We start from the raw sequence: 57671 nt of genomic DNA, 5'->3' as shown, positions 1-57671 counted from the left end.
GGAGTAGGGAAAACGGTTCTGATTCAAGAACTAATTCATAATATCGCTGAAGAACATGGTGGAATATCTGTGTTTACCGGTGTTGGTGAACGTACGCGTGAAGGAAATGACTTGTATTTTGAAATGCAGAGTTCTGGCGTTATCAAGCGTACAGCAATGGTATTCGGTCAAATGAATGAACCACCTGGTGCTAGAATGCGCGTGGCGTTAACGGGATTAACAATTGCTGAATATTTCAGAGATGAAGTTGGGCAAGATGTATTGCTGTTTATCGACAATATTTTCCGATTTACACAAGCTGGATCAGAAGTATCGGCCTTACTAGGTCGTATGCCATCAGCAGTTGGGTATCAACCAACTTTAGCAACAGAAATGGGACAATTACAAGAGCGAATCACTTCAACTAGCAAAGGATCCATTACATCTATTCAAGCGATCTATGTACCAGCGGATGACTATACTGACCCAGCGCCAGCTACAGTTTTCGCCCATTTAGATGCAACAACCAACTTGGAACGTAAATTAACGGAACAAGGTATTTATCCAGCAGTAGATCCTTTAGCATCAACTTCTAGTGCGTTATCTCCTGAAATTGTTGGGGAAGAACACTATAAAGTTGCTATAGAAGTTCAACAATTATTGCAGCGTTACCGTGAATTACAAGATATTATTGCTATTCTAGGGATGGATGAATTATCTGCTGATGAAAAAATTGTTGTGTCTAGAGCAAGACGTATCCAATTTTTCTTATCGCAAAATTTCCATGTGGCTGAAGCCTTTACTGGTTTGCCGGGTTCATATGTTCCTGTTGAAGAAACAGTACGTGGATTTAAAGAAATCATTGATGGACGTTATGATCACTTGCCAGAAGATGCATTCCGTAACGTAGGAAGAATCGAAGAAGTTGTGGCTAAAGCAGAGTCAATGGGTTACTAGGAGGTAAATGTGATGAGTGAAATGCAAGTAAACATTGTTACGCCTGCTGGAATTGTCTACAATCATCGAGCAAGAAGCGTGATTGCTAAGGCAGTGGATGGAGAAATTGGTATTTTACCAAATCATATGCCAATCATAGTGCCTCTTACTATTCATTCTGTTCGCGTGCAACGAGTTTCAGTAGATGCTGAAGACTGGATAGCTGTAAACGGTGGAGTTATGGAAGTCAGAGATAATATTTGTTCCATCATTGCGGATAGTGCTGAGCGTGCAAGAGATATTGATGTTGAACGTGCTTTTGAAGCGAAACAACGTGCAGAAGAAGAATTGCGTAAGACAGAAGCAATTGAGAATAAGAGTCATTCGAAACGTGCAGAAATATCGTTAAGAAAAGCGGTCAATCGGATTACTGTTTCTAAGCATAAAAGAGGTTAATTAAAAGTTGGAATAAAGCAGCGTGTCTGTATTTATTCCAGCTTTTTTTATTTAAATAAAAAAGGGAACAACGCTACTGCTCCCGTAATAGTACAATTTAAAGTCAAGATAAATGTTCTTTTGGCTTCTTTTATGTTAGTATAATGATAAGATTTAGAAGGGAAGATAACTAAAAATATGAACTTTCTAGGTGTGCAAGCTCTTATTACTATCGTATCTCATTTGTTTTTTGTGTTACTGACTTTTTGGGCATTAAAAGGAATACGGATAGAAAAATTGATCAAAAAAAATAATATTGGTCAAGCTCGTGTGCTCTACTTGTTTGTGTCTATAACTATAGGATATACAGTAAGTACGTTCTTTATTGAATTCTTGCTAACATCACAAAATTTGATTTTTTTATTTTATTAAGAATTGACTAAATTTATTACAAAACATCGGTTAAGTTTGTACCTTCACAGGGCTTCGTGTTATAATATTAAATGTTGTCTTGTACTATTTACCTCACACAGTTGTGATAAAGGCAATGAAAATTTTGGAGGGATACTACATGGAAAAAATTGTCGTTCGTGGTGGAAAACACCTAGCTGGTACAGTGAAAGTAGAAGGGGCAAAAAATGCCGTATTACCTATTTTAGCTGCTAGCATTTTAGCAAGTAAGGGACAAAGTAAATTAACGAATGTTCCCATATTATCTGACGTATTCACTATTAATGAAGTTTTAAGCCACTTGAATTTAACTGTTGATTTTAACGAAACTGAAAAAGAAATTACTTTAGACGCTACAAAGGAATTACATTATGAGGCTCCTTTTGAATATGTAAGTAAAATGCGTGCATCAATCGTCGTAATGGGACCTCTCTTAGCTCGATTAGGACACGCAAAAGTTGCTCTTCCTGGAGGATGTGCAATAGGAACACGTCCGATAGATTTGCATTTAAAAGGATTTGAAGCGATGGGTGCGGAAGTACATATCGAAAATGGATATATCGAAGCATTCGCCGATCAATTAAAAGGAGCTCACATCTACTTAGATTTTCCAAGTGTAGGAGCTACACAAAATATTATGATGGCTGCCACACTAGCTAAAGGAACAACTACCATTGAAAACGTTGCGCGCGAGCCAGAAATTGTTGACTTAGCAAACTTCTTAAATCGTATGGGTGCTAAAGTTGTTGGTGCTGGTACAGAGAGTATCCGTATTGAAGGTGTAACAGAGTTAACTGGTACGGAGCATAGTATTATTCCAGATCGTATTGAAGCTGGTACATTTATGATTGCAGCTGCTGTTACGAAAGGAAACATTTTTATTGAAGATGCTGTTGCAGAACACAACAAACCATTGATTTCTAAGTTAAAAGAAATGGGTGTTCAATTTAAAGACGAAGATAACGGATTACGTGTTATCGGACCTGATAAATTAAAAGCAACCGATGTAAAAACAATGCCGCATCCTGGTTTCCCAACAGATATGCAAGCACAAATGACAATTGCGCAAGTGTTTGCTGAAGGTACAAGTACAATGAAAGAAACTGTATTTGAAAACCGTTATATGCATATGGAAGAATTGCGTCGTATGAATGCTGAATTTAAAATTGAAGGTCAAACGTTAGTTATCTACGGACCATCTGAGTTGCAAGGAGCTGAAGTAGCAGCGACGGATCTTAGAGCAGCCGCTGCTTTGATTATCGCTGGCTTGGTTTCGAAAGGTTATACAAGAGTAACACATTTAGAATACCTAGATCGCGGTTATTATGAATTCCATAAAAAATTACAAGGCTTAGGTGCAGATGTAGAACGCATTGAAGAGTCTGTAGAAATCGCTATGGAAGAAACTGAACTTGAGCGATTATTCTCGTAAGCATAACTTGATAAAAAATAATCTTTTATTTTTCGAGATATATTTAGTTGTATATTAAATAAAGTAAAAGATAAAATTTTCACCTTAAGTCTTTTGGAGTAGACCCTTAAAAAGTGGTGCTTCAGGAGGCTTATTTTTGGTAGTTTAACAATTGGTCTATTGCTTTGAAATAAATTCCAAGTAAGTAAGCATTTCAATCAAGCAACATTAAAAACTAAAAACCTTTTATTTTTAATGTTGCTGTTGGGAGAGCAAACTTCTGTCACAAAAACTATTAAATTTATGTAAATGTCTTTAATTCGACATTTAAGAATGATACAAGTTATGCTATAATAGTAAATTAGATGGCACTTTATTTTAAAAAAAGTAGTCAATGATGACCGAACAAGAGCTTGAGAGGAGAAACAAGTAATGGCGAGAGATATAGGAATAGATTTAGGTACTGCCAATGTATTGATTCATGTAAAAGGAAAAGGCATTGTTTTAAATGAGCCTTCAGTCGTTGCAATTGATACTACAACAAAACGTGTTTTAGCAGTTGGAGAAGAAGCGTACTTAATGGTTGGACGTACACCGGGTAACATTCGTGCTATTCGTCCATTACAAGGAGGAGTCATTGCTGATTTTGACATAACAGAAGCAATGTTAACTCACTTTATTAATAAATTAAATGTTAAGGGCTTTTTATCAAAACCAAATATTTTGATTTGCTGCCCAACAAATATAACAACAATTGAACAAAAAGCCATTATTGAAGCAGCTGAGAAAAGCGGCGGAAAAAATGTTTATCTTGAAGAAGAACCTAAAGTAGCAGCTATTGGAGCAGGTATGGATATTTTCCAACCAAGTGGAAATATGGTTATTGATATCGGTGGCGGAACAAGTGATATTGCTGTTCTTTCAATGGGTGGAATTGTAACTAGTCGCTCATTAAAAGTTGCTGGAGACCAATTGGATAATGAAATTACACAGTTTGTTAAGAAAACTCACAAGTTATTGATTGGTGAACGTACAGCTGAAACAATCAAAAAAGAGATTGGAACAGTTTTCCCCGGTAAACGTGATGACTCAATGGAAGTTAGAGGTCGTGATATGATTACTGGTTTACCTAGAACAATCACGATTACTTCAGATGAAGTTCAAAAAGCTACAGCTGAATCAATGATGATGATCGTTCAACAAGCTAAAGATGTATTAGAACAAACTCCTCCTGAATTGTCTGCGGACATTATTGATCGCGGCATAATTTTAACTGGTGGTGGCGCATTATTAGATGGTATTGATCAACTATTCTCTGAACAATTAAGAGTACCTGTATTTGCTGCTGAACTACCGCTTGACTCTGTTGCATTAGGAACAGGAATTTTATTAGAAAATATGACCAAAAAAAGACGAAAATTTTAAAAAATAGCCGACCAAAATGAGGTGAGCCAATGACTAAGGAAAAAATAGGACTTCAAATCGCCGCATTTATTCTAAAAATAGTACTTGTAATCGTTTTGATTGCTCTCGCTTTTATTATTGGAGCGATGATCGGTTATGGTGTAGTAGGCGATGGAAATCCATTTGCTATTTTTGAAAAGGAAACCTGGGTGCACATTTTTAGTTACTTTACAAAGCCTACAATAGTCAACTAGTTCTATCCCTTGTACGAAATAAAGATGGTTTAACAGATGGTGTTGATACAACAAAATAAAATTTCTTCTGGAATAGACGGGTTTGCTTGTGGAGAGCCATGTGAAAGTCTGATGCCTTTTGTCTTCAGACTTTCAAGCCTTAAACAAAGCATTGAATCATTAGACATGGCTACAAGCAACCCTTATTCCTCCAGAAATATCCTATTATCAATTTAACTAATCTATCAACACTAAAAATTATAGAGCCAAAATAAAATACTAAACACCCTGAAAATTGAATTAAATTCTATTTTTAGGGTGTTTTTTATCCAAAATTATGATGAAGCACTATTTTTTTAGGGGGAGTTTACATATGTCCATTACAGTTGTACGTCGTACTGGTTTAATGGGTACTATATTAAAAATGACGATAAAAATAAATGGTGAAAGAGTTGCAAAAATAGCAAATGGTCAGAAGTTTGAAATGTCTATTCCTAATAGTGTTGTGCAAATATGTGTCACGCAATCCGGAGTTAAAAGTAATACCATAGAAGTTAAAGATGGTGAACTAGTTCAAATAAAGTCCAATAAATGGAGTAATAGAATTTATGTTTTATATTATATTATTTTTATTACCGGTATGCTTACTTCGAATCCATTATATAAATCTATTGCTTTATTAGTAATCATACTGTTATCTTTTATTTTGTTGTTTATTGTAAATGCTTTTCAACTGACCGTTTTAGATGATAAAACAACGATTTAGCGTAAACCCTTTGAAATAGATAGTTTTTAATCTAATAAATAAAAAAGTCTCCTTCATGATAAACAGCTTAAGAAATAAAACTGTTTACTGTAGAGGAGACTTTTTTTATTTTATGCTGAATAAATAAAAAAGCAAATCAATAAAAAATGCAGATAGTAAAAAAGAATACACTAAAAAGGAGGAATAAAAATGAATCAAATTGGATTAGTTGGACGTTTAGTAAGAGAGGTAGAACTTAAAGAAGTTGGTGAAGACAAAGTTGTTACTAATAACACCTTAGCAGTAGCAAGAAGAGGGAAGAAAGAAAATAGTCCACCAACTGACTTTATTCCTATTGTTGCATGGGGACAAGTAGCGAAACTTATCCATCTTTATTGTGAAAAAGGTCATATCGTAGGTCTTACTGGGAGAATTCAATCAAGGTCCTACGTCAATAAAGAAGAAGAAACTATTTTCGCCGTTGAGATGGTAGTAGAGGAAGTACATTTTTTACAAAACAAAAAAATAGAAACAGCCATAAAGTAATGAAAACGGACTATTTATTGTTACTGAATTGTAATAAAATACATGTAATAGGACAAAATTGAAAAAAAATACTTAAAATTGGGTGATTAAATGTTTATTTTTGTAATAGTTACCCAAAGAAAACATACGATACTAAAAATTAAATAACGCCTAAAATGAATATTAAATTAGAAAAAATTTAGTTGCTAAAACCTGTTGCATCAACATTTAACATGAAATAATCAAGCATTATGAGAAAATGACCTAAAAGAAAAAATAGTTGAATATTCAGAATCTTTACAGTTGTCTCTTTGAAAACGTTACTAAAAATTATTGTGTTACAAACCCTTAATTCTTAAGTAACCTTACCCTATATCGTACGTGATATGCTATTTCTCGTACTGAAATAGGAGGAAAATAATCCAATGAAAAAAATAGTTTTATCCATCATTGCCTTATTTACGTTGGCATTAGGAACAACTGGAATCACAACTGTTTTAGCTGCTCAGAATGAGAAAAGCGAAAACACATCAGATGAAACAGAAATCAAACAATCAGAAAAATTAGGAATACAAAATGGTTTAGATGATTTAATAGATAAAAGAGAAGATAGTAAAGCGATTGTCCAAACATTAGCTACTAATTCATCTGTTGAAGAGCCACTATTAGAACCGGTTAGTACCGAAGATGAACTCGGTAAAACTGGGGATGAAAAGAAAAATCCCGTTGACTATACAGTAGAATCTGGAGATACTTTAGTAAATATTGCAACTGCTTTTGAAGTTGACGTAAGTGAATTGATAAAATGGAATGAACAAGTAACAAGCGATTCACCATTACAGATTGACGAAGTTATTAAAATTGAAACAAAATTAACTACTGAAGCGATCAAACCTGAAAAGCTTACTTGGGAAACTGAAACAAGCAAAGGGTCTCTCCCAGAATCAAACTCAAAGGATACATCTATAGAAGAAACAAGTGCTGTTTCTTCTGATGCTTCAACGAAAAAGATGACGGTAGTTGCTACTGCTTATAGTCGAAATCAGCCTTCTCTAACGAATATCACTGCTTCAGGAATAGACTTAAGTCAAAACCCTCAAGTTATTGCGGTAGATCCTACTGTAATTCCATTAGGAACTAAAGTTTATGTAGAAGGATATGGAGAAGCCATCGCTGGTGATACAGGAAGTGCGATTATTGGAAATCGAGTAGACTTGCATATGGACAGCATAGATAAGTCGTTCCAATGGGGGATTCAAGAAGTTGAATTAACCATCTTAAATTAATAGAGAAAAAAGAGTTGAGACAATGATCTTAACTCTCTTTTTTTTGACTAAATAGTGAAGATTGTGAGATGATTCGGCATGTTGCTTTAGTTGTAATGGTAAAAAGAGTATAATAAGGTAGAGAATTTTTTTGAGAAAGAGGGTATTTCATGAATATATTAATGATTGAAGACAATCAATCCGTATGCGAAATGATGGAAATGTTTTTCATGAAAGAAGAATGGAAGGCAACTTTTGTCCAAGACGGTAAAGAAGGATTAGATGCTTTTCTAAATGATTCCGAAAATTGGGATTTAATTACTTTAGATTTAAATTTACCAAGTATGGACGGTATGCAAATTTGTCGTGAGATACGCAAAGTTTCAAAAACAATACCAATTATTATGTTAACAGCTAAAGATTCTGAAAGCGATCAAGTCATTGGACTAGAAATTGGTGCGGATGATTATGTTACAAAACCATTTAGTCCGTTAACTTTAATTGCTCGTATAAAAGCTTTATATCGTCGAGTAGATTTGATTCATGATGAGGCCGGTAAAGTAGATGAGAAAGCATATGAAGTGGAAACGAAGTACCTTAAAATGGATAAGAGAACGCGTGAAGCCATTTTGTATGATAAATCCATCGACAGTTTGACGCCAAAAGAATTTGAGTTGCTTTATACACTAGCTAAAAGTCCTAAGCAAGTTTTTTCTAGAGAGCAACTCCTAACGATTGTTTGGGATTATGAGTACTTTGGAGATGAGCGAACAGTGGATGCTCACATCAAAAAATTACGCCAAAAAATTGATAAAACGGGCCCACAAGTGATTCAAACTGTTTGGGGAATAGGGTATAAATATGATGATTCTGGAGTCTCCTCATGAGATTGAATTATTTTTACCAACAAATGCTGGCCTTTTTTTGCAGTTGTGACGATCGTCTTAATCATTTTAGGATTTTCTTTTTTACAATTTGCACGAAATACGGCCTATCAGAATACTGAAACGCAGTTGTTTGGGTACGCCGAAGCTTTAATTGATGAAGATCTACAGATGGATAAACTAGAAAATGGACAAGTTATTTTAAAAAATCAAGATGTATCAATTTTTGTATTTGATAGTACGGATAGTATGATTTATCCTAGTACAACTGAAAAGTACGTTAGTGGTATTTCAGATCAAGATCTTAAAAAGTTGAAAAATGGCGAGCCAATTTCATTAACTCAAAGAAATACAGATTTTTTTGGCAATCAGATTAATACGGCTATCGTTTATCAACCTTTTTTCACTCAAAGCACGGGCGAATTCTATGGATTTATAGCTGTTAGTGCTCCAATCAGTACAATAGAAGCAAATTTAAAGGATATCCGAAATAATTTATTTAGTGCATTTATTTTCTCGATTGTGGGTGCAACAATAGCCAGTTATCTTTTTGCTAAGTTTCAGGTGAAACGGATCAATCGCATTAGAAGTGCGACTCATAAAGTATCAAAAGGAGATTTCAATGTTCATCTAGAAAACAAAGAAATGGATGAATTTGATGATTTGGCAGCTGATTTTAATAGTATGGTTGACTCTTTAAAAAGTTCTCAAGAAGAAATTGAACGTCAAGAGAAACGACGCAGACAATTTATGGCGGATGCTGCACATGAAATGCGTACGCCGTTAACCACGATTAATGGGCTGTTAGAAGGTCTAGAGCATGATATGATTCCTGAAAACCAAAAACAGAGAAGTATCCAATTGATGCAAAATGAAACACGTCGTCTAATACGCTTGGTAACTGAGAATTTAGATTATGAAAAAATTCGATCTAACCAAATTACTTTGCAAAAACAAACTTTTGACGCATATGAAGCATTAGAAATGATTGTTGAACAGTTGAAAGGAAAAGCAAGTGATTCTGGAGATGAACTGGTATTAGACTGCCCAACAGAATTAGAGATATATGCTGATTACGATCGATTCTCTCAAATTATTGTAAATATTATCCAAAATGCTATTCAATTTACAACTAATGGAAAAATTAGCATTATAGGCTATTATGGTGAGAATGAAAGTATCATAAAAATTAAAGATTCTGGTATTGGAATGACCGCTGAAGAAGTTAAAAATATATGGGAACGTTACTATAAAGCAGACATTTCAAGAAAAAATACTAAATACGGAGAGTCTGGGTTAGGTCTGGCAATCGTTCAGCAATTGGTGAATCTACATGGTGCAAGTGTTGAAGTAGAGAGTTTACAAGGCGAAGGAACAACCTTTACCTTATCCTTTCCATTTGATCTAAATGAAATAGTTTAATATCCAAATTGCTTTTTTTAACACGCTCTAAGTTAAACAATAGAAAAGGTTATCAGAAGTTAGACAATTGTCTTAGCTTCTGATAACCTTTTTAACTGACTTTTTTTGAATGGTAAGTGACAGGATTTAGATCAAACGGTCTTTCAGAGGCTAAAATTTGATCATCGGAGGTAACTAAAATAAAGGAAAAACCTTTTGTACGTGCATGGTAGCGAAGAGATAATAACCAATCTTGTTTTGAAGAAGCAGAATCAAAGCTAAAATAATCTTCTACTAAGATCACTTTTTTATTGCATAGTTCATTTAACCGTAATTGTAGCTGAAGGGATAAGGTCAATGGCAATGCTTTAAAAGTTTGGTCAGCTAAATTATCTGATATATCAAGTTCTTCTAACAGTTCATTCACCACTAAATCAAGTGAGCGCTTCATCTGATTAGACGCTAAGGATAAAACGAGCAGCATGTTTTCTCGGACAGTTAGGTAATCAATAAAGGTATCATCCTTCGTGATTACGCCTGGAAAAGAGCCTAATTGTCTATTTAATTGTTTCATTAAAGTAGGGAAATTCACTTGTTTAGCTGATAAACTGTAAATCGTTTTAGGTTTGATTGAAAACAAAGGATAATTGTCAGGTTTTTTTAAAGAATGTTTAAGCATAATAAATCCTCCTTAGTAATGACGGTTAAATTAGGAAAGTGTGCTTTTTTTCAGTGACAGTAACAGATAATTTGGAATACCGATAACCATACAGCTGTATAAGTTGATGATTCCTATTAATAGAAAAGCTTGCAATGTATTATTTTGAGTAAAGGTATTGTGTATGGATTCACCCATTAAAAAAGCATTAATATTGAAGCGTGTTAAATTTTCATTTTCACTACTCAATAAGGGGTCATCCTCTTGCAAATGTACGAGAGAGGTACTTGGTTTTAATTCCTGTTGTAAAATATTGGATTCCAATTGAGAAACTTGATTCATTACAGGAGTTGCAAATAGACTGTAAATGAAAAGAAGAACCAAAATAATCGTGTTGATTAAAAGGAGTTGTTCCAATATTAATTGGGCCGTTAACTTATAAACTCGTTCTCCCATCAACAGGTAAGTCTGGTATTCTTTTTTTCTAAACCGACTCAAAAATAACTGAATCATCAGCATACTAAGTGTACCTGCAAACACGATTAAAAGAAGAATGTACTGATATTCCATTGTATAATGAGTTGTAATAGATTCTAAGACTTTAAAAGGCTCATTCAGGGAAGTGTGTTGTGAGTCTAAAGAAGCGATAATTCTGTTTAACTGAATGGAAGAAACTGAAAACTGTTTTGCCAATAATGCAACTATAAAGGCTAGGATAAAATAAATTAGGTAAAAGCCAAGCATAAACATCAAAAAATAAGGATGATTTTGTAAATGACGATAAGCACGTTTAGCAATTGTCAAACACAGCACTCCTTTCTACTTGAAAATTGATTCTATTTTTATTGTAATCATTAAATATGAAAAAACTGTGAAGCAATTAATAAGAGGGTATGTTAGTTAAATGATTTTTAGAACAAAAAAAAGGTTGAGCCCATTAGGACTCAACCTTTTTATCGAATTTAACAAATTAGTTTAAGAGATAGTTTAGTTACTCTGCATCCTTAACGTCTGGAGCTTCTGTTTCAGCTGGTTGTGTTTCGTCAGCTAATTCAGGATCAACTAACAACTCTGGAGCATTTGTTTTATATAGATCAACGGTAGACTGATTGCCGTTTTGACTATACATACTTGTATCTTCTGTTTCTAAACTTTCATTTAAGGCTTTCATACGTCCCAATTGATTACGGTAATCGTAATCAGCTGGATTTGTCGTAATAAAACCTTCTGGAGTATAGAAACGCAGTAGATCACTTGTCAAAATGCTATCAGATAAACTTAATTGAGTATTTACGTCTATTCTTAGCTGTTCAACTTCAGCAAGAACTTCCTCTGAAGGTTCTACAATTAATTCACCCGTTTCAGTGTCATAAATGTTTGAGCCATCAACAGTGTATTTAGGAGTTACAAAATTCCCGTTACGGAAAGCAACTGTTTCGTCATGGTTTTCAGAGAATAAATCTGTCCCAAGTAAAATATTGTCTTTTGTATCAATACCTAATAAATGAAGAAGAGTAGGAAGACTATCGATTTGACCTCCGAATTCTTCATGGATTTTTCCATTACCTGTTCCAGGAATGTGAACCATATAAGGAACTCTTTGCATCATTGTATTATCATAGCTTGACCAAGTTTCAGGATCTTTTCCAAGTAATGGTGCTAATGTTTCATTTCTTGAATTAGATATACCATAGTGATCACCGTAAAGAACAATGATGGAATTATCATATAAACCAGATTCTTTTAAATAAGTGAAAAATTCTTCAATAGCTTGATCTAAATAATGGGCAGTCACAAAGTAATTATCAATTGTATCATCCCCCGTTGTAGCAGCTGGGAAATCGACATTTGCTTCATCCAGTGGGTAAGGGAAATGATTAGATACCGTAATAAATTTAGAATAAAACGGTTGTGGCAGTTGTTCTAAATATTGGACAGATTCTTTAAAGAAAATTTTGTCTTTCATTCCATACTCTAACGTATTTTCTTCAGTAAACGTGTAAGATTCATCATCAAAGAAATAATCAACACCCATTGATTTATACGTGTTGTCTCTATTCCAGAAAGAACCGACATTACCATGGAACATAGCACTTGTATAATTTTTTTCGGATGCTAGGATCTGTGAAGCAGATTGGAAAGTATTGCTACCTCCAACTTGTGTAAAAGCACCACCTTGAGATAATCCAAATAAAGAATTCTCAAGCAGCATCTCAGAATCAGCTGTTTTACCTTGACCTACTTGATGAAAGAAGTTACTGAAACTTTGTGTGTCTTCATTGTGGTAAATACTGTTTATAAATGGTGTAACTTCAAGAGCTTCGCCTTGTTCAGTTTCTAATTTATAATCAATTAGAAATTGTTGGAAACTTTCTAAATGTAAATAGATAACATTGCGGTCTTCGGCAATACCAAACATCTCAGCATTAGCTCCAGCAAAATGGTCATCCACATAACTCAAGACACCTTCAATATCTGATTCATCAGCATTTGCTTTAACTTGATTAGCTTGAGCAGTTTGATAACCATCGTAAGCTGTAAAGAAATTAATACCAAGATATTTAACAATATAATTACGGTCAAATGTACGAGCCAATAATTGAGGGCGGTCACTTTCAGCTAAAGCCAAGTTACCAGCGAATAAGGTAAACCCAACAATCGTAGCTGCAAATGCATAGCGTTTTTTGAATGGGCGTTTATCCATTGTTACTTTCTTAGTAGCTAATAAAGCAATCAAGATAAAGATGTCAATCAGATAAAGTAAATCAGTTGCATGCAGTAAAGCAAAAGTACTTGCTCCTAATCCTCCAGCAACATTTCCGGCGCCCAAGATGGTACTGACCGATAGGAAATCTGAGAACTCTCTATAATAGAGAATATTCGCAAAAAATAAAATGGTCATTAATGTGTAGACCGTTATTAAAGCGATATAGGCTTTTTTTGAGCTCTTAAAGTAAAGAGCAATTGAAAATAAAATAATCGTTGTCGCAACTGGGTTAATCAATAAAATAAATTGTTGCATAACTCCTTCTACACCGAGAGAGAATTCTGCTTGATACCCTATATACGTTTTAATCCAAAAAACGATAACCGCCAAAGAAAAAAATCCCAGCCTCGTTTGTAGTAGTTTTTTTATGTTGTTCACTGTTGAATCCTCCTTAAATAAATGACCACAGTATAAATAATATAAGTTGAAAATTTCAATTTTTAAATGAGACCTGCGATAATCCTGCATCATAACACATTTTACAATTTATTTACATTATAGTCAATTTTACTCTCTTTAAAATAGCTGAATGTTTTAATCAAATGTCTATAGTATCAAGGATAGGTTTTGAAAAGTAAAGTTTAAGTAAAATTTAGGTACTTCGAATAAACTATCTCTTAATAATAATGTATACTTAAATTTGTAATGACAAATGAGGAGGATCTTTTAATGGTATTTTTGCAACCCCTCTTTGATTGGATTGAATCGAGGTTTGGCGAATCAATCAATCACTTTCCATTAGTAGAATTAATTTTTCACAGCATTGACCAAGCCTTCGTTTATTTTATTTTTTGGCTTATCGGACGTGGAGTCTTTCTAGCTGTCAAAAAAAAGAAAAAACAGTCAATAAAATGGCGCAGAGAAGTTGTTTTAAATGTATTTATTTTTTATATCCTTCTTTTGATTCATTTAACGGTCTTTCGCGAAGGGAATTCAATTATGAATGTGTCCATTGTTATGCGTCCCTTAAGCGATATAAATTGGATACCGTTTGTAGAAACAGCAAAATTAACTCAAGGAATATCTTTGTTTGATTACTACTATAATTTATATGGAAATATTCTTTGGTTTGTTCCAATGGGTTTTGGCGCAGCTTATTTAATGAAAAGAAAGTATACTTTTTTACGTTCATTAGGTATTGGGATAACTGTCTCATTTTTAATTGAAACGATGCAATTTCTTTTCTTTACAGGTGTGTCCGATATTGATGATTTAATTTTTAATACTATTGGAACAATGATTGGAATTGTACTGTTTGAAATAAGTCAATGGCTGTATAAAAAATGGCAAAATAAGAAAACCACTTGATTTATGACTTTCAAGTGGTTTTCTTATTGCTCTCACAATTTAATTAGATGGAAATTATGGTATACTAGATAAAATAAAAAGGAAAAAGGAGTTTATAAATAGTGGAAAAATACAAATTAAAAAGACGAGCAACTCAAATGGTTAGAGATGGTTACCCTGTAATATTGAAAGAAGATTTTGTGAAAGAGCCGATTGAATCTGAAGGAACGATAGTCGAATTACTCGACGACAACAAAAAATTTGTTGCACGAGCATACCTTGCTAAACAAAATAAAGGAGACGGCTGGATCTTAACCATGAATGAAAATGAAAAAATCGATCAAACTTTTTTTGAACGATTATTCAATCAAGCATTGGCTGAACGTACGAATCTTAAATTAAACGAGCAAACGAATGCTTACCGATTCTTCAATGGAGAAGGCGATGGACTTGGTGGATTGACGATTGATGTCTACGCTGATTATTATGTATTTTCATGGTACAGTGCAGGAATCTACAAGCATCAACAAACGATTTTAAAAGCGTTTCTTGCAGTGGTTTCAGATATCAAAGGGGTATACGAAAAAATAAGATACCAAACTAAAACGAAGCCTGAAACGAATCACATTTATGGTGAAGAAGCACCGGAGCCGTTATTGATCAAAGAAAATGGCATAACTTTTGCTACTTATTTAAATGATGGATTAATGACTGGAATTTTCTTAGACCAACGTGATGTTCGTCGTAGCATTCTTGAACATTACTCTATGGATAAAACTGTCTTAAACACCTTCAGCTACACAGGAGCTTTCTCTGTTGCTGCAGCAATGGGAGGCGCCAGTCATACAACAAGTGTGGATTTAGCTAATCGTAGCCTAGAAAAGACAAAAGAACAATTTGAAGTAAATGGATTAGACCCTGAACTTCAAACGATACGAGTAATGGATGTGTTCGATTACTTTAGATACGCTATTCGTAAACAATTAAAATTTGATACGGTGGTTGTTGATCCGCCAAGCTTTGCACGCTCGAAAAAAAGAACATTTAGTGTTTCTAAAGACTACACTGCATTATTGGAAGATATTATTGACATTACGAATGAAGATGGCGTGATTATTGCTTCTACAAATGCAGCAAATGTATCAACGGAAAAATTTGAGCAGTTTATTGAAACAGCATTTGATCATAAAGGGATATCATATGAAATTTTAGAAAAACATACCTTACCTGAAGATTTCAAAAGCAATCCTCATTACCCACAAAGTGATTATTTGAAAGTTTATATAATACAAAAGGGATATTAATTTTATTCCACCTACTTTGAAAAGAAAGTATGATATAAATGAAAAAAAATAAAGTGCAAAAAACTAATGCTATTCGACTATTGGAAAGCAAAGGCATTGCTTATCAAGTATATGAGTTTGCTTGGAGCGAGGATCATTTAGGGGCAGACGCGGTTTTTGAGCAGTTAAATGTAGCAAAAGAACGTATTTATAAAACCTTAGTTATCGTAGGTGACAAAACAGGTGTGATCGTTGCTTGTATACCGGGTACTAGTGAACTTGATTTGAAAGCACTAGCTAAAGTTAGTGGAAACAAAAAAGTAGAATTACTCCCTTTAACGGATCTAGAAAAAACAACAGGTTATGTTCGTGGAGGCTGTTCACCTATTGGAATGAAAAAAGAGTTTCCAACCTTTATCTCTATCCAAGCTAAAATGATGGAACAAATCATTGTTTCAGCAGGGAAAAGGGGCATGCAGATTGAAGTGGATCCCATTGATCTACAAAAATTGATAAAAGCTGAATTTGCATCTATTCAAGCGGATTAAAACTGAATACAAGAAATGGAAGAGAACTCCAGACCAAAGATAAAAACTTGGTACGGAGTTCTCTTTTTTTTTGAATACTTTTAAAAAGTAAGTTGACTTTCCGTCAATTGACATGTAAAGTGATAGAAAGAAGGACTAAGGGGGATAGTATGAAAAATAATACACTAGCTTCACTAACTTGGCTAAGGCTCATACGTTTCGCTAATCAAAACAATCAGTTATCCAATGAATTTTTGAAACGTTTTAAATTGACAAGTGCTCAATTTGACGTGCTTGTCCAAATTCAAGTTTATCAACCTTTGACTCAAACGGAACTAGCTCAAAGAGTTACGGTTACTCAAGGAGGCATTTCCAGAATGTTATCTCGATTGGAAAAAGAAGGATATGTCATGAGGACGCAAGAATGGAAACAAAAGTCCATCAGTCTTTCGTCAAAAGGAGCACAAGTATTGGAAAAAGCAATGCCCGAGCAGTTAGATTTTCAAACAGCTTTATTTGAAGATACATTAACTAAAGAAGAACTGAAAAATCTTTATACCATGTTGACCCGACTGTATAAGAATAATGAAAGAAAAAAATTGCCACCAGAATAATTTTTTTAAACTATCACTTGATTAGTCAATCAAAAAGGAGAAATCAGAGATGAAAGAATATCGTATCGATGAAACCAAAGGAATGGAGTTTGGATTGTACTCTCTTGGAGATCATATGGGAAATCCCCATACTGGAAAAATGATATCTGCCGAGCAACGCATAGAAAATTTTATTGAAGCCGCTAAGTTATCCGAGCAAGCTGGGCTAGATGTTTTTGCACTTGGTGAAAGCCACCAAGAACATTTTACCTCGCAAGCTCATACAGTTATTTTAGGTGCAATAGCTCAAGCTACTAGCAAAATCAAAATAGCTAGTTCCTCAACAGTCTTAAGCGTTTCTGATCCTGTGCGTGTGTACGAAGATTTTGCTACCTTAGATTTAATTTCTCATGGAAGAGCAGAAATCGTTGCCGGTAGAGGGTCGCGTTTAGGAGCATATAGCTTATTAGGATATGATGTTCGAGATTACGAAGAATTATTTGAAGAAAAATTAGAGTTATTAATGCAAATCAATAATGAAGAAAGCGTAACATGGGAAGGTCAATACCGTGCACCACTAAAAAATGCACAGATTCTACCGCAACCTAAAAATGGGAAATTACCGATTTGGCGTGCTGTAGGTGGACCGCCAGCTAGTGCGATAAAAGCTGGATACGCCGGTGTACCAATGATGTTGACAACCCTAGGAGGACCAGCATCAAGTTTTAAAGTATCGGTTGATGGTTACCGTGAAGCTGCTCAAAGAAGTGGATTTGACCCGAATACCTTACCAATTGGTACAACAAGTCTTTTTTATACAGCTGAAAATTCTCAAGATGCCCTTCGAGAATATTATCCGCACATAAATTATGGTATGCAAGCTATCAATGGAGCAGGATATCCAAAACAACAATTTGCCCAATCCACCGATTACAGAGATGCTTTAATGGTAGGCAGCCCACAACAAATCATTGAAAAGATGATTTACCAATACGAGCTATACGGCCAACAACGCTTCATGGCCCAAATTGATTTCGGAGGAGTTCCTTATGATAAAATTCAAAAAAATATCGAACTTATTGCCACCCAAATCCTCCCAGCCATAAAAAAATACACAACTAACTAAAGGATGCGGAGTTCGACGTTTAGGATCGACTGAAAAACAAAGAATTCTGAAAGGGATGTTTCACCCCTGCAAGAATTATGTTTTTTCCGAGAGCCTGTTGAACGCATCTCAACTAAAAGGATGCGGAGAGTCTCGGTTAACCTCGACATATACACATAATAACTATCGAATGTTCAAGAAAGAGGTGAGTATAAATGAAAATAGTAGGTATTTCGGGATCGACTGTAGGAACGAAAACAAAAACAGCAATGAATTATGTAGAAACTAATTTAAAAGAAAAGTATTCAGAGGTAGAGTTTGAATTAATCGATCTAGCAGAGTATGAAATGGTTTTTAGTGATGGAAGAAACTATTGGGAATATGAAGGAGATACAAAATACGTTTCTGGAAAAATTATGGCTGCAGATGCTCTTATTATTGGAACGCCGACTTTTCAAGCATCTATTCCAGCTTCTTTAAAAAACGTATTTGATCTATTGCCGGTTAATGCATTTCGCGATAAAGTAGTGAGTATGGTGGGTACTGCAGGAACGCCCAAACATTTTCTAATGCTGGAACAACAGTTAAAACCCATATTATCTTATATGAAAGCGACGATTATTCCAACCTATGTATTTATTGAAGAAAAAGATTTTTATAGAAATAAAATCATCAATGAAGATGTTATTTTCCGGATTGAACGATTGGTTGAAGATACAATTATGTTCAATGATGTATTTGAAGAAATGCGTAAAAAGAAAGATGAAGAATACGACTTTTAAAACAACAGCGATAAGAAAATAAAAACCACTTACTATCCATATCAATTTGGAGGGTAAGTGGCTTTTGTATTCATATGAACATGTTGTAACCATAGCTTGTTCTTAAGCATTTATAGATAAAAAATAATCGCGAATATCTTTCCAATTATTCGCACGAATGTAACGATCTTCGGTTTCATTTAATGAATTGACAAACAGGATGCCTGTTCCAGAAAAGCGTTCTAATTGACGAATAGAATCATCAATCAAATAATCTGTATGAACGATACTCTTATCGCCGCAAAAAATATAATGCTGAGGATCAATGAAATCAAAATGTTCTTGTAGCCATTCATACTTAGCAGTGAATGTTTTAGGTACATCCATAGCAGCTGTTGCAATATACAACTCATACTCTTCGGCCAATTCGCGTAAGACCATTTGGCTATCTTTCATGACTGGAATATTCCTGAAAAAGGCATACGTATTGATGATGGGATAAAGTTCTTTAATCGTTGTAACTAAATCAAAGTTTGGATTTTCTTGTAAATACTCTTCAATAGACTCAAAAGAAACTTGATATTCCTTTTTGAATAATTCAATAAAACTTATTTCCATATCCGCAATAACTTGATCCATATCAATCGCAATTTTCTTTTTCATAAAAACATCCTTTCACTTTGATAAAGCCAGTTCAGCAGCATGCATACCTGCAATCCGACCAGTGATAAAAGCACCCGTAATATTATAGCCACCTGTATAACCATTGTAATCCAATATTTCACCTGTGAAGAAGAGACCCTGAGTAAATTTGCTTTCCATCGTTTTTGGATTTACTTCTTTCGTATGGATTCCGCCTCCAGTAACAAAGGCTTTTTCAATGGGCTGAGTACCATTGGCTGTAAATCGGAAATCTTTAATGAACTCAATAAACTGAGTGATTTTATCTGGTGCAGCTTGTTTTAATGGAGCATTTTCGTCCAAACCAGCTCGAGCAAATGCAAATAGTAAATAGCGTTCAGGTACAAGACCTTTCAAAGCATTTTTTGCACTTTTATCGCCATCATTTTTTATCAATTTCTGAATTTGTTGCGTTAATTCACCTTTTGATACATTGGGAAGGGCGTCTAGACTCATGGTAACTTCCTCTGTTTTATCGCGTTTCATCGTTTGATGAACAAACATAGAGCAACGTAGGACTGCTGGACCTGAAATACCAAAGTGAGTAAAAATCATATCCATTTGATGAGTGACGACTGTTTTATTTTTTTTATTTAACACACTGAGCGCAACATCTCTTAAAGAAAGACCTTGTAAAGTCGTATCTTTGATAAATGGTTCATCAGAAAGAATGGGTGATTCTGTAGGGTAAAGTGGAGTAATGGTATGACCCGCTTTTTTTGCCCATTTATACCCATCACCGGTTGAGCCAGTTCTTGGCATAGCTTTACCACCTGTTGAGACGATCACACAACTAGCTTCTATGTTACGACCATCTTGCAATTGGACCCCAGTTACTTTTCCTTCATCAAATAGTAAAGTTTCTACAGGTGCTTCTGTATAGATGTCTACTTCTAACCGATCCATGATGCCGATTAAAGCTTCTAAAATTGTTCTTGATTTATCTGTAATAGGGAACATTCTTCCGTGATCTTCTTCTTTTAAGGTAACACCATTTGATCTAAAAAAATCCATAATATCATAATTATCGTATTGATAAAAAGCGCTGTATAAAAAGCGCCCGTTTCCAGGGATGTGTGCAATGATTTCTTCTTTATCTCGATTGTTGGTAACGTTGCACCGTCCACCACCAGTAACAAGTAATTTACGTCCAAGAGAGCTGTTTTTTTCGATTACTGCTACTTTTGCGCCATGTTCTGCTGCGGAGATAGCAGCCATCATGCCACTGGTTCCTCCACCAACTACTAATACATCATATGTTGTCATTTCTTTAATTGGCCTCATTTCTGTTCATTCCATCTGTTCAAATTTTATTTACTTACTTTATCATATTCTGGCAGTTTGTTCCATAAAGCTGTAAACTGTTTTAAGATACAAGAACTTTTCTTGTTAAGAGAGTACCTTAGCTGTTATGATGTACAAGGCGATGAAATAAATTGAAAAGGAAGATGGAACATATGGAAATTTTAATTGCACTAATACCTGCCATAGCATGGGGTAGCATAGGATTAGTGAGCAATAAATTAGGCGGAAACTCATATCAACAAACAGTAGGAATGTCAGCTGGAGCCGTTCTTTTTGCAATAGGCGTTTATTTTATTTATCAACCAGCAATTGATATGAAAATTATTTTAGTTGGATTGTTGTCAGGAGCATTATGGTCATTAGGACAAATGCAACAATTCCAAAGTATGAAGTTTATCGGTGTATCCAATACATTGCCTATCTCAACAGGATTACAATTGATTGTCAATACACTCGCGGGAGTACTGTTGTTTAGAGAATGGACAAGTACTAGAGATATTATTCTGGGAATTATTGCTATTATTGTTTTGATTTTTGGTGTAACATTTACGACTGTCTCAGATACGAAAGAATCAAAAGATGATTCTAAAGGACAAAAAAAATTTGGAGCAAGAGCATTACTTTTTTCTACACTTGGATATGGATTATATACAATAACCATTAATGCTGCTGGAGTCGATGCAATGGCTGTTATTTTACCACAAGCTGTAGGTATGCTAGTTGGTTCACTCTTGTTCTCAATGAAGCAAGAGATAAAGAGCCAGTACACACTGCGTAATATTTTGACAGGTTTGTTATGGGCGTTAGGAAATGTCTTCATGTTGATTTCAATGGAAAAAATTGGTTTGGCTATTAGTTTCTCACTTTCACAAACAGGGATCATCATTTCAACGTTAGGAAGTATTTGGTTCTTAGGAGAAACGAAAACAAAAAGAGAATTCCGCTATATCTTACTTGGCTGTATTTTAGTTATTGTTGGCGGTGTGCTATTAGGTTACGTTAAATCCTAAATGAATTTAATCAATAGATGGGTGGTATTAAAATGAATTACCTTAGAAAGAAACCATTAGAAACAACTGAAAGGCCATCTAATTTAAAAAGAGAATTAAAAACTATGGATTTAATCTTATTAGGTTTGGGAGCAATTGTTGGGACGGGTATTTTTGTGATTACTGGAACAGCTGCTGCATTAACAGCTGGACCGGCATTGATTTTATCCTTTATTATTGCGGCTTTTTCTTGTACTTTATCCGCTTTATGTTATGCAGAATTTGCTTCTCGTATTCCAGTTTCAGGAGGAGCTTATTCTTATGCCTATACTGTTTTTGGTGAATTGATTGGCTGGTTGATCGGTTGGCTAATGATTTGTGAGTATCTACTGGCAAATGCTTCTGTAGCTTCAGGTTGGTCAGGATATATGAACGGATTTTTAGATGGTCTTGGTCTAGGATTACCCGTTGCATTACGTTCTTCTTATAATGCAGAGACCGGGGCTTATGTGGATTTAATTGCTGTATTGATTACATTCGTTGTAACGTATGTTGTGATCCAAGGTGCTAAAAAAGCATTACGTTTAAACAATATTATGGTATTTATAAAATTTGGTTTAATTGCTTTATTTATTGGAGTAGGTGTTTTTTATGTTAAACCAGAAAATTGGACGCCATTTGCTCCCTTCGGATTAAATGGTGTCGTCTCAGGAGCGGCTGTCGTTTTCTTTGCTTTCTTAGGTTTTGACGCAGTGAGTACTGCTGCGGAAGAAACAAAGAATCCGCGTAGAGATGTTCCAAGAGGAATTATCGGTTCACTTGGGATTGCAACGATATTGTATATCATAGTGACACTTGTATTGACCGGAATCGTTCCTTACGCACAGTTAGACATCAAAGATCCAGTAGCGTTTGCCATACGGTTTATCGGACAAGATTTCATTGCCGGTATTATCTCTGTAGGAGCAATCTTAACATTGTTAACGGTACTCATTTCGATGACTTATGGATTAGGACGTTTGGTCTATGCTATTGGAAGAGATGGTTTACTTCCTAAAAAATTGAGTCAAGTTGATCCGAAGACAAAAAGTCCTAAAAATGCCACACAAGTAGTTGGTGTGGTTTCAGCAGTATTAGCTGGGGTAGTTCCACTAAATAAATTAGCAGAACTAACTAATATCGTAACCTTATTGATTTTTGTGATTATTGCGATAGGAATTATTAAATTACGCAAAGACTTTGGAGAACCAAAAGAAGGCGAATTTAAAGTACCTTTTGTACCCATTTTTCCGATTGTTTCTGTAATCGTGTGTGTTTACTTGATGCTTCAATTATCATTATCTATTTGGATCGCGTTCCTTATTTGGTTAACTATTGGAGTGGTTATCTACTTTATTTATGGTTACAAACACAGCGAACTCAACCAAAAGTAATGAAAGGATAATCAATAGGTATTACAAAAGACGTTCGTTCCTAAAAAGGAACGAACGTCTTTTTTTGGTTTTCATCATAATACCGAAGGGTTCGTTTGCTTACTCCAGTAAGTCGGCTCAGAGCATTTACTGTGTATTCCACTTCATTCACTCCGTTCTGCTTTCTCTTAGCTATATTGATTGTAAACCTTTACGTAGCGTAAAGGTCAAGTGTTTTAAAAAGAAAAGACGAAATAGTAGAGTAGGTACAATAAAAAAGGAATAGACACTAATCCTATTGCTCAATTATTCAAGGCATTTTTTCTAGTAATTTCTAATCAAATGCTGTAAAATTATATGAATTGAGTGTTTGTGGTAGTTTTTTTATATTGCTTCATACGACACTTGTAAAGTACAATCCTTAAGAAATGAAGGTGCAGATATGTCTTTTGTAGAGATAAAAAATGAATTCAAACGCTATAAAATGGGCGAAACAGTTATTGCCGCAAATGATGGCATCTCTTTTGAAATTGAACAAGGAGAATTTGCAGTGATTGTTGGACCAAGTGGTGCAGGAAAATCAACAGTTCTGAATATTTTAGGCGGAATGGATACGGCAGATGAAGGTCAGATCCTTGTGGACGGCACAGACATTGCCAAATTCAATACAAAACAACTTACGCAATACCGTCGAGATGATGTAGGATTTGTTTTTCAATTTTATAACTTAGTGCCAAATTTGACGGCTATTGAAAATGTGGAGTTGGCATCTGAGATTTCCAGCAAAGCATTGGATGCCAAAAAAGTGTTAGAAGATGTTGGTTTAGGCCATCGGTTAGATAATTTTCCAGCACAACTATCAGGTGGGGAACAACAACGAGTTGCTATTGCTAGAGCTTTAGCAAAACAGCCTAAACTTCTTTTATGTGATGAGCCAACTGGAGCATTAGATTATGAAACTGGAAAACAAGTATTGAAAATATTGCAAGATACTTGTAAAAACACAGGGACAACAGTTATTGTCATTACACATAATAAAGCAATTGCTCCAATGGCTAATCGAATGATTGAAATAAACAATGCAAAAGTACGTAGTGTGACCATGAATGAAAACCCTATGTCCGTAGCTGACATCGAATGGTAAGGGGTGGAGAAAATTGAAGAAGAAAGCACTGTGGAAAGATATATTTAAAGAGATGGGAAAATCGAAAACACGATTTTTATCTATCTTTGCAATTATTACACTAGGAGTAGCTTTTTTTGCTGGTATTAAAGCAACCGGACCGGATATGATCGATACCGCGGATCATTATTATAAAGAGACAAATCTAATGGATTCCAAAGTGTTATCCACTTACGGACTTAATGATGATGACAAAACACTATTAGAAAGCATTGAAGGCGCAGATGTAACCATGAGCTACAGTCAAGATGTGATTTTAAAGGATAGCAGTTTGGTTACTAAAATCATGTCTTATCCTTTAAATGAAAAAGTTGTCCAAAATAACTATGTTGTAGCCTCAGGTCGTTTGCCAGAAAAAACTGGTGAAATTGCTTTAGATAACAACAGCAAAATGACGGATGCTTACACTATCGGTGATACAGTTACTCTTTCATCAGAAAGTGAAGACACCAATTTAGAAGATACCTTTGCAACGACAACATTTGAAGTGGTTGGTTTTGTGGACACACCACAATACATTGAAAATTCTTCAAGAGGACCAAGTACGGTTGGTAAAGGAACAGTAGATGGATTTGCTATTATTCCTGAAGAAGATTTCACATCAGAATTTTATACTGAAGCGTACTTATCCTTTGAACAAAATGATTCACTTATTTCTTATTCAGCAGAGTATGAGGATAATGTTGAGGAACAAATAGAGCAAATCGAAAAACTGGTTGAAAAAAGACCTGAAGAACGATTAGCTGAAATTCGTTCAGAAGCAAAAATTGAAATCGATGAGGGTCAAGCTAAAATTGATGATGCTAAAAAACAATTAGCTGATGGTCAAAAACAGTTAGAAGATGCCAAAGCTACATTGGATCAAGGTCAAGCAGATTACAACCAAGGGTTAGCTGCTTTAGAAACTCAAACTGCTAATGCTCAAGCTACTATTGATCAAAAGCGTCAAGAGCTAGAAACTGGAAAAGAAGAATTAGCTACAAATGAAGCGAACTTGCAAACAGCTCAAGCACAGCTCGTTGAAGCTCGGGCTAATTTTGAGTCAGAAAAGGCAGCAGCAGAAGAGTCTTTAGCTAACGGTGAAGCATTTGTTGACAATGCCAGAGCTATCTTAGCTGTCCCAATTGAAAGTGTGCCGCTTGAAAATCAAACGAGCATCACTCAAGCAGCAAGTGCTGTTGATCCTTCACTTGGAGAAGCCTTTACAGGTTATTTTGCTGGTATTGTTCCAGGTAGCACAGTTTCAGATGCAGTAGATGGAGTGGCAGCAACTTTTGAAGAAAATAGAGCACAATTAAATGCAGCAGAAGCAGAACTTATAGCCAATGAACAAAGCGTGGCTCAAGGTTTAGCTGATATCGAAGCTGCAAAAACAACGCTTGCTAATGGGGAAGCCCAGCTAGCAGATGCTCAAGAGCAATTAAATCAAGAAAAAGCGAACGGCCAGGCTGAATTAGCTACAGCTCTTGAAAAGTTAGAATCCGGAAGAGCTGATTATGAAACTGCATTAGCTGAATTTGAACAAGAGTCAGCAGATGCTGAAAAGAAAATTTCAGATGGCGAAGCAGAGCTAGCAGATGCTAAAAAAGAATTGGAAGAATTAGAGATGCCTGAATATTATGTACTAGATCGCTCAACAAATCCAGGATATAGCGAGTTTAGCGACAATGCAGACCGCATCTCAGCAATTGCACAAGTATTTCCAGTCTTCTTTTTCCTAATTGCTGCACTTGTTTGTTTAACCACTATGACTCGTATGGTAGAAGAAGAACGATTACAAATAGGAACCTTAAAAGCACTAGGGTATTCAAATTTGGATATTTCTAAGAAGTTTTTAGTTTACGCCTCAGTTGCCAGTATTCTGGGAACAATTATTGGTTTAGCTATTGGGTATCAATTATTCCCTAATGTCATCTTTAATGCTTATGGATCAATGTACAATTTGCCACCTGTTAGAATAACGTATTACATCAGTTATGGAGTAATTTCCTTTGCAGTAGCATTACTATGTACAGTGATGTCCGCGTATCTTGCAGTAAGAGTAGCTTTACAGAGTACACCATCTACGCTTATGCGCCCCAAAGCACCTAAAGTAGGGAAACGAATTTTGTTAGAACGCATGCCATTCATTTGGTCCAAACTTGGTTTTATCCAGAAAGTAACCGCTCGGAATCTTTTCCGATACAAACAACGCATGTTGATGACGGTTCTTGGAGTCGCGGGATGTACGGCATTAATTTTAACTGGATTTGGTATATCAGATTCAATTTCAGATGTAGCTGGTCTTCAATATGGCAAGATTATGAAATATGATGCAATTGTTGCCTTAAATACGGATACGAGTGACGCTGAAAAAGCTAAATATGATGAAGAATTAGCAAAACAACCTGCTGTTCAAGAATCTTTAAAAGTTAGTCAAGAAAGTTATACAGTGGATGTGGAAGGGGTCAATACACAAACCGTAACGGTATTTGTACCAGAAACGACTGAAAACTTTGAAAACTATGTTCTCCTAAATGACCGTTCTTCTGGTCAAACATATTCCTTACCTGAAGAAGGTACTATTATCAGTGAAAAGTTAGCTGATTTAATAGGCGTCGAAAAAGGGGACACCTTGACTTTAACTGATTCAGACAATAATGAAGTAGAAGTCGTTATAAATGAAATTGTCGAAAACTACACTGGTCATTATGTATACATGAATAAAGATTATTTTGAAACTACTTTTGGAAAATCACCAGAGTATACAACAGAACTATTAAATTACAATGAAGGAAACATCGATGAAGAAGCTTTAGGTTCTTCTCTAACTGAGCAGCCAAGTGTATTATCGGTTAATTTTGTTAATGACGTTAGTAAATCATTTGAAGAAACAATGGGTAGTTTAGGAATCGTTACACTGGTATTGATTATTTCAGCTGGCTTATTGGCTTTCGTAGTGTTGTACAACCTAACCAATATCAACGTTTCTGAACGCGAGCGAGAATTATCGACCATCAAAGTATTAGGATTCTTCGATAAAGAAGTTACCATGTATATTTATCGTGAAAATATTATTCTTACTTTAATGGGAATTGTTGTTGGCTCATTTTTAGGAGTTTTGCTACACAGTTTTGTATTAGATACTGCAGAAGTCGATCTCTTAATGTTTAGTCCAACCATTCAACCACTGAGTTATCTTTACTCAGGGATCATTACTCTAATTTTCTCCGGAATCGTTATGATTGCGATGCATTACAAACTCAAAAAAGTCGATATGATCGAAGCCCTAAAATCAGTAGATTAAAATCAAGATGCGGAGCGACCCCGAAAGACACGAAGTAAAAACAGGAAATCACAGAGAAGATGTTTCATCTTCGGCGTGATTTATCTTTTTTACAAAGTGACTGGGTTTCGCAGCTCAACTAAGACAGGATGTGTAGCACACCGCTCAGGCTTGACAGAAAAACAAAGAATTCTGTAAGGGATGCTTCAACCCTGTAAGAATTATGTTTTTTCCGAAAGTCTGGTGTGCAAAACTAAACTAAAAGGATGCGGAGAAACTCTGAAAGACACGCATTGAGACAAACTTGTCGAAGCTCAGCTATAGTTTGTCCCGTTAACAAATGAAAGTAAAAAATAAGCTAGACAGGATTTGGTAGTTAATATCCCAATCCTATCTAGCTTATTTTATTTAGGTGTTACGCTTTAAGATATGCTAAGTGTTTAAGTCTGTAATTTATCAGTTGGCTTAGGTCCGCCAGGTATTAGACGATTAACTAAAATAGCAATAAAAGTTCCAATAAAAGTATCTAAGACCCTTGCTAGAGCATACAAAACAGTTTCGTTAGTTGGTATACTAAAGTATATAATTAGAAATGCAGCACTTGCTCCTACGATTCCAGCATTGTAATTTATGCGATCGCAGAATACAATAATCAACATAACACCAAGTGGAACACCAATCAACTCAATAAAAAATTGCCATCCAATCAATTGGTGCAACAAGACTAAACATGCAGCAAAAATAGCTCCAATAGAATTCCCGAAAATTCTAGTTTTTCCAAATTTTAAACTGGTTTGCCAATCTTCTCGTAAACCAAAAACAGCTGCTAATGCAGCAATCATTGGAGGTTCTCTATCAAGTAAATGAAATAAAAGAATGCATATTGCAACAGCTAAACCTGTTTTCAATGTACGCATACCTAATCGATAATTGCCAATCTTCATCTGTATCCATCGCTTCCTTTAAAAATTATTATATTAATCTATCAGGGCAGTATACTATTAATAATAAGGATAAACGAATGAAATACAAAGATAAATTTTTAGATTTTAAATAATTGAGGTAAGATGGAAGTAGATTTTATATTAAAGGAGTGTCAGCATGACCGTCTCTTTACGAGCAATAAAAATAGCGTTAGCAACGACAATTGCGATTTTGATAGCTCAGGCATTTCAACTAGAATATAGTGTGTCAGCCGGAGTTGTAGCAATTTTAAGTGTATTAGATACAAAGAAATCATCTGTTACTACTGCTCTTCAACGAGTAGGATCTACGGTTTTAGCATTAGGCGTAGCAACAATACTTTTTCAATTACTTGGCTTCAGCACTATTGTATTTGGATTGTATCTCCTAATCTATATCCCTTTAGCTTATAAGTTCAAGGTAGAGGTAGGGATCGCTCCGTGTTCTGTACTTGTTTCTCATTTATTACTGGAACAAAGTACCTCTATTGGATGGCTTACAAATGAGTTGTCATTGATGCTTATAGGGGCAGGAATCGCTATCGTATTTAATTTGTATATGCCTTCAAAAGAAACTCAATTAATGCAGTTAAGAGATGAAATTGAAGAAAAGATGAAGCAAGTTTTAATGAGTTTTGATGTGATATTAAGAGAAGGCCACACCAATGAAAAAGTAGAACTTTTATTAAAAGAACTTCACAAGGAATTAAAAGAAGCAGAAAAAATGGCTTATACAGAGTCCAATAACCAGTTGTTCAGTCAAAATGAGGATTATATGATTCAGTACTTTGACATGCGTCAACAGCAAGTTAAAGTATTAGCAGAAATGTCGATAGATCTAAGTGTCTGTTCTTTACCAACAAAGCAAAATATGATCTTAGCGAGTTTGTTTCATCAAACCGCTAACCAGTTGCATGAAAGCAATCCAGTAGTAGATTTAACGAAAGATATTCAATCTATGTTAAATGATTTTAGAAATAGCGATTTGCCTTCAACAAGAGAAGAGTTTGAGAATCGCGCAGCTCTATTTATTCTTTTAAATGATTTTACACGGTTTATCCAAATCAAAAAGCAATTTTTTGAACAACAAAAAAAGTGAGTAATCAGATGCTTACCTCTTTTTAGTTAACTTACTAACTTAAGAAACCACAAGCAACTCAAAAAAGATGAGATTTCTAGTCTTTTCTGGAGCACTTGTGGTTTTTTTTATTGTATTTTTTTTAGTTATACGTCAGTACTGTCCAAACGATTATTTCATAGTAAGAAGGATTCTTCTTATTATGAAATAATGGATACCACTACGATGTTAGTTTAATTAATTGTATGATATTGTACAGAACCTTTTGATAGTAGGTTTTTATCATTAGATTAAACCGTTCAATCTGAGGATAAACTATAAATAAAAAAATAGTTTAAATTTCTATTGATTAAATATTCAGAATATTCTATACTAATCCTTAATACATCTTATTGTTAGTATATTCTAATAAAACAAAGCATCAATAGGTCTTTTAAATTAACTAACGCAAGTGCGTAAATTGGGGGAAAAGAATATGAAAAAAAGATTTGTAATGGGGATTGCGTCTATTTCGTTATTGGCAACGGCATGTGGTACTGGAAGTGGGAGTAACAAAGACGAAATCACAATTGGTTCGATGTTTGAAAAAACTGGAGAAGTCTCAGCTTATGGGACGGCTGAAGCAAATGCTGTAAACTTAGCAATTAAAGAGATAAATGAAGATGGTGGGGTATTAGATAAAAAAATTAATTTAATTGAATACGATACAAAATCAGATAATACCGAAGCTGCTAGTATCGCAACAAAATTAGCGACTCAAGATGAATCAGTTGTAATTGTGGGACCAGCAACCACTGGAGCGGTTAAAGCGTCGACTCCTGCTGTAACAAGAGCTGGCGTTAGTTTAGTTACTCCATCTGGTACAGATGATAGTTTGACGATTGATGAAAGTGGCAAAGTTCAACCAAATATTTTCCGCACATCGTTTCAAGATTCTTTTCAAGGAATCGCTTTAGCAGAATTTGCAACAAGTGAACTAGGAGCTGAGAAAGCTGTGATCATCGGCGATAGCTCAAGCGACTATGCATTAGGATTAACAAAAGCTTTTGAAGGTGCTTTTGATGGTGAAATCGTAGCAGAAGAAAACTTTACTGCAGATGATACCGATTTTAACGCTATATTAACTCGTATCAAAGATCTTGATTTTGATTTTATCTACTTGCCTGGTTATTATAACCAAGCTGGTTTGATCATCAAGCAAGCTCGTGAAATGGGAATCACTCAACCTATATTAGGTGCAGATGGGTTTGGGAATCAAGCATTACTTGAATTAGCTGGAACAGAAAATGTCGATAATGTTTATTATTCAGCTCATTACTCACCAAACAGTGAAGATGCTCAAGTAAAAGAATTCATTGAAGCTTACCAAGCTGAATACGATGCAGAACCAGATATGTTTGCAGCACTTGCATACGATACGGCTTACCTTGTAGCTCAAGCAATTGAAGAAGCTGGAGAAGCAACTCCAGAAGCAATCACCACTGCACTTGAAGAGATGAGTGAATTTGATGGTGTTACGGGTACCTTTACATTTGACGAAGACCATAATCCTGTAAAATCAACTTTAGTTATTGAATTACAAGATGGTGTCGAAGTTGGAAATACTGAAGTTACACCCTAAAAAAATCAAATTAAAAGGTGCAAAGCGAGTTTTGCTTAGCACCTTTTAGTATTTAAAATGAAAAGAGGTGCCATATTATGGAAGCATTTTTACAACAACTGATTAACGGACTTTCTTTAGGAAGCATTTACGCCTTGATTGCATTAGGATATACCATGGTTTATGGCATTATAAAATTAATTAACTTTGCTCATGGAGATATTTATATGGTTGGTGCATTCGTTGGCTATACAGCAATCAACTCTTTTAATCTCAGTTTTCTACCAGCCTTGATTGTATCTATGATTTTTTGTGCTGTATTAGGTGTTTTAATTGAACGAATTGCATACAAACCATTGCGCAATGCTACTCGTGTTGCTGCTTTGATCACCGCAATTGGGATGTCTTATTTATTACAAAATGGCATGATTTACTTGGTAGGTTCAGAAACAAGAGCTTTTCCGCAAGTCATTGAAAATAAAGTATATGAATTTGCTGGGTTACAAGTTAGTCAGACACAAATCATGATTTTTTCCACAACGATTATTTTGATGCTAGCACTACAGCTCATTGTTCAAAAAACGAAAATGGGAAAAGCTATGCGCGCTGTTAGTACAGATGCAGATGCCGCTCGCTTAATGGGAATCAATGTTGATAATGTTATTTCGTTTACTTTTGCACTAGGGTCATCATTAGCTGGAGCAGCTGGAGTTTTAGTGGGATTATATTACAATTCAATTGAACCGATGATGGGATATGCACCAGGATTAAAAGCTTTTATTGCTGCGGTATTAGGAGGAATTGGTATCATACCAGGAGCCATGTTCGGTGGATTTACAATTGGGATCATCGAAACATTGGTTAGTGGATACGGTGGATCAATGATCAAAGATGCTGTAGTCTACTTGATTTTAATTATTATTCTTATCTTTAAACCATCAGGATTACTTGGCAAAAATGTAAAAGAGAAAGTGTAGGTGATAAAAATGAAACAATTTAATAAAAAAAATCTTGGTTGGCTCATTTTTATTGCAGCCATTTATACCCTCATTCAAATAGGGACCACTACGGGAATCATCAATGCTTTTTATGAAATTACGCTAATGACTATTTTAATCAATATCATTTTAGCAACAGGATTGAATTTGATCATTGGTTTTTCTGGTCAGTTTTCATTGGGTCATGCAGGATTTATGGCCATTGGTGCTTATTGTACTGGAATCATCAGCATTAAATACCCTACTGTACTTGGTCTTATTGGCGGAATTCTATTAGGAATTGTAGTAGCAAGCATAGTAGCCTTATTAGTGGGTATTCCAACCTTAAGATTAAAAGGGGACTATCTAGCGATTGCTACTTTAGGTGTAGCGGAAATTATCCGAATCGTTATTTTAAATATGGATGAAGTAACAAATGGAGCAGCGGGATTAAGCGGGATTCCCTTTATTGCCAATTGGCAAATCACATTTGCATTCATTATCATTTCTATGATCATACTAATAAATTATATTAAAAGTAGTCCAGGACGAGCAACGATTTCTATCCGTGAAGATGAAATTGCAGCAGAATCAATGGGGATTAATACAACTAAATACAAAATTATTGCTTTTGTTTTAGGAGCAGCTTCAGCAGCAATAGCGGGTGGATTGCATGCTTCTTATTTCAGCGTTATCCGTCCATCAGATTTTACATTTATGAAATCTGTTGATATTTTGATTATTGTTGTTTTTGGTGGATTAGGCAGTATGACAGGAAGTGTTGTTGCAGCTATCGTATTAGGGATACTCAATGTTTATTTGCAGCCGTTTGGGCAGTTGAGAATGATTATTTATTCCGTTGCACTAGTAGCCATTATGGTTTTTAAACCATCCGGATTATTAGGAACAAAAGAATTTACTATTTCAAAATTACTAGACCGCAAGAATAAAAAATCTTCTATGAAAAAGGGGTGAGCAGAATGAGTTTACTAGAAGTTAAACAACTAACCAAAAATTTCGGTGGGCTGTCTGCTGTCTCTATGGTGAATATGGAATTAGAGAACAACGAATTAGTTGGCTTGATCGGTCCAAATGGTGCCGGAAAAACAACGCTATTTAATTTGTTAACAGGGGTTTACGAGCCAACTGAGGGAGTGATCGATCTAGAAGTAGACGGTAAGAAAACTTCGTTGATCAAACAAAAAACGTACACAATCACATCTATGGGATTAGGCAGAACGTTTCAAAATATTCGATTGTTTAAAGATTTGTCTGTATTAGATAACGTTTTGATTGGTATGCATGAAAAAAACAAAGTAGGAACTTTGGCTAGTATTTTTAGAACGCCGGCATATTATCATTCAGAAGAAAAATTGCGTGAAGAAGCCCTTGAACTGTTAGCATTGTTTAGTTTAGAAACAAAAACAGAGGAATTGGCAAAGAATTTACCTTACGGAGAACAACGAAGATTAGAAATCGTTCGAGCACTAGCTACTAAACCTAAAATTTTATTTTTGGATGAACCCGCTGCTGGAATGAACCCTCAAGAAACAGCTAATTTGACATCATTGATTCGACAAATTCAAAAAGATTTCAAAATTACGATCTTATTAATTGAACACGATATGTCTTTAGTTATGGACGTTTGTGAACGGATTTATGTATTAGAATACGGCAGAATGATTGCTCATGGAACACCTGAGGAAATCAAGAACAATGAAGCTGTTATCAAAGCTTATTTAGGTGGTGAATAGACATGTTAAAAGTAAAAGATTTATCCGTTTATTATGGTGTGATTCAAGCCACTAAAGAAATTAATTTTGAAGTCCAAGAAGGAGAAATCGTTTCTTTGATTGGTGCTAATGGTGCTGGGAAATCAACGGTCTTAAAAGCTATTTCTGGTTTGCATCGTCCAAAATCAGGCGAAATTTTTTTCAACGATCGTCCTATACAAAAAGACACAACGCGCAAAATCGTTCAGTTGGGTATTTCTCAAGTTCCAGAAGGAAGACATGTATTTAAAGGCATGTCTGTTATGGAGAACTTAGAAATGGGAGCCTTTCTTAGAAAAGACAAAAGTGAGATTCAAAAAGATTTAAAAATGGTTTTTGATCGTTTCCCTGTCTTAGAAGAACGTAAAAAACAAGATACAGCAACCCTATCTGGTGGAGAACAACAAATGGTTGCCATGGGACGGGCATTAATGTCTAGACCAAAATTATTATTGTTGGATGAACCTTCAATGGGATTAGCACCGCTTTTTATTAAAGAAATTTTTAATATCATTCAAATGATTAATAAACAGGGAACAACGGTGTTATTGATTGAACAAAATGCAAAAGTAGCACTTGAAATTGCTCATCGCGGGTATGTTTTAGAGACAGGTAAAGTTGTACAAACCGGTACAGGTAAAGAATTGTTAGCGAGTGATGAAGTACAAAAAGCTTATTTGGGGGGTTAAGGAATGGACGTAAAAAGTTATATGACATCAACTGTTGTGACCGTTTCAGAAGAAACAAAAGTCTTAGAAGCGCTTGATATTATGAAAGAAAATGACTTTCATCGGTTGCCTGTAGTGAAAGATGGACGAATGATCGGTTTGGTTACTCAAGAAATCATTCAAGAAAACTCTCCTTCTACAGCAACAAGTTTAAGTATTCATGAAATGAATTACTTACTGACTAAAACTAAAGTTGGCGACATCATGCAAAAAAAAGTTCTTACGATTCATGCAGATGATTTATTAGAAGAAGCTGCAGCTCGTATGCGTGACCAAGAAATTGGCGTATTGCCAGTAGTAGAAGAAGGAAATGAAATTGTCGGCATCATCACGGATAAAGATATTTTTAGCGCTTTTATTGATATTATGGGATACAACAATAAAGGTAGCCGTATTGTAATTGATATTCCGGAAGATCATCCAGGAATTCTTGAGGACATTACGAATATTTTATCAGAAGCTCAAATAAGTATCGATCAAATTGCTGTTTATCGAAAAGATCATTTTACCCAAGTGATTATTCAAATGGACAGTTCAGATACAAAAGCGATAAAGGAAATTTTAACGACAAGCGGATATACCATTAGTTCAGCGCTTTATAAAGAAGGAAAAAAGACTGAATAATAGTAAAATAGCACTAAAATAAATTTAAGAAAAAATCAAACTACCCTCAAAAATTAGTCCTAATTTTTGAGGGTAGTTTGATTCTTAATAGCGCTAGAATAATGGTAAGACATTGATTCAGGATTAGGATTCAAACCTAATGAAAATCTTCTATCCTAAAAAGTGTCTTTCGGGTATAGTAATTAGATAGGTGGTTTTTCTATACATAAAAGATGAGAGAAACAAATCATTTGAAAACATAGCAAATACTAGTAAATTAAGTGAGGAAATGACTAAAGGGGATAAAAAGATGAAAAAAAGATGGCTGATAGTTGGATTAGCAGTTGTTCTATTAGGCGTTGTAGGAGGTATTCTTTTTATGAATAAAACTGAAGAAAAAGAATATAAATCTGAAAGTGGCCTTTCTTATGTAGCAAAAATTGAAGGAAAAGAATTTTATGTCTATGAAGAGGGTCAATGGGCCACAAAATTCTTAACGGGTGTCAATATGGGAGCTGCAAAACCTGGGACATTTCCAGGCGAAGTAGCCATTACAAAAGAAGAATACTTACGCTGGTTTCAGCAAATCAAAGATATGAATGCGAATATTATCCGGGTGTATACGACTTTAAAGCCAGCTTTTTATGAGGCTTTGTATGAGTTTAACTTGAATAATAAAGACCCGATATACATAATGCACGGTGTATACTTGAATGAAGCAGATATTGCAGAATTGAACAATGCCTATGCAGAAGATGAAAAAATAAAAAAAGACTTCATAAAGGATGCCACAGAGATAGTGGATGTATTACACGGTCAAGCAACCTTACCTAAAAGAGCCGGTTATGCTGATGGAGAATACACAAAAGATATTTCTCAGTATGTTATAGGTTGGATATTAGGTGTGGAGTGGGATCCGTATTTTGTCAACGGAACAAATGAAGCGAACCCGGAAAAGACTGCTTTTGAAGGAGATTACCTATATACAGAAGGGGCTTCACCGTTTGAAGTGTTTTTAGCGGAAGCCGGAGATGCTATCTTATCTTACGAAGCTCAAGAGTACCAGACTATTCGGCCACTGAGCTATACCAACTGGTTAACGACTGATATGTTGGATCATCCTAATGAACCGGATAAGAAAGAAGACATGGCAGTAGTAAATACAGAGCATATAAAAGGCACAGATCAATTAGAAACGGGATTGTTTGCTTCTTATCACGTCTATCCTTATTATCCTGAATTTCTGAACTATCAGCCTGAGTATGCTGAAGTGAAAAATGAAGACGGTAGCGTCAACACTTATAAAGCTTATTTAAGAGACTTAATCAAGGAACATAGTGTGCCAGTTATGGTAGCTGAATTTGGTATACCGGCTTCGCGGGGGAAAGCTCATGAAAGTCTGTACTCTGGGTTTAACCAAGGCGGAATTGAGGAAACCGAACAAGGAGAAATGCTAATAAATATGTTGAAGGATATTCACGATGAAGGTTATTTTGGCGGGCTGGTATTTACGTGGCAAGATGAATGGTTTAAACGAACTTGGAACACAATGGATTTTGATTTGCCAGATCGCCGTCCATTTTGGTCTAATACTCAGACTAATGAGCAACATTTTGGGCTGCTTGCTTTTGATCCAGGAGAAGAAAAAAGCGTAGTCTACGTTGATGGAGATGATTCTGATTGGAGTAAAGAGGATCAGCTATCTAAAAATGAAGAGACGACCATTTCAGTAAAATCAGATGAAAAATACTTGTATATAAAAGCAGAAGCGAAGGATTTTAAGCTTGAAGAAGATCAATTATTTATTGCAATCGATGTAAAAGAGGATCAAGGAAATAGTGAAACAGTAGATGGTTCATTGGCGTTTTCTCGACCAGCTGATTTTCTGGTAAAAATAAACGGAGCGACTGAATCCTCCATTATGGTAGATGCGTATTATGACTCTTATTATTACCAATATGCAGAACAATTGGAATTGATCGAGAAGCAACCGGATTACACAGTAAAGAATTCAGGGTTATTTAATCCTATGCATCATGCTTTATCATCTAAATTAACATTGCCTCAAACAAAAGATGTCATTCCTTTTTCAAATTATGAAACGGGAGCTTTAGTATTAGGAGATGGAAATCCGGAACATGAAGAATATAACTCATTGACCGATTTTGCAGTAAAAGACGGTATCGTTGAAATTGCTTTGCCTTGGCAGTTATTGAATGTCATGGATCCTTCGACTAAACAAATTATAGGGGATTTGTATCAAAATGAAGGCGTTGAAGCAGTTGGTGTAGAAAATATTTATTTAGGAGCAGCTTTAGTAAAAAAAGGATATACTGAGTCTAGTGAATTAATGATGGAACCTTATTCATGGGAATCATGGGAGCTACCAACGTATCACGAACGATTAAAACCATCGTATTACTTGTTGAAAGAAGCTTTTCTAGAATATGATAAATAAGATTAGGAAATAATTGTCAAAAGAGTACGGGGATATTTTTACGACACCTTCACAAAGAATCAAGTGAAGTATAAGGGGAGAACAATTATGAAACCATCTTTTTATGCAGATATAGTTCATGCAAGTCCGAATGCTTTTGTTTACTTTAAATTGATTAGAGATAGTGATGATAACGTTATAGATGGGATCTATAAAGATATAAACCCTGCATATGAATGTTTAATTGGGATGAAAAAAGAGGATTTAGTAGGGAAAAAAGTATCAGAAATTTTTGAACCAAAAGTTTTGAAAACATTACGATGGTTAAAAGCCGGTGGAAAAGCAGAAAAAAAACAAGGACATGATAAGATGGACTACTATTCTGAAGTAACACATCAGTTTTACCGCGTCCAAATTTTTTCGTTTGAAAAAGAACATGCTGCTATAGCCTATTCAGAATCAACAACTGAAGTATTACAGAAATACAGTGCACAAGAAGATTTGAAACAATCAGAAAATAAATTAAGTTTGATACTGGATTCAACAGAAGAAGCGATTTGTGGGATAGATTTGAAAGGACAATGTACGTTTTTGAATCATAGTTGTATGGAAATATTAGGGATCAAGGAAGAATCAGAGCTGGTTGGTCAACAAATATTTGATCATTTGACCAAAGAAGTCTTATCACAAGAAGAAACAACCGTTACGCAGGATATTCTCGAAAACCTGAACAAAAAACAAAAAAGTCACTCAGATCTGGCCTATTTTACACGAATGGATGGAACTTTATTTCCAGTGGAATATTTTGTAACACCAAAAATAAGTAATGGAGCCTTACTTGGAGGAATATTAACTTTTTTTGATATTACAGAAAGAAAAAAAAAGCAATCAGAAATCAATCGCTTAACGTTTCATGATCCATTAACGGGATTATTCAATCATATAAAGTTTGAAAAGTTGAAATTTACTTATGATAGTGAAAAATATCTGCCCTTGTCTATCATTATGGGAGACATCAACGGGCTAAAAAGAATTAATCAGCAATATGGTCATCGTGAAGGAGACCAACTATTAAAAGCAGTGACAAGAGTTCTTAGTGAAAATATTCCAAAAAATGCACATCTTGCTCGTTATGGTGAAGATGAATTCAGTATTTTATTGCCAAATACTGATAGTATGCAGGCTTATTGGTACGTTCAAAGAATTCAGGATGCGATTAAGAAGCACAATAACCAATTAAATAAAGACCAAGCAGCGATCAATCTTGCTTTTGGGTATGAGACAAAGTACACCATAGATTTTGACATTCAAAAAGTGATCAACAATGCTCAAGATTATATGGATAAACAAAAGATGCTCAACCAGGATAGCATGCGAAATGCTCTTTTAACTTCTATTAAAACAACTTTGTTAGCTAGAAGCCAGTTTACTGAGGAACATGCAGAAAGACTCGTTACCTTATCTAGAAAAGTTGGAAAAGTTATGAAATTGTCATCTTATCAAATGGATGAGTTAGCTTTATTGGCAGAACTGCATGATGTAGGGAAAATTGGTATTGATGATGCCATTTTGAATAAACCAGGCAAGCTGACAGATGCAGAAATGGCTGAAATGAAAAAACATTCGTTTATTGGGTATCAAATTGTTAAGTCTATTCAGGGATTAGATGACATTGCTTTACCTGTTTTGCATCACCATGAGCGTTCAGATGGAAAGGGCTACCCAGATGGATTAACGAGATACGCTATTCCATTATTGTCGCGCATTATTTCAGTAGTGGATGCTTACGATGCAATGACACAAGATCGCCCTTATCGTAAAGCTATGTCCCAAGAAGAAGCTATTACTGAGGTGAAAAAAAATTCAGGAACCCAATTTGATCCTGAAATTGTCGCATATTTCTTAAAAAGTTTAGAAGAATAAAGTTTCGTGAATTTTGTGCCAAAAGTCAGAAGACAGGAGAGATACCATGAACAATTTACTGGCTAATATCGCCTGGGTGGGAATCATTAGTTTAGTCAGCATCAACCTATTCATTGTTCTTTTTACGGTTATCATTAATCAAAAAGATCGATTAAATAAAAAAAGCTATCAAAAAGCTCACCAACAAATCAAACCAATCGTAAAAGGAATGATCAAGGATCCAAGTCAGCTGATGGAAAGATTATTCTTTTTTAAAACTAAGGTAGAACGAAAAGCAGTCTTTCATTCGCTTATGAGCTATGCTCAAAAACCTGAAACAGTTAAAAATAGTTTGTGGACACTAGAACAGTTAGGTTTTTTGGATGAATTAATAAAAGATGCTTCAAAAAAGTTAACTTTGCGGCATATACAGCTGTTTAGTCAGCTCGGTTTCCATAAAGCATTCCCTATCTTAATGAAGGGGACAACGAGTAAAAATTATGAAATTGGATACAACTCTTTTTATGCTCTTTCATTGTTGCCTTTGTCAGAAAAGGAGCTTCCGATTTATATCGAATCTTTATTAAAATCATCTATTATGAGAGACCGTATAGTTGATATGTTAAACCATCTGCATATAGATGTTAAAACTATTCTTCATTTCTTAGAAAAAGTTACATTGGACAAAGATAAAGTCATCTTATTATTGGTTTTAAAGAATCGTCTAAAGAAACAAGATTCTTTATTGGCAAACCAAATCTTGCCTTATTTAGAAGGATCAAAAGAAGTTCGGATAGCCACTATTCATGCATTGGCTGCAAGCGAAAATGAATTTTACTTTCCATTTTTCCAAGAACTGTATTTAAAAGAAACCGATTGGCAAGTACGGGCAGTAGTATCAAAAAATCTTTCATTATTAAATGCACCTGGTGAGCTGAAATTATTAACCGATATGCTAAAGGACGAAAACTGGTGGGTACGCCATAATGCTATGAACACCTTGAAAAAACGTTATCCAGATAATGCCATAATTAATCAGAAAGTTGAGGTATTGGAAAATGCTGATCAACTGACACAACTACAAACCAAAAGGAGTGAAACTAAGTGATACTGATAGAAAAATTCATTTACTTTTACAGCTTATTTATTTTAGGCTATTCCATTACCGTTACAGCCTTGTATCTTATTCTTATCGTTGTATCTTGGAAACGATTAAGAGAATTTGTTGGAATTATTCAAACAAATATTACAAGTGTTACTCATTATACTAAACCGATTTCTATTGTAGTGCCTGCTTATAATGAAGAACAAACAATTGTGGACAGTGTCCACTCTTTTATGCAGTTAGATTACCCAGAATTTGAAGTGATCGTCGTTAATGACGGATCAACTGATCAGACAATGGATAAGCTCATTCAGTTTTTTGATTTATATCCTGTAGAACTAGATAGCGATATGAAAATTGAAACAACTCCTATCAGACAAGCTTATAAATCACATACATATTCAGATTTGATTTTATTAGACAAAGAAAATGGTGGCAAAGCAGACGCATTAAATGCAGGTATTAATGCGTCAGTGTATCCGTTGTTTTGTGCGATCGATGCGGATTGTATCATTGAAAAAGATGCCTTGTTGCGAATCGTTTCGCCATTTCTTAAACATGAAGAAACGATTGCAGTAGGTGGAATGGTTCGGATTGCAAATGGTAGTGACATAAAAGATGGGCAGATCGTTAAAACTAAAGTACCTCAAAAGATGATTGAACGGTTTCAAGTTATTGAATATTTTCGAGCCTTTTTAACTAGTCGTATCGGTTGGCAGCGATACAACGCATTGATGATCATTTCAGGAGCATTTGGCCTATTCAAAAAATCCGCCGTATTAGACGTTGGAGGATTTGAAAGAACGATCGGAGAAGATATGGAGCTTATTTTAAGATTACATGAAAAGTTTCGCCAAACCGGTGAACCATATCACATTGGTTTTGCATCAGATGCAGTTTGTTGGACACAAGCACCTGACAGCTATAAAGGATTGGAAAGTCAGCGGATAAGGTGGCACAGAGGGCTATTTGATTCTTTGAATAGACATCGAAAAATGATAAGCAATCCTAAATACGGTTCTGTTGGACTAGCTTCTATGCCGTACTTCTTTTTAGTAGAGTTATTGGGACCAGTTATTGAGATGGTCGGATATATTGTTATGGCATTAGCCATTTACTTGAATATTCTTTCTTCAACTGTGGCACTTATCTTTTTGGTAACGTGTTTGATGGGAATTCTATTTTCTTATTCGGCCATTTTATTTGAAGAAATCTCTTATAAACGTTATGGCAATTTGAAGGATATTTTATTGTTATTTATGGTAAGTATTTTAGAACAGTTTTATTACCGTCAGCTAACGGTGTGGTGGAGAGTAAAAGCATTCTTTAATTACAGCAAAGGCAGTAAACAATGGGGAACGATCGAGCGCAAAAACTTTGATTCAAAAATAAAAAATCAATAAAACGCAAAAAGCTTAAGAAAAAGGACTCTGTCGGCCGGTATGTAGTGGTATTAAAGAATTTGACAATGAAACTTTGAGTGATTTTATTAATCAAGCGAATATGAAATCGTATCAAGCTAAAAAACCAGGTAGAAATTGTATTATGGCTTAACTGTTCTATGGAAAACCTAGACACATAATAATATCAGTACCTTAAATATTTTTAGAAAAGTGACAGAAATTTGACTGAGTTAATCCAAATTGGAATAGGTATGAAAAAGACTAGTCTTATGCTATTTATCACTGAATTCAATTTAGGAATAAATCGTTTTGAAAACCGGTTGGACAGCTTTTTGTAAAAAATTAAGAAAGTATTAAAATTTGTTTGGACAACTTTAGAAGAGTTTGCTATTCTAAAGGTACATAGCGATCACATAGAGCAAATAAACCTAACAATTTTTTGAACAGCAATTATTTACATTATTTCATAAAGTTGCTTTGGAGGGGTAATGCTTGCACATAGCTTGAAAGGTATGAGATGATTTGGGAGAATTTCCTGGATCATTTTTTTGTTTCATTATTTAGGTCTAAAGGCTTAGATAAATCTTAAGAATAATTAGGTATACTGGCTATAAGAATAAATTTAGTAACTGCAAATAAGCAAAAAAATGTGATGGAGGGTTTTAAAATGACACAGTTTAAAAAAATTGGATTAACAGCTTTAGCATCAATGAGCTTATTGGGAGCTTCTTTACTTATTATGCCGCAATCTGCTAGTGCAACGACGAACGGTATCGATACAACAGTAGTAGATGAAAAATGGGGTAAACCGACTTTCATCTATGGCGGTGGACTATCTGAAAATCAAATAACAGAAACGGAAGACCTTTTAGGAATTGAAAACCCAGAAAATGTAGCTGTCGGAAGCGTGACAGGTCAAGACTTGATAAACTATTTAGGTGATGGTTCCGGAAATACGTCCAGCATGATTTCATCTGTATTGGTACAAAAACAAGATGCTGGTGAAGGTGTTGATGTTGAAATTGTCACTCCAGAAAACATTAGCCAAATTACACAAGATCAATATGCAAATGCTGCTATTACTGCAGGAGTAACCGACGTGAAAATCGAAGTAGCAAGTGTCAGCAAGGTTACAGGAGAAAGTGCCTTAACTGGTATTTACAAAGCGTTTGACGTTAATGGAGAAGAATTAGACCAAGAACGTATGGAAGTAGCACAAGATGAATTAGAAACAACGAATGATATTGCACAAGAAAATGAGGGTAATGAAGAATTTGATACTGCTAAATTTGATCAAGCGATCATTGACATCAAACAAAGTTTAGCAGAATTAAAAGAGCAGCAAGGCGAGCTAGCTACGAAAGAAGATGTTGAACGCATCATTAATGAAGCGTTAGAAAAAAATAATTTGCAAAATGCTGTTACACAAGATCAAATTGATCAATTAATGGCTTTATTTGAAAAATACCAACAAACAAGTGCCATTGATTCGGCAGAAGTAAAAGAACAATTAAAAAACTTATCTGAAACGGTTCAAAATAGATTCGGAGACGCCTTAAAGCAAGCTGAAGATAGCGGCCTAGTGGATAAAGTCGGCAACTTCTTTAGTCAAATATGGAATGCTATTGTAGGATTATTTAACTAAGATGTAGTTTAAACGAGCTCGTTAAGAGGAAAATAGGCACAAAAAAAATAAATATTTAGTTCGACCAATAAAAAAACCTTATTGCACTTAAGTAGACGCAATAAGGTTTTTTTAACACATTCAGAGTCGATTTCCGTTTGAGTTGATGCAATAAGGGTTAGTTCGATTAACTCAGAGTCGATTTCCGTTTGAGTTGATGCAATAAGGGTTAGTTCGATTAACTCAGAGTCGATTTCCGTTTGAGTTGATGCAATAAGGGTTAGTTCGATTAACTCAGAGTCGATTTCCGTTTGAGTTGATGCAACAAGGGTTAATTCGATTAGCTCAGAGTCGATTTCCATTTGAGTTGATGCAACAAGGGTTAATTCGATTAGCTCAGAGTCTACTTCCGTTTGATTAGACAGAATAAGGATTGAAATTACAAAATTGCTTATTTGTATTTCTATATTTAACTTTTAAATAGGTCTTAATGAAGTAAACTTTTTTATATTAAAGAGAGAACTAAGAAATTTTATTCGAAATCGTAGTGAAGTCCCCAGTCTTTTCTTAATGTATCCATGATTTCCATTACATCATGTGTAAGAGCAAGTGATGGATTTGGACCATCTGACAAAATCATGTTGGTAATATCAGCTATTTCATAATTCATAGCTTGCTTGGTATCCCCAGCTTCAACGGTTTCCACTGAACCATCTGGCATAGTTAATGTTGCTTTGTCTGCACGAGGAAAATCATTGACTGTAATAAAACCATTTTCAAAAGCAACAATTCCTGTTTTGGGCATTTTAGCTCTAAAGGTAAGAGAAATAGTAGCCAATTCATTTTGATCATTTTTCAATAAAATCCCCGATTGTTCATCCACACCTGTTTCATAAAAATTCATTGTTGTATGAATTTCTTTGGGTTGACTAGATAAGAAGAAGCGAGCGAACGATAGGGCGTAAATTCCAATATCTAGTAAACCTCCACCAGCAAGATCTTTGTTAAAAAAACGATTGGTTGGATCTTCTTCTTTTAAACTTCCGAATGAAACCTGAATCATCTTTAACTTTCCAAGGGATCCACTTTGAGCGATTTCTTTTAGTTTGTGGTAAAGGGGCATATGGTAAATGACCATTGCTTCTGCTAATACTAATTTCTTTTCTTTAGCTAACTTCATAGCTTGAGTTAATTGACCATTGTTCATGGTGATGGCTTTTTCTGATAAAACATGTTTGCCATGTTCTAAACTTTTTAAAATCAATTCAGCATGATGGCTATGTGGTGTAGCAATATAAACAACATCAATAGATGGGTCTTCTAGTAGTGCATCATATGAACCGTATGATTTTTCAATCGCATGTTTTTGGGCAAATGCTGCTGCTTTTTCATCATTTCGTGAACCAGCAGCATAAAGTACGGCATTCTCAACATCAAACGCCTCCGCAAATTCAGTTGCAATTTGACCTAAACCTAAAATCCCCCAATTTAATTTTTTCATAGAAAGCCTCCTAAAATTTAGTTAATCAGTAATGACTCTATTCTACCATTGAAAAACACTGGATTGAAAGAAGAAAGCAGCCAGAACTATTTTTTATAGAAAACCTATAGAACTAAGGCATTCAAATTTGAAAGTTAACGTAATAGGTGTAAAATAAAGGTAGCACTTATTTGATAGATTTATTAATTGAAAGGGGAATGATTAAGATGCATGAAGCGTTAGTAGAAATTGTTTTAAGAGCTATAAAGGAGCAGTTTGTTAGCGAAAAAGCTTTTTACACCTCACAATTAGGCATTTCGCCACAAAGTTGGGACCGATGGAAGAAAGGTAACCAAGGGTTAAAACCTGAAAATATGAATAAGATTTCGCGACTATTTACAGACTATGAATGGATGCTGGTTCAAAAAGTTTGTCGAAATGCTACATTTTTTCCAGAAGTCAAAGCCAATCCAGTTAATGAATATGTAGCTATTAAATTTCATGTAGCACAAAAGTGGGTAAACAGTGGTATTGCTGAGCTTGAATTTAAAAAAGAAGCGGAAGAACAATTGACTGAACACCATCGAAAACAGAATACGACTATTCTTAGAATTGAAGTGGAGTACGATTTTTGGAGTTACAAAGACATCATTGAATTGCGTTTACCTGGAGTTATCCAACAACAAATAAAAACCGATAAACCAAATTTATTAGAATGGTTCAACCAAAATATTCAGGATGCGTAGCTCAACTAAAAAAGGATGCTTAGTGGCTTGAAAGAGACTCAAATATAACAAGTATATGATACAACTAAATAATAACCCACTACTTTAGACTTATTGTAGTGGGTTATTATTTACATCTAGCTTAAGCTTTGACATGCTCAGTTTTTTGGAGCGCTTTCTTTTGACCACAGCAATGAAATGATTTATTCTTAAATTGTTAAATAGATAAAGAAGGAAGGGCTTCGCATGTTGATTGATTCTTATCCGTATTTGTTATTTAATGGTAATGCAGAAGAGGCGTTGAATTTTTATGCAACGGTTTTTAAAGCAGAGATTTTAGATATGAGTAAATACAAGGATATGCCACCGCACCCAGATAACCCCGTCCTGCCTGATGAAATTCAAAATAAAGTGATGAATGCAACCTTGCAGCTTACAAATGGAAGCTATTTGATGTTTTCTGATAACCCACTTGAAGGTGAAGCCGGTTATAAGCAAGGCAACAACATATCTGTTACTTTAGTTTATGAAACAGCAGAGGAAACTCGTGAGGTATTTGACCAATTGAAAGTAGATGGGAAGATATCGATGCCACTTGGGGAAACATTTTGGAGTCCTTTATTTGGAAATGTTGTTGATCGGTTTGGAGTTGAATGGCAGATTTCGACCTTTGTGCCCGGAATGATGGATAAAGCTGAATAAACCGATTGAAAAAGAAATGTTATGGATAAAAAAGTCTAGTAAATGAAAGTTGATAGAAAATTATATAAAGAAGAGGTTGGGATTTTTATCCCAACCTCTTCTTTAATAATTAAATCGTAATTTTTAAATCATTGGATTTTAGAAGTTTTGATTTGATAAGAAATGGTTTAAATAGCAGAGTTAAAAGAGCTGGTAAAACAACAACTACGAATAGATAATAAAAAGTAGCAGCCATTCCTTGAGAAGAAGCGATACCAAAAACAGCTACTAGAGCGCATAATCCCATCCCTGCAATCTCAGCAGAAGCTTCCAAACCAAATATCAGAACCCCCACAGGGGCTAATAGCGTTCCAAGAATTAGTGGGAACAATGCCACTTTGGGATGTTTAAGAATATTTCCTGTTTGAAGTTTTGGTGTAATGATTAGTTGAGCTAGAAATGTACCGGCATCATTATCTTTCAAGCTGAGAAAAGCAAAGACTGTGAATTGCACACTGCATCCAATTAAAGCAGCAGCTCCAGCGGAACCATCCAACTGCAAAGCGAGTGCAATGGCTGCAGATGAAGCCGGGGATAAAATAAGTAGGCCGAAAATCAGTCCTAAAACCATTGAAGATAAAAGTGGAAAGCCAGCTACAGAAGAAGTAATCAGTAAAGAGATGTTATTCAGCGTATAGGCGATTGGGGCAGACAAAAAGTAACCCACTATCCCACTGATTAAGATACTTGCAAATGGTACTAGAATCATATTAAATCGCGTTTTGTTAAATATAAAGGTACCCACTGCAATGGCGATACCAATTGCAACTAAAGCGCCGACAGGTTCACCACTTTTTAAAGAAAGTATGCCATCGGAAAAAATATATGCACGTCCACCGATAACGCCGGCTGCAGTTGCACTCAATAATGTTAGAATATCGGTTTTTAAATAATAACTAATCCCAATACCTAAACCAGGAATCAACAAAGTCTTTGTAACCGCACCAATCGTAACAAGCGTGGAAAAACCCAACAATTCTCCGATACTTTGAATCAACAGTCCAATACCTAAAGTTACCACTACAGCAGCAGCGATACCTTGGGATGCTTTGTAAAGGTGATCTGTTAATGTTTCATTTTTCATTCATAATCCTCCAAAAAAAGATTTACTGTTAAAATTAATCGGTATTAATGTTATTATAAAGGAGTAAAATCAAAAGTACACTAACTTCACATCATAGTGTATTTTTGATGTATCACATTAAGTAAAAGTAGATTGGAGTCTTTAAAAAATGAAGAAAAATTTAGCACTACTACTGATAGCAACAGGTATATTAGGAGGGTGTGAACAATTCAACCAAGAAGCATCCGTACAATCTAGTCAATCTGCAGAAACGAGTTCTTCAAGTGTTTCTTTAACACCAGAAGAAGAACAAAAATTAGCAGAAGAAGCAGAACATCAAGCAATGCTAGATGCTTTGCCAGACGTCTCAACAGAAGATTGGAATCTAGAATTAGTCAATAACTGGACAAAAATAGATGAATCGATTGAAAGACCTTTAAGTGCCTTGTCAAATGGGTTACTGGTAGACCAACGAATTATTGAAGATTATACTGCGATGACTGAGGCTGGAAAAGAAGCAGGTCATGAAATCGTAGCTGTTTCCACATTCCGTTCCGTTGATTTGCAAACAACAAATTACAATAATAGAATTCAAGAGTACCTAGATCAGGGAAACTCAAAAGAAGAAGCAATCAAGTTAACGGAAGATTATATTGCTATACCTGGTGGCAGCGAGCATCATACAGGCCTTGCAATTGATGTAATGGATACAGAGTGGCTAAATTCAGGAAAAGGATTGATTGCTGAATTTGATACTCAAGAATCTCAACAGTGGTTAGTTGAACACGCAGCTGAATATGGATTTGTTCTTCGATTCCCTAAAGGAAAGGAAGAACAAACAGGAATTGAATATGAATCTTGGCATTTTCGTTATGTTGGAAAAGAGAACGCAGCTTACATGAAAAACTATGAGTTGTCTTTAGAAGAATACGTTGCTTTATTAAGCGAAGCTGGTAAATAATCTTAGTTTCGTGAACTTTTTTTAAATGAGAGGAAGAAAGATGTGCCCCTTAAAAAGCAAAAAAAGAAAGTCTACAAAACAACTAAACGCAAGAATACAAAAAAAATCGTTCCTAGCTATATCTTGATGACTCTTTTTATTTTTGTATTTATCTTCCTGGGTACACTCTATTTCTTAAGTCAAGAAGTCTCAGAAGTACACATGACGCAAGAGGAGACTTTAGATGAAGAACAATTTATTGTTCAAATTGCAGACTATTCTAAAGTGCTGCAAGAAAAGTATGGAGTATTGCCGAGTATCAGTATTGCTCAAGCTATACTTGAATCAGATTGGGGCAATAGTGAACTTTCGATTAAAAATAATAATTATTATGGAATTAAAGGCAGCAGTTTAGAACCGACTGCAACGATGACGACCAAAGAGTATGTAGATGGAGAATGGATTGAAATTAAAGCAGATTTCAGAAAATACGCAACTTGGCAGGAGTCTATGGAAGACCACTCTGAATTGTTTACTAAGGGAACAACATGGAATGAGGATCAATATGCGAAAGTCTTAGCAGCAGCAGATTACAAAGAAGCTGCTTACGCTTTACAAGAAAGTGGCTATGCTACTGATCCAGACTATCCAGAAAAACTGATTCGGTTAATCGAACAATACAACTTAAATCAGTATGATTAAAAAGACAGACTTGGTTCCTTCTATGAGAATGAATCAAGTCTTCATCTTATAGAGAAAGAAATCGCTTCATAAAGTTATAGAATGGTAGCATTTAGAATAGACATTCGTTAAAATAAGGACTATGAAACTAACTAATGAGGTGAAAAGAATGGAAGAAAAAAAAGGATCTCCTAGTATCACTACTGATTTAAGAAAACACTATGTGTCTGTGCCGGAAATTATTGATACAGCTAGTGGCATTATCATAAACGGAAAAAGATTTCGTTCGTTAATATTTACAACTGATATTGCAATTATTATGAATAACGATGCTGATGCTGTTATTGCAGTATATCCGTTTTCACCTCATCCAGCGATTATTCAAGGGATTACCAATGTAGCAAGTATGCCTGTTCTAGCTGGAGTAGGTGGAGGCATTACCAATGGTCATCGTTCGGCAAACATTGCTTTATTTGCTGAAGCTCATGGCTGTATTGGAGTCGTGCTTAATTCTCCAACGCCCACAGAAACGTATCAAGAAATAGATCAAGTAGTGGATATTCCAATTATTTCAACTATTGTTTCTGAGTTTTCGGATATTCAATCAAAACTGGACGCTGGAGTAGACATTCTTAATGTCAGTGGAGCAGCACGCACAACACATATTGTACGTGAAATACGTAAAAAATTTCCTAAAGTACCCATAATTGCAACAGGTGGACCAACAGATGAGAGTATAAAAGAAACCATAGCTGCTGGCGCGAATGCGATTACATATACACCACCAAGCAATGGAGAATTATTTAGTGAATTAATGAAGAAATACCGAGGTCAAGAAGAAATGAATTATGAGCGGCGACAAGAGTTAGAAGAGAAAGAATAAAGAAAAGGTTGGTGTAGAAATGAAAAATCGGAACAACACTAAAGGCAAGAAACTTCCGTTATGGGCAATAATAAGTATCGTAATTGTTTTTCTTCTAGTAATTGGTGGAGGAATCATAGGGTATACAGCCTGGACTGAAGCAAGAGATGAAAAGGCTGCTCAAAAAACAGCAGATACCTTCATTGCGGCTTTAGAAAAACAAGATTATCCAGCTATGAGCCAAGTAGTTTCAGAAGAATCATTGAAAGAAATTGATTATACAAAAAAAACTATGGCTGAGCGGTATGAAACAGTATACGGGGGTATAGGAGCAGCGGAGTTAACCGTATCTGATTTGAAACTTGCACAAGATGAAGAAACGGATCAATATACATTGTCTTATACCGTTAATATGGAGACGGCTTTAGGCTCGTTAGATGAAAAAAATTATGAAACAACGTTATCTCAAACTGAAAATGAGTATCAAGTAGATTGGAATACACATCTTATTTTCCCTGATATGGAACCAACAGACAAAATTTCTATCATCACAACTGTCGGCGAAAGAGGAGATATTTTAGATAAAGATGGATCTCCATTAGCAACAGAAGGTACTTCTTGGCAAGCTGGGATGCAACCTTCCGCTTTGGGAGAAGAAGACCAAAAAACAACAAATTTAGAAAAAATTGCTGAAACATATGATGTAACTATAGAAGAATTGGAAAATCTTTTAAAGCAAGGATGGGTAACACCTGATAGTTTTGTTCCATTTAAAACTATGGCTAAAGATGCTGAATTGCCTCAAGTTGCTGGAGTAGTGTATCAAGAAGTTACTGCGCGTACCTATCCTTTAAACGAAGCAGCAGCTCACTTAATCGGATATGTTGGAGAAGTTTCCGCAGAAGATATTGAAAAAGATCCCATTCTAAGAACTGGAGACACCATTGGGAAATCTGGTTTAGAAGCCACTTACGATGAACGTTTAAGAGGACAAAAGGGTGGACGCATAGAAATCCAAACAAGTGACAGCGAATTAAAAACGGTATTACAAGAAACAGAAGTCCAAAATGGTGAAGATATTACACTAACCATTGATGCTGAAATGCAACAAGCAGCTTATGATCAATTAGCAGGCGAGAGTGGCTCATCTGTATTCATGAATCCAACAGATGGCAGTTTGTTAGTATTAGTCAGCACACCATCTTATGATGCGAACTTGATGTCAAGTGGTATTAGTTCAGAGGATTATCAAGCGTATGCTGATGCCCCAATGAGTCCATTTCTAGCTCGTTATGCTGCTGGTTATGCACCAGGATCAACTTTTAAAGTGGTCACAGCGGGTATCGGTTTAGATGCAGGAACGATCATTCCAGAAGAGACTCAGGAAATCGACGGATTATCTTGGCAAAAAGATGCTTCTTGGGGCGACTATAAAGTAACTCGTGTTAAGGATACTCCAAGTGTGAATTTAGCAGATGCATTTGCATATTCAGATAATATTTATTTTGCACGAGAAGCGTTGGAAATGGGTAGAGAAGTCTATGAAGCAGGCTTATCAAAGTATATTTTTGGTGAAGATTTGAAATTACCGATTGCAATGAATCCAGCACAAATATCTAATAGTGGCACACTAGATTCAGAAGGTCTACTGGCAGATACCGCATTTGGTCAAGGTGAATTGTTGCTTAATCTAATTCAACAAGCGGTAACGTATACTCCTTTTGCAAATGATGGAAACCTTGTATACCCTAAACTGACAGCTGATCAAGAAACAGCTGAGTCCAAACAGGCTGTTACACCAGAATCAGCAGCGATTATTAAAGAAGATTTAGTTCAAACAGTACAGAAAGAATATGGATCCTCTCATAAATTAGCTGTTATTGACCAAAAAACTGCAGCTAAAACGGGTACAGCAGAAACAAGAGAAGCTGAAACAGAAGGCGAAGATGCAGAAACAAATGGTTTCTTATTAGCCTTTGATGCTGAAAACAGCAGTTACTTGATGATATCTATGATAGAAGGGAAATCAAGTGGAACAGTAATTGATGCGATGCTTCCAATGCTTGAAAAAATGGGTACTTACTAGTAAAAGACTAGCAGTTGAAATTAGTTGAAAAAAGTGGTATATTATTTCTACTTTGTAAAAACACAGAAAAATTTGAAGGAGACAATGATAAATGAATTCAGACCCCGATAGTCAGTCGTTGATAGGACAGATATTAATTATCGTTATATTGACAGCAGTTAATGCATTTTTTGCATCAGCAGAAATGGCATTCGTTTCGATAGATCAAGGAAAAATAAGAGAAAAGGCAGCTAAAGGTGATAAGAAGTCTTTGAATATCTTGAAGCTGTTAAGCAACTCTGATAACTTCTTAGCTACTATACAAGTAGCCATAACCTTAGCAGGATTCTTTTCAAGTGCATCCGCAGCAACCAGTTTTGCAACGCGCCTCGAACCCTATTTATCAACTATTCCAGGTGGGGCACAAATAGCAACATTTGTCGTGACGATCGTGCTATCTTATATAACCCTTGTATTTGGGGAATTATATCCAAAGCAAGTAGCTCTACAAAAAGCTGAAGAGGTTGCTCGTGCTACTTCTGGTACTATTCTAGTAGTACAAACATTTGCTAAACCTTTTGTACGATTACTTTCTTTTTCAACAAATATTTTAAAGAAATTAACACCAATAGATTTTACAGAAGAAAAAGAAAAATTAACGCGTGACGAATTTCGTGCTTACCTAGAAAATAGTCAACTAGCTGGAGCAATTGATCCGGATGAATTTACTATGCTAAAAGGAATCTTATCCATGGATACAAAAATGGCCAGAGAGATCATGGTTCCGCGTACCGATACATTTATGATTGATTATAGAGATGGAAGTGAAGTAAACATTCCTCAACTATTAGATATTCCTTATTCTCGTGTACCTGTTTATATAGAAGACAAGGACAGTATTATTGGGATTATCCATGTGAAGAATTTGTTGAAAGCTTCTCGAACAACCAAAATCGATGATATTGATCTAAAAGATATTTTAAATCCAGCTTTATTTGTTCCTGAAACCATTCATATTGATGATTTACTTTATGAACTAAGACGCACGCGTAACCAACTTGCGGTATTAAATGATGAATACGGTGGAGTCGTTGGTATTGTGACGTTAGAAGATTTACTTGAAGAAATAGTAGGGGATATCGATGATGAATACGATGAAACGTATAATATGATTGAACAAGTATCCGAAAGTATTTATTTAGTAGATGGTTCTACTCAGTTATCAAAATTTAATGAGTTTTTTGGAACAGAAATAGAATCAAACGATGTAGATTCTATTGCCGGCTATTTCATTACCCAATATGGAAATATTCCTCAACCAGATGATAACGCCAATGTGGAATATGAAAATTACTTGTTAAAAGCCGATAAAGTAGAAGGTTCACGATTAGTGAGTCTTTATGTAGAACGATTAAACACCATTGATGATGAAGAAAATGAATTAAAAGAAGATTAAACTTAACCTCCAGAAGGGATAAACTTCCGGAGGTTTTTTTGTCGCACATCTATAGTGGTACAAACTAATGGTTAGTGATTTTTCGTTACCGAAAAATTTTCTATATTAAACACATTTTGTTACAGAAAAGTTACCTAATTTGTATTTACTAGATAAGATAGGCGAAAATAACGAGTAGAGGCGTTCTAGCTGATATTTGGTGATGGAAATGGGCTAAGAATATCGAGTAGAAGCTGTCAAGGCAACATTTTTTTCCAAGAGTAGCATGAATAAACTTAATTTAAATCACACAAAAAGTACATTGCCCAAATGACAATGTACTTTTTGTGTGTAGTAAGAAAGATTTCTATTCTGTCATAGAAGAAGAATTGGTCGATGAATCTTCTTCCACAGGGGGTTCAGACTCTATTACTTCTGGATCACCCGAGTCTACTGGTTCAGATTCCACAGGTTCAGATTCTACAGGTTTTGATTCTTCAGGTTGTGGAGTTGGTTTTGGTTTAGACTCAATAACTGGTGTAGATTCTTTTGGTTCAGTCACGGGTGTCTGAGTAGGTTGTTTAGATGTCTTTGGTTTAGATGTACTATTTTTTGAGCTTGAACTTTTTGGTTTAGAGTAAGTGTCATTAGAATATGTAGGGGTGTAGCTACTCGATTCAGTCGGTTCAATACTTTCATACTCAACGCTCGAATCTTCGTCTTCTTCCACTTCTTCTGGTTCACTTTCAACAGTCTCTTCCATTTCTTCAATGTCCGGCTGATGATCGCTTAAGAAAAATAGTTTTGAATCTTTTCGAAAAACATTATTCTTATCTTCAGATACAGTAGAGCTAGCTTCAGATTCCACAATAGCAGACTCAACTTCTTCTGCAGTAGATGATGTCGTTTCAGTCTTAGCAAGACTTTTTGACCATGGTTTTTCTTGGTTTGTCCCAATAACGAGCACTACTATTAGAATGACAAATAAAATGCCTAGATACCAATATTGTTTAATAAGTTCTAGTAAACTTTTATTACCCATGCCAAACTCCTTTCTTAAATTGCTTTAGTTTAATAGTATAACAATCCCTTTATAAATTCTAGCTTAATTTATGAGTATTCAGTAAAAATGACTATTAAATAACGGAGTGTACAATGGTTGGTTAGGGAAAATGTTCGTGTTTTTATACTATATACTAATTGGAGTTTGAAAATGATTGACCTTTTACGTGAAAAAGCGTATATTCAAGGTGAATGGATGACTATTTCGAGTCTTTTTCAACGCTTATGAACTCATAAGTAACGAGAAAGCTTTTTTATTCTGCTCTAAATCTATTAACGAAAAGAAAGGCTGGGCCTCATGAAAGAATTAGAAGAACGTATTTTAAGAGATGGGAATGTTTTAGGAGGAGAAGTTTTAAAAGTAGATAACTTTTTAAATCATCAAATTGATCCTAAACTTATGCAATCTATAGGAAATGAATTTGCTAAACATTATGCGAATAAAGGTATTACAAGAATAGTAACGATTGAATCCTCAGGTATTGCACCTGCTGTATTCGCAGGATTAGCTTTAGGAGTTCCAGTGGTGTTTGCACGTAAGAAAAAAAGTTTAACACTAACAGATGATTTGTATTCGACAGATGTTTATTCATTTACTAAAAAATCAACGAGTACGATCGTTATTTCTAAAAAGTTTCTAGAAAAAACAGATCGCATACTATTGATCGATGACTTTTTAGCTAATGGGCAAGCAGCTAAAGGATTAATAAAATTATGTCATGAAGCACAAGCGACGGTTGTTGGCATCGGTATTGTCATTGAGAAATCCTTTCAGGTTGGCCGTCAATTGCTTGAAGAAGAAAACTATGATGTTTACTCGTTAGCACGCATTCGTGCTTTCGAAGAGGGACAAGTGAAATTTGTAGAGGAATAAATTGAGTACATGAATAATGAGGAGCTGCTCTAAAAGCTAAAAGATAGCTTTTGGTTCAGCTCCTTATTTAAGTACTTGAGTTATTGTTGTTTTCCTTGCTATTTAAAGGAATTTTGATAATCTTATAGAAGAATAAAATTTTTATCAATCAGTCAGGAGAGAAAAAAATGGAAGTAGATTTATCTTTTTTACTATTAATATTTGTCATTAACGTTGTTTACATCTCTTTGAACACTATCCGTTTTATGTTAACCATGAAAAGCTATCGCTTAGCAGCCTCACTCGTTTCAATGGTTGAGGTGACTATTTATGTTGTCGGTTTAGGATTAGTGTTGGATAGTTTAGATAATTATCTTAATCTGGCTGTTTATGCTTTAGGATACGGAGTCGGTATTGCTCTTGGAATCAAAATTGAAGAATTTTTAGCTCTGGGATACATTATGGTTACCGCCATTGTTCCAAATTTAGAAACGAAGATGCCTGAAGAATTACGTAATTTAGGATACGGTGTAACAACAAGTCTTGCATTTGGTCGTGAAGGAGATCGAATGGTCTTAGAAATCTTGACGCCTAGAAAAACGGAACGCAAACTGTATAAACAAATCAGTGAAATTGAACCTAAAACATTTATTATCTCTTATGAACCTAAGTACATCAATGGCGGATTTTGGACTAAAAAAGTGAAAAAACGCCGTAAAGAAATTAGAAATGAAGAGAATAAATAAAAGCAAATAAGTTATATTAAAATGTTTACTGAATGGGTAATCAATTTTCAAGGTTGTCAATGACAGATGGCAAAATAACTGATAAACTAGGAATGAGAAGATAAAAAGTAATATAAATTGTTTTAGAAGGTAGTGATAGTTTTGTCTAATCTAATTAGTCCAGGGAAAATGATTGGGATCATTGGTGGCGGAGAAATAGCACGTATGCTAGCTTTATCTGCTAAAAAAATGGGCTATCGGATAGGTGTATTGGATCCTGAAGAAGGGTGTCCAGCAGCTCAGATTTCAGATTGGCAAATAATTGCTCCGTTTGATAATCAAGAAGCATTGATGGATTTTGCAATGAAATGTGATGTAGTAACATATGAATGTGATAATATTGATGCACATTCAATAATAAGAATGAAAAAAACAGTATCTGTTCCACAAGGTGCTGATTTACTGTCCATTACTCAAGATCGATTATTAGAAAAAGCGTATTTAGAAGCCAGTAATATCAATTTGGCTCCTTATGCCACGATTGTTACAGTAGAGGATATTAAAGGAGCAATAGACGGGATTGGATTTCCATGTGTGTTGAAGACCATCAGCGAACGACATAATGGAAAAGATCGTTTTGTTCTTCAAAGCGAAGAAGATATTCCAAAAGCAGCTTATTTATTGAAAATGGGTACGTGCGTAATGGAAGCTTGGATACCATTTGAGCGGGAATTATCTGTCATGGTCGCACGAAACCAAGCTAATGAAGTAGTTGTTTTTCCAGTATCAGAAAATATCCATTGGAATTCAATTTTACAGGAATGTATAGTTCCGGCTCGAGTTGACCAGTATGTTGAAGAAGAAATAAAACGCATTGCTAGGGCTGTTGCTGAAAAATTTGAGCTGATAGGGGTTTTAGGAATTGAACTGTTTATCACTTCCAGTGGCACTCTTTATGTAAATGAAGTGATTCCAAGACCTCATCACTCAGGAAACTACAGTATTGAAGCCTGTTCTATGTCTCAATATGATGCGCATATTCGTGCAATTTGTGGTTGGCCTTTACCGGAAATTGAGCTGATTACTCCAGCAGTCATGGTGACTATTTTAAGTGAGCATGAAGCAGCAGCAAAGGTCCAAATCCAATTAAAACCGGATTGGAACTTTTATTATTATGGCAAAGAAAACCCAGAAAAAGGGCAAAAGATAGGTCATATTACAGTAGCAACAAAAAATATCGAAAAAACACTGTCCACAATTGCGGATACAGGAATCTGGAAATAGGGAGTTAAGATAATTATGATAGAACGTTACACAAGACCTGAAATGGCGGCCATTTGGTCCGATGAGAATCGTTACAACAC

At 35.1% G+C, this 57671-nt stretch carries 55 protein-coding genes (2 of these 55 cut by a window edge); 44 read left to right on the top strand and 11 right to left on the bottom strand.

Going from position 1 to position 57671, the window contains the following annotated elements; genetic code table 11:
• The 11 genes from atpD to CAR_RS08390 form a co-directional block, all read left to right on the top strand.
• Positions 1–936, top strand: partial view of a F0F1 ATP synthase subunit beta gene (gene atpD, locus CAR_RS08440; protein WP_013711296.1) — the 3' portion only. It extends 471 nt beyond the left edge of the window; only the last 936 of its 1407 coding nucleotides appear in the window; the start codon falls outside the window, past its left edge; the stop codon is at positions 934–936.
• Positions 937–948: 12 nt separating this feature from the next.
• Positions 949–1371 (top strand): F0F1 ATP synthase subunit epsilon, encoded by a 423-nt coding sequence (locus tag CAR_RS08435; protein WP_013711295.1) that lies wholly within the window; start codon positions 949–951, stop codon positions 1369–1371.
• 177 nt (positions 1372–1548) lie between these two features.
• The gene (locus CAR_RS08430; RefSeq protein WP_041556478.1) at positions 1549–1782 is read left to right on the top strand and encodes a DUF1146 family protein; all 234 of its coding nucleotides are present in this window, start codon (positions 1549–1551) and stop codon (positions 1780–1782) included.
• A gap of 139 nt (positions 1783–1921) precedes the next feature.
• Entirely contained in the window at positions 1922–3232 is a 1311-nt protein-coding gene (gene murA, locus CAR_RS08425) for a UDP-N-acetylglucosamine 1-carboxyvinyltransferase (protein WP_013711294.1), read from the top strand.
• 411 nt (positions 3233–3643) lie between these two features.
• Entirely contained in the window at positions 3644–4636 is a 993-nt protein-coding gene (mreB, locus tag CAR_RS08420) for a rod shape-determining protein MreB (protein WP_013711293.1), read from the top strand.
• A 29-nt stretch (positions 4637–4665) separates the two neighbouring features.
• A complete protein-coding gene (locus tag CAR_RS08415) occupies positions 4666–4869 on the top strand; it encodes a DNA-directed RNA polymerase subunit beta (RefSeq protein WP_013711292.1) in 204 nt (67 codons plus the stop codon).
• Between the two features lie 352 nt (positions 4870–5221).
• A complete protein-coding gene (locus CAR_RS08410) occupies positions 5222–5614 on the top strand; it encodes a hypothetical protein (RefSeq protein WP_013711291.1) in 393 nt (130 codons plus the stop codon).
• Positions 5615–5803: 189 nt separating this feature from the next.
• Positions 5804–6139 (top strand): single-stranded DNA-binding protein, encoded by a 336-nt coding sequence (locus tag CAR_RS08405; RefSeq protein ID WP_013711290.1) that lies wholly within the window; start codon positions 5804–5806, stop codon positions 6137–6139.
• A gap of 404 nt (positions 6140–6543) precedes the next feature.
• Positions 6544–7404, top strand: a complete 861-nt coding sequence (locus CAR_RS08400; RefSeq protein WP_013711289.1) for a 3D domain-containing protein — start codon at positions 6544–6546, stop codon at positions 7402–7404.
• Positions 7405–7553: 149 nt separating this feature from the next.
• Positions 7554–8270, top strand: coding sequence for a response regulator transcription factor (locus CAR_RS08395; protein ID WP_041556476.1), 717 nt, complete (start codon positions 7554–7556; stop codon positions 8268–8270).
• Positions 8271–8315: 45 nt separating this feature from the next.
• Positions 8316–9689 (top strand): sensor histidine kinase, encoded by a 1374-nt coding sequence (locus CAR_RS08390; protein WP_013711287.1) that lies wholly within the window; start codon positions 8316–8318, stop codon positions 9687–9689.
• 91 nt (positions 9690–9780) lie between these two features.
• Here CAR_RS08390 and CAR_RS08385 read toward each other — a convergent pair whose 3' ends face one another.
• From CAR_RS08385 to CAR_RS08375, 3 genes are all read right to left on the bottom strand, one after another.
• Positions 9781–10347, bottom strand: a complete 567-nt coding sequence (locus CAR_RS08385) for a hypothetical protein (RefSeq protein WP_013711286.1) — start codon at positions 10345–10347, stop codon at positions 9781–9783.
• A gap of 30 nt (positions 10348–10377) precedes the next feature.
• Positions 10378–11139, bottom strand: a complete 762-nt coding sequence (locus CAR_RS08380; RefSeq protein WP_013711285.1) for a hypothetical protein — start codon at positions 11137–11139, stop codon at positions 10378–10380.
• 178 nt (positions 11140–11317) lie between these two features.
• Positions 11318–13471, bottom strand: coding sequence for an LTA synthase family protein (locus CAR_RS08375; protein WP_041556474.1), 2154 nt, complete (start codon positions 13469–13471; stop codon positions 11318–11320).
• A gap of 291 nt (positions 13472–13762) precedes the next feature.
• Here CAR_RS08375 and CAR_RS08370 point away from each other — a divergent pair, with 291 nt between their 5' ends.
• The 6 genes from CAR_RS08370 (at position 13763) to CAR_RS08345 (ending at position 18670) form a co-directional block, all read left to right on the top strand.
• Entirely contained in the window at positions 13763–14401 is a 639-nt protein-coding gene (locus CAR_RS08370) for a VanZ family protein (protein ID WP_041556472.1), read from the top strand.
• Positions 14402–14502: 101 nt separating this feature from the next.
• The gene (locus CAR_RS08365) at positions 14503–15684 is read left to right on the top strand and encodes a class I SAM-dependent rRNA methyltransferase (RefSeq protein WP_013711282.1); all 1182 of its coding nucleotides are present in this window, start codon (positions 14503–14505) and stop codon (positions 15682–15684) included.
• Positions 15685–15722: 38 nt separating this feature from the next.
• Positions 15723–16211 (top strand): Cys-tRNA(Pro) deacylase, encoded by a 489-nt coding sequence (gene ybaK, locus CAR_RS08360; protein ID WP_013711281.1) that lies wholly within the window; start codon positions 15723–15725, stop codon positions 16209–16211.
• A 149-nt stretch (positions 16212–16360) separates the two neighbouring features.
• Positions 16361–16804 (top strand): MarR family winged helix-turn-helix transcriptional regulator, encoded by a 444-nt coding sequence (locus CAR_RS08355; RefSeq protein ID WP_013711280.1) that lies wholly within the window; start codon positions 16361–16363, stop codon positions 16802–16804.
• A gap of 49 nt (positions 16805–16853) precedes the next feature.
• Entirely contained in the window at positions 16854–17909 is a 1056-nt protein-coding gene (locus CAR_RS08350) for an LLM class flavin-dependent oxidoreductase (protein WP_013711279.1), read from the top strand.
• Between the two features lie 194 nt (positions 17910–18103).
• The gene (locus CAR_RS08345) at positions 18104–18670 is read left to right on the top strand and encodes an NADPH-dependent FMN reductase (protein ID WP_013711278.1); all 567 of its coding nucleotides are present in this window, start codon (positions 18104–18106) and stop codon (positions 18668–18670) included.
• A 102-nt stretch (positions 18671–18772) separates the two neighbouring features.
• Here CAR_RS08345 and CAR_RS08340 read toward each other — a convergent pair whose 3' ends face one another.
• Positions 18773–19312, bottom strand: a complete 540-nt coding sequence (locus CAR_RS08340) for a 5' nucleotidase, NT5C type (RefSeq protein WP_013711277.1) — start codon at positions 19310–19312, stop codon at positions 18773–18775.
• Between the two features lie 12 nt (positions 19313–19324).
• The gene (locus CAR_RS08335) at positions 19325–20596 is read right to left on the bottom strand and encodes an NAD(P)/FAD-dependent oxidoreductase (RefSeq protein ID WP_041556470.1); all 1272 of its coding nucleotides are present in this window, start codon (positions 20594–20596) and stop codon (positions 19325–19327) included.
• Positions 20597–20787: 191 nt separating this feature from the next.
• Here CAR_RS08335 and CAR_RS08330 point away from each other — a divergent pair, with 191 nt between their 5' ends.
• Complete coding sequence (locus tag CAR_RS08330; RefSeq protein ID WP_041556468.1) at positions 20788–21645, top strand: GRP family sugar transporter; 858 nt, start codon at positions 20788–20790, stop codon at positions 21643–21645.
• A gap of 32 nt (positions 21646–21677) precedes the next feature.
• Complete coding sequence (locus tag CAR_RS08325; protein ID WP_041556466.1) at positions 21678–23057, top strand: amino acid permease; 1380 nt, start codon at positions 21678–21680, stop codon at positions 23055–23057.
• Between the two features lie 40 nt (positions 23058–23097).
• Here CAR_RS08325 and CAR_RS13470 read toward each other — a convergent pair whose 3' ends face one another.
• Complete coding sequence (locus CAR_RS13470) at positions 23098–23199, bottom strand: MerR family DNA-binding transcriptional regulator (RefSeq protein WP_202944996.1); 102 nt, start codon at positions 23197–23199, stop codon at positions 23098–23100.
• A 279-nt stretch (positions 23200–23478) separates the two neighbouring features.
• Between CAR_RS13470 and CAR_RS08320 the strand changes: the two genes are divergently transcribed.
• The gene (locus CAR_RS08320) at positions 23479–24180 is read left to right on the top strand and encodes an ABC transporter ATP-binding protein (RefSeq protein WP_013711273.1); all 702 of its coding nucleotides are present in this window, start codon (positions 23479–23481) and stop codon (positions 24178–24180) included.
• 13 nt (positions 24181–24193) lie between these two features.
• Positions 24194–27505 (top strand): FtsX-like permease family protein, encoded by a 3312-nt coding sequence (locus tag CAR_RS08315; RefSeq protein ID WP_041556464.1) that lies wholly within the window; start codon positions 24194–24196, stop codon positions 27503–27505.
• A gap of 419 nt (positions 27506–27924) precedes the next feature.
• Here CAR_RS08315 and CAR_RS08310 read toward each other — a convergent pair whose 3' ends face one another.
• Complete coding sequence (locus CAR_RS08310) at positions 27925–28428, bottom strand: FUSC family protein (RefSeq protein WP_013711271.1); 504 nt, start codon at positions 28426–28428, stop codon at positions 27925–27927.
• 157 nt (positions 28429–28585) lie between these two features.
• On the opposite strand from CAR_RS08310, the gene CAR_RS08305 reads away from it, so the two are divergent.
• The 12 genes from CAR_RS08305 to CAR_RS08250 all read left to right on the top strand — a co-directional run bounded on the left by CAR_RS08305 (position 28586) and on the right by CAR_RS08250 (position 43696).
• Positions 28586–29545 carry an aromatic acid exporter family protein gene (locus CAR_RS08305; protein ID WP_013711270.1) on the top strand — a complete coding sequence of 320 codons (960 nt, stop codon included), beginning with the start codon at positions 28586–28588 and terminating at the stop codon, positions 29543–29545.
• Positions 29546–29999: 454 nt separating this feature from the next.
• Positions 30000–31145: an ABC transporter substrate-binding protein gene (locus tag CAR_RS08300; RefSeq protein ID WP_041556462.1), complete on the top strand. Its 1146-nt coding sequence runs from the start codon at positions 30000–30002 to the stop codon at positions 31143–31145.
• A 77-nt stretch (positions 31146–31222) separates the two neighbouring features.
• Positions 31223–32101, top strand: a complete 879-nt coding sequence (locus CAR_RS08295) for a branched-chain amino acid ABC transporter permease (protein WP_013711268.1) — start codon at positions 31223–31225, stop codon at positions 32099–32101.
• Positions 32102–32110: 9 nt separating this feature from the next.
• On the top strand, positions 32111–33076 hold the full coding sequence (locus CAR_RS08290; protein WP_041556918.1) for a branched-chain amino acid ABC transporter permease: 966 nt from the start codon (positions 32111–32113) through the stop codon (positions 33074–33076).
• A gap of 5 nt (positions 33077–33081) precedes the next feature.
• A complete protein-coding gene (locus CAR_RS08285; RefSeq protein ID WP_013711266.1) occupies positions 33082–33855 on the top strand; it encodes an ABC transporter ATP-binding protein in 774 nt (257 codons plus the stop codon).
• Positions 33852–34562 (top strand): ABC transporter ATP-binding protein, encoded by a 711-nt coding sequence (locus CAR_RS08280; RefSeq protein ID WP_193352098.1) that lies wholly within the window; start codon positions 33852–33854, stop codon positions 34560–34562. Before CAR_RS08285 ends, CAR_RS08280 begins: the two co-directional genes overlap by 4 nt.
• Positions 34563–34565: 3 nt before the next feature.
• Positions 34566–35225 carry a CBS and ACT domain-containing protein gene (locus CAR_RS08275; protein WP_013711264.1) on the top strand — a complete coding sequence of 220 codons (660 nt, stop codon included), beginning with the start codon at positions 34566–34568 and terminating at the stop codon, positions 35223–35225.
• Positions 35226–35514: 289 nt separating this feature from the next.
• Complete coding sequence (locus CAR_RS08270) at positions 35515–37662, top strand: hypothetical protein (protein ID WP_041556461.1); 2148 nt, start codon at positions 35515–35517, stop codon at positions 37660–37662.
• A gap of 87 nt (positions 37663–37749) precedes the next feature.
• Entirely contained in the window at positions 37750–39564 is a 1815-nt protein-coding gene (locus CAR_RS12850; RefSeq protein ID WP_013711262.1) for an HD domain-containing phosphohydrolase, read from the top strand.
• A 46-nt stretch (positions 39565–39610) separates the two neighbouring features.
• Positions 39611–40651, top strand: a complete 1041-nt coding sequence (locus CAR_RS08260) for a HEAT repeat domain-containing protein (RefSeq protein ID WP_041556459.1) — start codon at positions 39611–39613, stop codon at positions 40649–40651.
• The gene (locus tag CAR_RS08255; RefSeq protein WP_013711260.1) at positions 40648–42051 is read left to right on the top strand and encodes a glycosyltransferase family 2 protein; all 1404 of its coding nucleotides are present in this window, start codon (positions 40648–40650) and stop codon (positions 42049–42051) included. Before CAR_RS08260 ends, CAR_RS08255 begins: the two co-directional genes overlap by 4 nt.
• Before the next feature lie 667 nt (positions 42052–42718).
• Positions 42719–43696, top strand: a complete 978-nt coding sequence (locus CAR_RS08250) for a DUF1002 domain-containing protein (RefSeq protein ID WP_148229406.1) — start codon at positions 42719–42721, stop codon at positions 43694–43696.
• A gap of 8 nt (positions 43697–43704) precedes the next feature.
• On the opposite strand, the gene CAR_RS13095 is transcribed toward CAR_RS08250, so the two are convergent.
• Both CAR_RS13095 and CAR_RS08245 read right to left on the bottom strand, forming a co-directional pair.
• A complete protein-coding gene (locus tag CAR_RS13095) occupies positions 43705–44037 on the bottom strand; it encodes a hypothetical protein (RefSeq protein ID WP_013711258.1) in 333 nt (110 codons plus the stop codon).
• Positions 44038–44207: 170 nt separating this feature from the next.
• Positions 44208–45176, bottom strand: a complete 969-nt coding sequence (locus tag CAR_RS08245; protein ID WP_013711257.1) for a Gfo/Idh/MocA family protein — start codon at positions 45174–45176, stop codon at positions 44208–44210.
• 206 nt (positions 45177–45382) lie between these two features.
• On the opposite strand from CAR_RS08245, the gene CAR_RS08240 reads away from it, so the two are divergent.
• The gene (locus tag CAR_RS08240) at positions 45383–45901 is read left to right on the top strand and encodes a hypothetical protein (RefSeq protein WP_013711256.1); all 519 of its coding nucleotides are present in this window, start codon (positions 45383–45385) and stop codon (positions 45899–45901) included.
• Positions 45902–46126: 225 nt separating this feature from the next.
• A complete protein-coding gene (locus tag CAR_RS08235; RefSeq protein ID WP_013711255.1) occupies positions 46127–46582 on the top strand; it encodes a VOC family protein in 456 nt (151 codons plus the stop codon).
• Between the two features lie 109 nt (positions 46583–46691).
• Here CAR_RS08235 and CAR_RS08230 read toward each other — a convergent pair whose 3' ends face one another.
• A complete protein-coding gene (locus tag CAR_RS08230) occupies positions 46692–47705 on the bottom strand; it encodes a PTS sugar transporter subunit IIC (RefSeq protein ID WP_013711254.1) in 1014 nt (337 codons plus the stop codon).
• A 148-nt stretch (positions 47706–47853) separates the two neighbouring features.
• On the opposite strand from CAR_RS08230, the gene CAR_RS08225 reads away from it, so the two are divergent.
• The 5 genes from CAR_RS08225 (at position 47854) to CAR_RS08205 (ending at position 53688) form a co-directional block, all read left to right on the top strand.
• A complete protein-coding gene (locus CAR_RS08225) occupies positions 47854–48645 on the top strand; it encodes a M15 family metallopeptidase (RefSeq protein WP_013711253.1) in 792 nt (263 codons plus the stop codon).
• A 42-nt stretch (positions 48646–48687) separates the two neighbouring features.
• The gene (locus CAR_RS08220) at positions 48688–49326 is read left to right on the top strand and encodes a glycoside hydrolase family 73 protein (RefSeq protein WP_013711252.1); all 639 of its coding nucleotides are present in this window, start codon (positions 48688–48690) and stop codon (positions 49324–49326) included.
• Positions 49327–49474: 148 nt separating this feature from the next.
• Complete coding sequence (locus CAR_RS08215; RefSeq protein WP_041556457.1) at positions 49475–50188, top strand: hydrolase; 714 nt, start codon at positions 49475–49477, stop codon at positions 50186–50188.
• Between the two features lie 19 nt (positions 50189–50207).
• Positions 50208–52253, top strand: a complete 2046-nt coding sequence (gene pbp4 / locus CAR_RS08210; protein WP_013711250.1) for a penicillin-binding protein PBP4(5) — start codon at positions 50208–50210, stop codon at positions 52251–52253.
• 91 nt (positions 52254–52344) lie between these two features.
• On the top strand, positions 52345–53688 hold the full coding sequence (locus CAR_RS08205) for a hemolysin family protein (RefSeq protein ID WP_041556455.1): 1344 nt from the start codon (positions 52345–52347) through the stop codon (positions 53686–53688).
• 346 nt (positions 53689–54034) lie between these two features.
• On the opposite strand, the gene CAR_RS08200 is transcribed toward CAR_RS08205, so the two are convergent.
• On the bottom strand, positions 54035–54709 hold the full coding sequence (locus CAR_RS08200) for a hypothetical protein (protein WP_013711248.1): 675 nt from the start codon (positions 54707–54709) through the stop codon (positions 54035–54037).
• A gap of 318 nt (positions 54710–55027) precedes the next feature.
• Between CAR_RS08200 and CAR_RS08195 the strand changes: the two genes are divergently transcribed.
• The 4 genes from CAR_RS08195 to purB form a co-directional block, all read left to right on the top strand.
• The gene (locus CAR_RS08195; protein WP_013711247.1) at positions 55028–55603 is read left to right on the top strand and encodes a xanthine phosphoribosyltransferase; all 576 of its coding nucleotides are present in this window, start codon (positions 55028–55030) and stop codon (positions 55601–55603) included.
• Between the two features lie 167 nt (positions 55604–55770).
• A complete protein-coding gene (locus CAR_RS08190) occupies positions 55771–56328 on the top strand; it encodes a DUF2179 domain-containing protein (protein ID WP_013711246.1) in 558 nt (185 codons plus the stop codon).
• A gap of 132 nt (positions 56329–56460) precedes the next feature.
• The gene (purK, locus tag CAR_RS08185) at positions 56461–57591 is read left to right on the top strand and encodes a 5-(carboxyamino)imidazole ribonucleotide synthase (RefSeq protein ID WP_443101005.1); all 1131 of its coding nucleotides are present in this window, start codon (positions 56461–56463) and stop codon (positions 57589–57591) included.
• A gap of 15 nt (positions 57592–57606) precedes the next feature.
• Positions 57607–57671, top strand: partial view of an adenylosuccinate lyase gene (gene purB / locus CAR_RS08180; RefSeq protein ID WP_013711244.1) — the beginning only. It continues 1234 nt past the right edge of the window; the window shows 65 of its 1299 coding nt (coding positions 1–65); the start codon lies at positions 57607–57609; its stop codon lies beyond the right edge, outside the window.

Origin of the sequence: Carnobacterium sp. 17-4, assembly GCF_000195575.1 — a bacterium.
In the GTDB taxonomy this organism is placed as follows: Bacteria; Bacillota; Bacilli; order Lactobacillales; family Carnobacteriaceae; genus Carnobacterium_B.
This window is presented reverse-complemented; position numbering and strand designations above follow the sequence as displayed.

Excerpts from the sequence above, each read along its gene's own strand:
- CAR_RS08410 (WP_013711291.1), top strand. The coding sequence starts at position 5,222 with ATGTCCATTACAGTTGTACGTCGTACTGGTTTAATGGGTACTATATTA.
- murA (WP_013711294.1), top strand. The coding sequence starts at position 1,922 with ATGGAAAAAATTGTCGTTCGTGGTGGAAAACACCTAGCTGGTACAGTG.
- CAR_RS08330 (WP_041556468.1), top strand. The coding sequence starts at position 20,788 with ATGGAAATTTTAATTGCACTAATACCTGCCATAGCATGGGGTAGCATA.
- CAR_RS08230 (WP_013711254.1), bottom strand. The coding sequence starts at position 47,705 with ATGAAAAATGAAACATTAACAGATCACCTTTACAAAGCATCCCAAGGT.
- CAR_RS08335 (WP_041556470.1), bottom strand. The coding sequence starts at position 20,596 with ATGACAACATATGATGTATTAGTAGTTGGTGGAGGAACCAGTGGCATG.
- CAR_RS08245 (WP_013711257.1), bottom strand. The coding sequence starts at position 45,176 with ATGAAAAAATTAAATTGGGGGATTTTAGGTTTAGGTCAAATTGCAACT.
- CAR_RS08320 (WP_013711273.1), top strand. The coding sequence starts at position 23,479 with ATGTCTTTTGTAGAGATAAAAAATGAATTCAAACGCTATAAAATGGGC.
- CAR_RS08325 (WP_041556466.1), top strand. The coding sequence starts at position 21,678 with ATGAATTACCTTAGAAAGAAACCATTAGAAACAACTGAAAGGCCATCT.
- CAR_RS08190 (WP_013711246.1), top strand. The coding sequence starts at position 55,771 with ATGGAAGTAGATTTATCTTTTTTACTATTAATATTTGTCATTAACGTT.
- CAR_RS08435 (WP_013711295.1), top strand. The coding sequence starts at position 949 with ATGAGTGAAATGCAAGTAAACATTGTTACGCCTGCTGGAATTGTCTAC.
- CAR_RS12850 (WP_013711262.1), top strand. The coding sequence starts at position 37,750 with ATGAAACCATCTTTTTATGCAGATATAGTTCATGCAAGTCCGAATGCT.
- CAR_RS08400 (WP_013711289.1), top strand. The coding sequence starts at position 6,544 with ATGAAAAAAATAGTTTTATCCATCATTGCCTTATTTACGTTGGCATTA.
- CAR_RS08430 (WP_041556478.1), top strand. The coding sequence starts at position 1,549 with ATGAACTTTCTAGGTGTGCAAGCTCTTATTACTATCGTATCTCATTTG.
- CAR_RS08285 (WP_013711266.1), top strand. The coding sequence starts at position 33,082 with ATGAGTTTACTAGAAGTTAAACAACTAACCAAAAATTTCGGTGGGCTG.
- CAR_RS08195 (WP_013711247.1), top strand. The coding sequence starts at position 55,028 with ATGAAAGAATTAGAAGAACGTATTTTAAGAGATGGGAATGTTTTAGGA.
- mreB (WP_013711293.1), top strand. The coding sequence starts at position 3,644 with ATGGCGAGAGATATAGGAATAGATTTAGGTACTGCCAATGTATTGATT.
- CAR_RS08350 (WP_013711279.1), top strand. The coding sequence starts at position 16,854 with ATGAAAGAATATCGTATCGATGAAACCAAAGGAATGGAGTTTGGATTG.
- ybaK (WP_013711281.1), top strand. The coding sequence starts at position 15,723 with ATGAAAAAAAATAAAGTGCAAAAAACTAATGCTATTCGACTATTGGAA.
- CAR_RS08270 (WP_041556461.1), top strand. The coding sequence starts at position 35,515 with ATGAAAAAAAGATGGCTGATAGTTGGATTAGCAGTTGTTCTATTAGGC.
- CAR_RS08215 (WP_041556457.1), top strand. The coding sequence starts at position 49,475 with ATGGAAGAAAAAAAAGGATCTCCTAGTATCACTACTGATTTAAGAAAA.
- CAR_RS08415 (WP_013711292.1), top strand. The coding sequence starts at position 4,666 with ATGACTAAGGAAAAAATAGGACTTCAAATCGCCGCATTTATTCTAAAA.
- CAR_RS13095 (WP_013711258.1), bottom strand. The coding sequence starts at position 44,037 with ATGGAAATCGACTCTGAGCTAATCGAATTAACCCTTGTTGCATCAACT.
- CAR_RS08385 (WP_013711286.1), bottom strand. The coding sequence starts at position 10,347 with ATGCTTAAACATTCTTTAAAAAAACCTGACAATTATCCTTTGTTTTCA.
- CAR_RS08235 (WP_013711255.1), top strand. The coding sequence starts at position 46,127 with ATGTTGATTGATTCTTATCCGTATTTGTTATTTAATGGTAATGCAGAA.
- CAR_RS08225 (WP_013711253.1), top strand. The coding sequence starts at position 47,854 with ATGAAGAAAAATTTAGCACTACTACTGATAGCAACAGGTATATTAGGA.
- CAR_RS08310 (WP_013711271.1), bottom strand. The coding sequence starts at position 28,428 with ATGAAGATTGGCAATTATCGATTAGGTATGCGTACATTGAAAACAGGT.
- CAR_RS08300 (WP_041556462.1), top strand. The coding sequence starts at position 30,000 with ATGAAAAAAAGATTTGTAATGGGGATTGCGTCTATTTCGTTATTGGCA.
- CAR_RS08260 (WP_041556459.1), top strand. The coding sequence starts at position 39,611 with ATGAACAATTTACTGGCTAATATCGCCTGGGTGGGAATCATTAGTTTA.
- CAR_RS08200 (WP_013711248.1), bottom strand. The coding sequence starts at position 54,709 with ATGGGTAATAAAAGTTTACTAGAACTTATTAAACAATATTGGTATCTA.
- pbp4 (WP_013711250.1), top strand. The coding sequence starts at position 50,208 with ATGAAAAATCGGAACAACACTAAAGGCAAGAAACTTCCGTTATGGGCA.
- CAR_RS08395 (WP_041556476.1), top strand. The coding sequence starts at position 7,554 with ATGAATATATTAATGATTGAAGACAATCAATCCGTATGCGAAATGATG.
- CAR_RS08305 (WP_013711270.1), top strand. The coding sequence starts at position 28,586 with ATGACCGTCTCTTTACGAGCAATAAAAATAGCGTTAGCAACGACAATT.
- CAR_RS08205 (WP_041556455.1), top strand. The coding sequence starts at position 52,345 with ATGAATTCAGACCCCGATAGTCAGTCGTTGATAGGACAGATATTAATT.
- CAR_RS08370 (WP_041556472.1), top strand. The coding sequence starts at position 13,763 with ATGGTATTTTTGCAACCCCTCTTTGATTGGATTGAATCGAGGTTTGGC.
- CAR_RS08275 (WP_013711264.1), top strand. The coding sequence starts at position 34,566 with ATGGACGTAAAAAGTTATATGACATCAACTGTTGTGACCGTTTCAGAA.
- CAR_RS08290 (WP_041556918.1), top strand. The coding sequence starts at position 32,111 with ATGAAACAATTTAATAAAAAAAATCTTGGTTGGCTCATTTTTATTGCA.
- CAR_RS08340 (WP_013711277.1), bottom strand. The coding sequence starts at position 19,312 with ATGAAAAAGAAAATTGCGATTGATATGGATCAAGTTATTGCGGATATG.
- CAR_RS08250 (WP_148229406.1), top strand. The coding sequence starts at position 42,719 with ATGACACAGTTTAAAAAAATTGGATTAACAGCTTTAGCATCAATGAGC.
- CAR_RS08345 (WP_013711278.1), top strand. The coding sequence starts at position 18,104 with ATGAAAATAGTAGGTATTTCGGGATCGACTGTAGGAACGAAAACAAAA.
- CAR_RS08405 (WP_013711290.1), top strand. The coding sequence starts at position 5,804 with ATGAATCAAATTGGATTAGTTGGACGTTTAGTAAGAGAGGTAGAACTT.
- CAR_RS08355 (WP_013711280.1), top strand. The coding sequence starts at position 16,361 with ATGAAAAATAATACACTAGCTTCACTAACTTGGCTAAGGCTCATACGT.
- CAR_RS08295 (WP_013711268.1), top strand. The coding sequence starts at position 31,223 with ATGGAAGCATTTTTACAACAACTGATTAACGGACTTTCTTTAGGAAGC.
- CAR_RS08240 (WP_013711256.1), top strand. The coding sequence starts at position 45,383 with ATGCATGAAGCGTTAGTAGAAATTGTTTTAAGAGCTATAAAGGAGCAG.